This window comes from Kitasatospora sp. NPDC001132, assembly GCF_053598415.1.
Window position 1 is genome coordinate 52,792 of sequence record NZ_JBSFKF010000005.1, and the last position, 57,671, is coordinate 110,462.

Sequence of the window (57,671 nt, forward strand, 5' to 3'; positions counted from 1 at the left end):
TGGGGCGGCCGGTGGGGGGGGGCGGCGCCCCGCCGCGGCCCCCCCCCGGGGGGGGGGGGGTGTGCCCGCGTGGCGCCCCCGCCCGCCGGGCTCACCCGACCGGGGCCCCGGTCGGCGCCCTCGTCTCCCACGTCCCCCACGCGCTGTGGGTGGCCGCGCACCTCGTGGAGGCCGGCGTCCGCTGCGACCGGCGTCCGCTGCGTGTGAGGAGGCCGCCGCGCACGTCCGGGCCATGTGCGAGGCCGGGCTGGGCGCCGTGTCCTCCCGGCACGCCGTGCCGCTGGAGGCCTCGGCCGCCCTGTGCACCGACGACGACCCGGGAGGCCCTGCGGCTCTTCGCCCTCGCGCTGGACACCCCCGGCGCACCATGCTGCGCGGCGCGCTCGGCCCGGTGTCGGAGCCGCCGCGGTGCGCGGGCCGAGGCTACGCCCCCGGCGCGCCCAGGGCGGCGTCCGTGTCCCGCCCGCCCCAACCGCCGTCCGGGCGGCGCCAGATGACGTGGACGCCGAAGACGTCGCGTACGGTGTCGGCCGACCAGTCCTCGGTGGGCGCTTCGGCGAGCACCAGGTAGAGAGCGGTGGCGGCCGTGGGCAGGGTGTGGTTGATCTCCAGCAGCCGGGTCGCGCCCGAGCGCAGGTCAGGGTAGGAGGAACAGCCGGCGCCGAGCGCCTCGTAGAGGAAGAGGCCCTGCCCGGTGACGCAGCCGACATCGACGACCGGCGAGTCGGTCGGCTGGAAGTCGGCCCAGAGCAGGGCCGACTTCAGCGCGTGCCGGACCGCCTCGTGCTTCTTGCACCTGCGGTCGGCCTCGGCGGACGCCTCCAGCATGCGGAGGAATCCCTCCTTCGTGGCCGGGGCGGGTGCGGCGGGGGTGTTGACCGCGGGGACCATCGGGCTGTCGTCCTCCTGCTCGGGGTGGCGCGGGGCGGCGGGGGGCGTGTCCGCGTCGGTGGGGGCGGGTTGGGTGGGGCTGGTCTCGGCGGGGGCGGTCTCGGCGGGGGTGGTTGAGGCCGAGGTGGCGGGGGCGAAGCGGGCCCGGAGCCTCTCGCGGGCTTCGGCCAGGCGCTCCGTCCAGCCCGACGCCGTGAGCTCCGCCCGGAGCCGGGCGAGGTCCAGGGCGCCCTCCTTCAGCGCGCGGTTGGTCGTCGCGGCGAGGTCGCGCAGAGCGCCCAGCGCGTCCCGGTCGGGGGAGCCGAGCAGGTGGAACACGTCGACCCAGTCGGCCTGGTCCCGCCGCAGCACGCGGTTGGCCATGCCCTGCAGCTCGGAGAGGTGGACGCGGGCGTCCGGGACGTTCCCGTCCCTCCCGACCAGCTCGCCGAGCACGTCCAGCGCCGCGACGTAGCGCCCCGCCATTCGTTCGGAGACCGGGGACCGGCCCCGCTGGTCGGCGGTGAGGACGGTCTGGGTGGTCTCGTTCGCGAACACCCAGCAGTCCAGCTTCTCGCCCAGCCGCGGCGGCACCGAGCCGTGCCGGACGGTGAGGACGACGGGCCGGTCGATCCCGGGGGAGACGGGCTTGACCCGGTAGCGGCCCCCGGGGGCGCGGCCGACGACCTCGACCCTGACGTCCGCGCCGATCCGGGGGAGGGTGCCGGTGGCCTTCTCCGGCGGAACGGCCTGCTGTGGATCGGCCTGAGGTGCGGCCTGTGGATCGACCTGGGGTGCGGCCGGGCCGGGGGCGGTGAGAGCCTCCGGCAGCGGAGCGGTGTGGAGCACGGTGAGGCTCTGGGTACTGCGGGTCAGGGCCACGTACAGCTGCCGCAGCCCGGCCGGACCGCGATCGGCGATGGTGGCCGGCTCGATGACCAGGACGTGGTCGTACTCCATGCCCTTGGCCTGGGCGGCGGCCAGGACGGACACCGACTCGCGGCCCCCGGTGCCGCCCGTACCGTCTGCCACGGCACCGCCCGTGCCGTCGCCCGTGCCGTCGGCCGGGGCGCCGCTCCGGTTGAGCCGGCGGTCGATCTCGTCGAGCCAGTTCGAGTCGTCGGGGACGATGACGGCCACGGAACGGGGGGTGTGCCCGTCGTCGGTGCCCACCAGGCGGGCCACCTGGGCAACGGTGTCGTCGAGCAGTCGCCACGGGTCGGTCGCCACCGTCCGCACCGCGTCCGGGCCCACCGAGCGAACGGCTTGGGGAGACTCCAGCGTCGGTGCGACCGCCTGCGCGAGGGGCGCGACGAACCGCATGATCTCGACGGGAACGCGGTAGCTGGTGTCGAGCCGGGCGATGCGCCAGTCGCCGTTGTCGGAGAGGATCGCGCCGAGCTGCTCCCAGGTCGCCGGGATGTGCGGTCCGGTCGCCTGTGCGAGGTCGCCCAGGACGGTTATGGAGCCGTTGACGGCGCAGCGCCGCCGCAGGGTGCGGGCCTGCATGGGCGTCAGGTCCTGGGCCTCGTCGATCACGATGTGCCCGTAACGCCTCGGGGTCTCCCCGCTGATGAGCATCCGGAGCTCTTCGAGGCAGACCTGGTCGTCGAGGGTCCAGGGTTCGGCACCGGCGGTGGCGGCGCGGGACCTGAGCAGCACCGCCTGCTCGTCCGCGTCGAGGACGCCGTCGGCGCAGGCGGCCAGGAGCTCGGGCGAGTCGTAGAGGGTGCGCAGCGCCTCCCGGGCGCCCGGTGACGGCCAGACGCGGTCCACGAGTCGCTCGACCCGGCGGTTGCGCTCCAGGTCGCGGCGGACCGAGTCGGCCTGCCTGCGCCGCGGCGCGACGTCCGAGAGCTCCTTCAGCAGACGGTCCACGAGCAGGCCCCGGAAGCGGTCGCGGCGCTCCCGGTAGGGGCCGTCGCCGGTGTTGGCCCGGGCGAGCAGGGCGAGGACCTCGGATCGCGGCACGCGCAGCGTCGTGCTGCCGGCGGTCACGACGACCGTGGGCTCGTCGCCCTCGAAGGAGGGGGCTTCGGTGAGGTCGTCGAGGGCCTCGGGACGGTACTCGCGCTCGACGCGCCGCCGCAGGACGGCCGCCATCCGTTCGTCCGACTTCACCGTCCTGGCCCGCGGGGAGTCCGTGCCGAGCACCTCGCCGTCCCACAGGCGGTTCAGCTGGACGGCGTTGACGTCCCGGGTGCCGAGGGTGGGGAGGACCTGGCCGACGTAGTCGAGGAACCGCTGGTGGGGGCCGATGACCAGGATGTCCTGGGCCTTGAAGTGGGCGTTGTCGACGAGCCAGGTCACCCGGTGGAGGCCGACAGCGGACTTGCCGGTGCCGGGGCCGCCCTGGATGACCAGGATGTCCGAGGGGGAGCCGGTGACCAGGGCCATCTGGTCGCGCCGGATGGTCTCGACGATGTCCCGCATCCGGCCGTTGCGCGAGCGCTGGAGTTCGCGCAACAGGAAGTCGTCCGGCCGGAGTTCCGGGCGGCGTTCCGGACGGGGCGGGGCGGGGGCGTCGGCCGGGTCGTTCGCCGCGGGGTGGGCGCCGCGCCGGCCGCGGTGCTCGGTGGCCTGCCGGGGGACCGGCCGGGGAGTGGGGCGGGGCGTGGGTCCGGGGGTCGGCCGGGGTACGGGACGGGGCTCGGTGGCCGCCTCGGGGGACGCTTCGGCGACCGCCTCGGGGGCGGGTGCGGGGAGCGCGTCGGGCATCGGGGCGGAGGCCGGCGGGGCGATCTCGTCGAAGTAGTCCTTGACGATGTGCCGCACGCACCGCAGCCGGCGCCGCAGGGAGACCTCGCCCGGAGACTCGGGCAGGGCCTCCGTCCACCGCTTCGCCAGTGGACTCGTCCAGAGCACCACCACCGGATCGCGCGCGTCGTCCCGTACGCCCCGGCGCCCGATGTACCAGGGGCGGGGCTGCCCGCCGGGGTCCTCCGGGGCGTCGACCCGGGCTTCGTCGTTGAGCCCGTCGTACTCCGCGGCCCTGGCCTCCGCCTCCGCCCGGTTGGCGATCCCGTCCTTGCCACTCGCCGATGCCTCGGCCGTCGACGATCCGCTCAACTCACCGAGCCGTGCGGCGTAGCAGCGGTATGCGTGGTCCACCGCGCGCTGTTCGACAGCCAGGACCTGGTCCCGAGTGGTCGTGCCCATGTGCGTCCTCCCTGCGGTGCCTGGGGCACCGCTGCGGGCCTGCGTCACGGGCCTGCGTCCGTGCGTGGTGAAACAACTACCAGAGAGCGGGCGGTGACGAACAGACGGAACTGGCGTTCCCCGGGCGGGGGTTCGGCGCCGGGCGGACCGGGCGGACCGGGCGGACCGGGCGGACCGGGCGGACCGGGCGGACCGGAGGGCGGGCGGGTGGTCGGTCGGGCGTCGGTCGGCGTCGGGCGGGGTGCCCGTGAGCTTCGCGGGGCGGTGGTGGTGACGATGACGGTGGCGGTTGGGATCCTCCCTCGATCGGGGGAGGATCGGGGCCGGAAGGCCGGTGATACTGGCGCACATGATCAAGGGACTGCGGCTGCTGCTGCGCGGGTCGACGTACAAGGGTGTGCTGTTCGCGGTGGTCGGGGCGCTGGCCGGGCTGCCGGTCGCGATGCTCGCGCTCGCACTGACGCTGGGGGTGGACGGCCGGCCGGAGGCGGCCTGGGTGGGGCTGCCGGTGTGGGTGCTGCTGCTCGGGGTGGCCGGGCTGCCGCGGGTGGTGCGCCGGGTGCTGGCGGCGGGGGCGCGGCGGCTGCTGGGCGTCGCGGTGCCCGACCCGGTGAAGGGGGCCGCGGCGGAGCGGTGGCGGACGCCGGCGTTCGTGGTGGCGCACGTGCTGCTGGGCTGGACGGTGCTGGTCGGCGGCAGCACGCTGCTGGTGATGGGCGTGACGCTGCCCGGCCGCTGGGCGGCGGGCGAGGCGCGGGTGAGCCTCTTCGGCTGGGCCACGGAGCTGACGGGCGTCTGGGCCTGGATCGTCGCGGCGCTCTGCCTGGCCCTGGCGGCCGCCCTGTTCGCGGGGGTGTCGGGCGCGCTGCGGTGGCTGGCGCCGCGACTGCTCGGGCCCTCGCCGGCCGAGCGGCTCGCGATGGCCGCCGAGCGGGAGCGGCTGCTGGCCGAACGCAACCGGCTGGCACACGAGTTGCACGACTCGATCGGGCACACCCTGACCGCCGCCACCATCCAGGCGGCCGTCGCGGGCGAGGTGCTGGCCGCCGACCCGGCCGCGGCCAGGGCCGCCATGCGCAGCATCGAGGAGTCCACCCGGGCCGCGCTGGAGGACCTCGACTACGTGCTGGGCGCGCTGCGCGAGGAGCAGTCGGGCACCGCGCCGACCCGCACGCTCGCCGACCTGCCCGAACTGGTCGACCGGCTGCGGCACGCGGGCGCGGTCGTGGTGCCGCGGACCTCCGGGAACCTGGCGCAGGTGCAGGGCACGCTCTCCCGGGCCGCCTACCGGATCGTCCAGGAGGGGCTGACCAACGCGCTGCGGCACGGCGCGGGCGGGCCGATCGAGCTGCGGGTGGCGGCGGGACCGGAGGAACTGGAGCTGAGCGTGGTCAACGGGACGGGCGGCGGTCCTGGCGGCGGGGCCGGTGCGGCGGGGGCCGAGGCGGGCGGCTTCCCGACCTCGGGGCACGGGCTTCCCGGCCTGGCCGAGCGGGTGCGGCTGCTGCACGGCGAGTTCGAGGCCGGGCCGTACGGGGAGGGGCAGTGGCGGTTGGCGGTCCGGCTGCCGATGCGGTGGTCGGCGTGAGCGGCGCCGATCCGGGTACGCCCGACGTCACCCTCCTGATCGCCGACGACGACCCCGTCACCCGCAGCGGGCTGGGCACCCTGTTGGGTGCCCAGCCGGGCGTCACGGTGGTCGGAACGGCCGCCGACGGGGTCGAAGTGGTCGAGCGGGCACGGCTGTTGCGGCCCGACGTGGTGCTGATGGACGTGCGGATGCCGCGCCGCAACGGGATCGAGGCGACCCGCGAACTGCTGAGGGAGCACGGCCCGGTGAGCGAGCGCGGCCCGTCGGGGGAGCAGGGCGGCCCTCCCAAGGTCGTGGTGATCACCACCTTCGAGAACGACGGCTACGTCACCGCCGCGCTGAGCGCCGGAGCCTGCGGCTTCGTGCTCAAGCGGCTGCCCGTCCCGCAGATCGCCGAAGCGGTGCGGGTGGTGGCGGCCGGGGAGGCGGTGCTGTTCCCCGCCGCCCTGCGCCGGATGGTCGCGCCCCGGCCGCTGGACTCGGCCGAGGCGCTGCCCCGGGCGGGGCTGACCGGGCGGGAGGAGGAGGTGCTGCGGCTGATGGCGACCGGACTGTCCAACCCGGAGATCGCGCAGGCGCTCGCGGTGAGCCAGGAGACGGTCAAGACGCATGTGGGGAACGTGTTGAGCAAGCTCGGCGCGCAGAACCGGACCCACGCCGTGGTCATCGCGTACGAGAGCGGGCTGGTGGTGCCGGGCCTGCCGGGGGCCTGACCGGCACCCGGCGGGGTTCAGGGCCGCGGGTCGATCGGGGTGAGGGTGCCGAGGCGGTCCTCGACGGCCTGGGCGGCGGCCAGGCAGAGGTCCTCCCGGAAGGCCCGGCCGACGAGCTGGACGCCGGTCGGCAGGCCCTCCGCGTCGAGGCCGGTGGGGACGGCGACGGCCGGGACGCCGACGAGGCTGGTCACCGAGCAGAGCCGCATCGCCGAGGCGACCCGGTCACGGCCCGCCTGGTCCCGCGACTCCAGGCCGGGCTCGACCGGCGGCTCGGTGAACACCGGGCCCAGCAGCAGCGGGTACTCGTGCAGGAACTCCGCCCAGGAGCGGCGGATGCCCATCCGAGCGCTCAACAGCCGGACCAGGCCGGCGACGTCCGCGGGCGGGGCGCTGCGCATCGTCAGCTCGATGTAGCGGTCGCCGCCCTCGCCCAGCAGCTGCCGGACGGCGGGCCAGGTCGGTGCGAACTCGCTGACGGGGAGGCGGTGGTAGGTCTCGTACGCCTCGTCCAGCCTCGGGACGTCGGGGATCTCCCGGACGTCGTACCCGGCGTCGCACAGTGCGTCGGCGGCGGTCTCGACGGCGCGGCGGACGGCGGGATGGACGCCGCGGCCGCCCGGGTCGGTGACGACGGCGACCCTGATCGGGCCGTCGAGCGGCTCCCCGTACAGCGGGACGGGCACGGCGCGCGGGTCGCGGACGTCGGTGCCCGCCAGCGTCTCGTAGGCGAGCCGCAGGTCGGCGACCGTACGGGCCAACGGGCCGTCGGTGACCAGGACCTGGGAGGCCGGGCCGGGGTCGTCCGGCCCGATCAGGCGCTGGTCGGTGGGGAAGCGGCCGGGGGTCGGCTGGAGGGCGGCGACGCCGCAGAACGAGGCCGGGACGCGGACCGAGCCGCCGGAGTCGTTGCCGAGCCCGAGCGGGGCCATCCCGGCGGCGACGGCCACGCCGTCCCCGCCGCTGGAGCCGCCGGGGGTGCGGCTCGCGTCCCACGGGTTGCGGGTGTCGCCGTACAGCTCGCTGCGGGTGTGCATCCCGGCGACGATCAGGGTCGGCATGTTGCTGTGGCCGATCGGGATCGCCCCCGCCGCGCGCAGCCGGGCGACCGGGACGGCGTCGGTGGTGGCGACGTGGTCGCGGAAGTGCGGGGCGCCGAAGGTGGTGGGCACGCCGGCGATCGGGGTGCACTCCTTCACGGTGAACGGCACACCCGCGAGCGGGCCCGGTTCCTCGCCCGCGGCCCGGCGGCGGTCGGTGTCCCGGGCGGCCTCGCGGGCCCGGTCGGCGAGGAGCTGGGTGACGGCGTTCAGGTCGGGGTTGACCTCGGCGATCCGGGCCAGGTGGCTGTCCACCACGTCCAGTGCCGACGCCTCGCCCGTGCGCACGGCGGCGGCGAGTTCGGTGGCGGGCCTGCTCCACAGGGGCATGGGGGTACTCCTCCGACTTGCGACGTTCCGATGCGGTTGCATCGGTTGCCGTACTCTAGTCCGAGAACCGATACGCTTGCATCGGAATAAGTCCGAGACCGGATGACGTGCGGAGGAGACCGGAGATGCCCAAGCAGGTGGATCACGAGGACCGGCGCCGGCGGATCGCCGAGGCCGTCTGCCTGCTGGTGGACGAGCACGGGCTGGAGGGCGTCAGCCTGCGGGACGTCGCCACCCGGGCGGAGGTCTCGATGGGGGCCGTCCAGCGTTGCTTCCGCACCAAGGAGGAGATGCTCCTGTTCGCGCTCACCCATGTCGGCGAGCGGGTCGCCGAGCGGGTGCGCGGCCGGCTCACGGCCGGCCCGGCGCAGTCGGCGGCCAGCGAACTCGGGCTGGTGGCCGGTGAGGTGGCGCTGCTGCGGGAGGAACACCGGGCGGAGGCCAGGATCTGGCTCGCCTTCGTCGCCGGAGCCGCCGTCAACCCGGCGCTGGCGGCGACCCTGCGGAGCAGCTACGCGGCGCTGGAGGAGCTGATGGTGCGGCTGGTCGCCGAGGCCGCCGGCGCGGCGGTGGTCGGCGGGTCGGCGCTGGGCGGGGAGGCGGCGGGCGCGGCGGTGGTCGCGCGGACCGAGGCCCGGACGCTGCTCGCCCTGGCCGACGGGCTCACCGCGCACGTCCTGGTCGGGCACCGGACGGTGGCGGAGGCGGAGGAGGTCCTGCACGCGCACCTGGCCGGGCTCTGGGCGCGCTGCTGAAACGGGGGCGGGGGCCGTCATCCATGGCGAATCCGCGCCGAATCCGCGCCGAATTCGCGCCGATGAGATGATCCACGGACGGGGCGGTCGGCGGCGGGGCGGTCTGACCCCGAGGCCCCGAGGCCCCGAGGCCCCGAGGCCCCGAGAGCCCGAAAGCCGGAACCCCCGAATCCCGGTTGCCAGCCGGCGGGCCGGGCGGCGAGGATTCGTTCGTGTCCGAGACGGTGTTCGAGACGGTGTCCGACGGGCCAGAGCTGCGGCCCTACCCCAAGATCCCGGCCCGCGGCCGCTCCGGCGGGCCCGGCGGTCGGGAGTGGACCGCGGCGGAGAAGGTGCACGGGGCGCACTTCGCCGTGGTCTGCGAAGGCGGCTCGGTGCGGGCCGCGAAGCGGCGTGAACTGCTGGACGACGAGGGGCTGGACGGCTTCTTCGGCGTGAGCCGGATCTGGCCCGAACTCTCCGTCGCGGCGGCCCGGTTCGCCGCCGCGGTGCGCGGAACCGGCGGCCCCGACGCCGTGGTGACGATCTACGGCGAACTGGCCGGCGGCCGCTACCCGCACCCCGAGGTGCCCGTCGCCCCCGGCGTCGACCCGGTCCAGACCGGCGTCTGGTACGCCCCCGGCCTGCGCTGGCTGCCGTTCGACGCCACCGTCGAGACACCCGAAGGCCGTTGGTGGATCGCCGACCGCACCCTGCGCACGGCCGCGCGGGCCGCCGGACTCACCTGCGTGCCCCTGCTCGGACACGGAGCCCTGAACACCCTGCACGACCTCCCGGTGCGCTACCCCACCCGGGTGCCCGCCCTGTTCGGCCTGCCCGAGCTGCCCGACAACCTCGCCGAGGGGTACGTCCTCAAGCCGGCCGGCGAGTGGCACGAGTCCGGTCCGGCCCGCCCCCTGGTGAAGGTGAAGCAGCAGGCCTTCGCCGAGGACGACCGCTACGACGGCGCCCGCCCGTACCTCCCCCCGCCCGAGGGCGCGGCCGGCGTCCCCGCCTGGCTCCTCGTCCAGGCCTCCGCCCTGCTCACCCCCACCCGCGCGGCGGCCGCCGTCAGCAAACTGGGCCCGCGCGCGGCCGTGGAGGCCGTGGCGGAGGAGATCGCGGCGGACGTGGCCGACGAACTCGCCGATGCCGTGGGCGGGTTGGACGCCGAGACGCTGGCCGCGCTGCGCCAGGCCCTGGAACCCGGCACGCGCTCGCTGGCGTCCTTCGACGCGCAGGACCGGCGCAACTCCTGACAGCGGGGGAGCGGAAGCGGCCCGGGCGAGAAGGCGGCTGTCGCGAGCCGAGGCGCGAGGGTCGTGTGCGGGAGGCTTCCAAGTCCGGTGGGCGGGGCCCGACCGGTACGCGCCCGCGGCCGCCGACCGCACCGACCCGCGGCTGTCGCCGCTGCTCGCCGAGGACCTGACCGGGCTGCCGCCCGCGTACATCGGCACCGCGGGCTTCGACCCGCTGCGCGACGAGGGCGAGGCGTACGGGCGGGCGCTGGCGGAGGCCGGAGTCGCGGTGCGGCTGAGCCGGCAGTCGGACCTGATCCACGGGTACGTCAACTACCTCGGCCTCGGCGGGCGCTTCCGGGGGGCGGCCGCCGAGGCGGCGGAGGCGCTGCGGCAGGCGATCGGCGGGTAGCGGACAGGCGTACGGCCGAGGGCGGGACATGGGGGAGGGTCCGCCCCGCGCCGTGCCGTGGGGGGTGGGGGTGGACCGGGCCGGGGCGGGCCGTGCATGCAGGGGGCGTGAGCCGACGCCCGCGCGCCGGGTCGTTGCCGCATGGGGGGTTCTCGGCGCCCGGCTCTTATTGTACTGTCCGTCTAATAAGCGGGTGAGCGGGAGCCCGCGGCGGAACAGGCACCTGGAGGCAGCCATGGCGCTCAGCTGGCACGCGGGGCACGGCCACACCACGGCCGACGACGACGTCTCGAAGCGGCTGCTGGAGTCGGCCGCCACCCTCTCCTTCGACCCCTCGACCGAGATCGACTGGGACGCTCCTCTCCCGGACGAGCACTACGGCCTCAATCCGGAGTGGAGCACCCTCTACGGCACCCGACTGTGGGACGAGATGACCGAGCGGCAGCGGGTCACACTCACCCGGCACGAGGTCTGCTCGATCATGAACACCGGCATCTGGTTCGAGATGATCCTCCAGCAGATGGTGCTGCGCGACCAGTACCTCAAGAACCCCGCCAGCGCCGAGTTCCAGTTCGCGCTCACCGAGATCGCCGACGAGTGCCGCCACTCGATCATGTTCGCCCGGGCCTGCGAGAAGATGGGCGTCCCCGCCTACCGCCCGCACAAGCTGATCGCCCAGGCCGGACGCGCCTTCAAGGCGCTCGCCAAGGGCGAACTCGCCTACGGCGGCATCCTGGTGGCCGAAGAGGTGCTCGACGTCATGCAGCGCGACTGGATGCGCGGCGAGAACGTCCTGGAGATCGTCCGCGGCACCTCCCGGATCCACGTGGTCGAGGAGTCCCGGCACATGAAGTTCGCCCGGCAGGAGATCCGCGAGCGGATGCGCCACGCGAGCCCCGCCCGCCGGCGCACCTCGGCCACCGGTATCGCCGTGGGCGCGTACGTCATCGTCACCAGCATGGTCCACCCGGGCGTGTACAAGGCCGCCGGGCTCGACGTCCCGCGGGCGCTCGCCGAGGTGCGGGCCAACGAGCACCGCAAGGCGATGATGCGCACCAGCTCCCGGCACCTGATGGCCTTCCTCGCCGAGACCGGGCTGCTCACCAGCCGCGCGGCGGCCGTCTACCGCCGGGTTCACATGCTCTGACGAAACGTCAGGAACTCTTCCACCGGATCGTTTCCCGCCCATCGGACACAGCGAGGACCCCACCCCGGCCATGGCCTACGCGATCACCCAGACCTGCTGCAACGACGCCTCGTGCGTGTCCGTCTGCCCGGTCAACTGCATCCACCCGACCCCGGACGAGCCGGAGTTCGGCACCACCGACATGCTCTACATCGACCCGCGGGCGTGCATCGACTGCGGCGCCTGCGCGGACGCCTGCCCGGTGGACGCGGTGTTCCCGGTCGACCGGCTGCGCGGCCCCGACACCGTGTTCGGCGACCTCAACCGCGACTGGTTCCGCGACCACCCCAGCGACCACGCCTGGGGCGCGCCCAGCTTCCCGCGCAGCCTGCCGGGCGGGCTCGGCACGCTGCGGATCGCCGTCGTCGGCACCGGCCCGTCCGCCGGGTACACCGCGCAGGAACTGCTGCGCAGCACCAGCGCCGAGATCACCATGATCGACCGGCTGCCCGTCACCGGCGGCCTGCTGCGGCACGGCGTCGCCCCCGACCACCAGTCCACCAAGCGGATCGTGGAGAGCTTCGCGAGCGTCTTCCACGACCCGCGGCTGCGGATGCACCTCAACGTGGAGATCGGCACGGACGTCAGCCACCAGGAGCTCGCCGCGCACCACCACGCGGTGGTGTACGCGGTCGGCGCGGCCGCCGACCGCCGGCTCGGCATCCCCGGCGAGGACCTGCCGGGCAGCCTGCCCGCAACCACCTTCGTCGGCTGGTACAACGCCGAACCGACCGTGCCCGCCGAGGCGGTGGAGCTGTCGGCCGCCGAGCGGGTGGTGGTGGTCGGCAACGGCAACGTCGCGGTGGACATCGCCCGCATCCTGCTCACCGACCCCGACCGGCTCGCGGCCACCGACATCGCCGACCACGCGCTGGCCGCGCTGCGCCGCGGCAGGGTCAGGGAGGTCGTGCTGCTCGCCCGGCGCGGTCCGGAGCAGGCGGCGTGGACCAGGGCGGAGTTCGTGGCGCTGCGGCAGCTGCCGGGCGTCGAGGTGGTGGTGGCGGACGACCCGCAGGTGCGGGCGGCGATCGAGACGGCGGGGGTGGAGTCGGGAACGGGCGCGGGTGCGGGCGCGGGTGTGCCGGGATCGGGCTCGGGCGCTGCGCTGCTCGCCGGGCTGCCGCTGGTGCCGTACGACGGGGCCGCGGCGCCAGCGCCGGGGCGGCGGATCGTGCTGCGGTTCCTGTCGGCGCCGGTCGAGCTGTCCGGGAACGGGCGGGTCGAGGGCCTGACCGTCGAGCGGACCACCCTGGCGGCGGACGGCCGGGTCGAGGGCACCGGGGAGCGGGACGTGCTGCGGGCCGGGCTGGTGGTGCGCTCCATCGGGCACCGGGCAGTCCCGCTGCCCGGGCTGCCGTTCGACGAGCGGGCCGGGACGGTCGCCCACCGGGCCGGGCGGGTGGTCGACCCGGCCACCGGGCGCCCGCTGCCGGGGACGTACGTGGTGGGCTGGGCCAAGCGCGGACCGTCCGGCGGGATCGGCGCCAACCGGGCCTGTGCGCGGGAGACGGTGGACGCGCTGCTGGACGACGCGACCGCCCGCGTGCTGCCCGTCCCGGAGGCCGACCGCAGGGACTTCGAACGGCTGGTGCGCCGCCGGCGGCCGGACGCGGTCGGGCTGCGGGAGCTGCGGGCGGTGGACCGCGCGGAACGCGAGCGGGGCGAGAGCGAGGGGCGGCCCCGGGTGAAGCTCGCCACCGTCCCCGAGCTGCTGGCGGCGGGGCGGCGGCGGTAGCGGGGGCTGCCGGGGCCCGGGGGACTGTCGGGGGCCTGCTGCGGGCGCCGGGGGACTGCCGACTCTGGCCGGGGTGCCGGGGCCGGGCGGTGCCGGGGTGGGGCGGTGCCGGGGCGGCGTGACGTGCGCAGGGAGTCGGGTGGGCCGACTTCCTGCGCACCCGGCCGCTCCCCGCAGGGGGTTGACCTGCGTCGCGCCGGGTTGACGGGACCGTGTCCCGGTGCGGCCGGGGGCGTTGGGTGGGCGTGAGTGGTTTTGGGCGGCTGCCGGGGCCGGAGTGGCAAACGGGTGAAGAAACGATCCTGCGCGGCGCCCCGGACCGGCCGCCGGAAGCGTCGCAGGTGTCGCAGGCGCCGGAGGTACCCGGCCCCCCCGACGCGCCGGAGGCACCGGACGCACCGGAGGCACCCATCTACGCCGAGCTGGCCCGGCGCTGGCAGGCCGAGGGGCGAGCCGTACCCGGACTGCCCGATCCGGTCTGGGAGTCGCTGGCCGCCCCGGCCGGGGCTCAGTCGGCGGTGTCCGGCTCGGGCCGCAGACCGCTCGAAGGTCCGGCCTGGGGCTCGCCCTGGAGTTCGGAGCGGAACCCGGCGGCGGGTTCGGGGTGGAACCCCGGATAGAACTGCCGCGCCCAGCGGTGGAACAGCCCGGTCGAACGCTCCCCGGGTACGAGCCGGGGCTGCGCCAGGTGCCGCTGGTGGGCCAGCACCGGCCGGTCCTGTTTGGTGATCCGCACCGAGGCCCGCAGCGCCGCCCAGGAAGCCGCCCGGTCGACGGTCCGCGCCGCGCCGACCCCCGGCACCGGCACCGTGGCGGTCACCGCGAACCGCACCCTGGTCCGCCACGGCGCGAGAGGCGTCGGCAGCACCCACCCACAAGGTGCCGCTCACCTGCGGCAGTTCCACCTCCAGTCGGCTCATCCCGAGCCCGGCGAGCGTCACCGGCTGCTCCAGGAGCACCGCGCCCAGCCCCGGGAGCCGGGTGGTGGTGCGCTGGTGGACGGTGAACAGCGGGCCGGCCGCCTCCGGCGGGGCGGTCTCGCGAAAGATCGGCCGGATCGCCTCGACCGTCCAAGCGCGAAGCGCCAAGCCCCGGCCTATGGCTCGAACTTGTGGATGGCGTCCGTGTCCGGACGTGACCGCCAGGAGCGCTTCAGCTCCGCCCAGCGGGCCTCCTGTTCCTCGGTGAGGACGCCCCGGAGCTCGGCCAGCTTGAGGAGTTGGGCCTCGGCGTCGGCGCCCAGGGGCTGGGCCTCGGCGCGGTAGTGGTCGGTGAGGAGCGCGTCGAGTTCGGGGCGGGTGAGGGCGGGGTCGAGGCGTTGGGCGAGCTTGGCCATGTTGCGGTAGGAACCCTGGAGGAGGAAGGGCGGCTCGGTGCGGGTGCGGTCGTCCTGGGCGGCGGAGGCGAGGTAGGCGCGGTTGACGGCCAGGACGGTGGAGCGCAGGTGGAGCAGGCCGGCCAGGACGGCGGTCATCCGCTCGGCCTCGGCGGCGGGCCAGGCGCCGGCCAGGGTGCCGCCGGGCAGGCCGCAGGCGCGGGCGAGCAGGGTGTCCAGGTCGGCGCGCTCGGCGGTGGCGAGCGGGGCGAGGTGGGGGTTGGCGGGCAGGGCGTTCTCGACGAAGCTGAGCGCGAAGAGGTCCTCGCGTCCGGCGACGGCGTCGCCCAGGTTCCACACGTCGGCGCGGTTGGCGAGCATGTCGGGCAGCCGGAAGAGGCGGCCGGACTCGGTGTACGGGTTGGCGGCCATGACCACGGCGAAGCGCTTGCCGCGCAGGTCCCACTCGCGGGCCTCGCCGTCCCAGACGCCGTCGATCCGGCGCTGGGCGTCGCACAGCGGGATGAAGCGCTGGAGGAACTCGGGCGAGGTGTGCTGGACGTCGTCCAGGTAGAGCAGCACGTTGTCGCCCGCGTGCAGGGCGAAGTTGAGCTTCTCGAGCTCGCGCCGGGAGGTGGCGTCGGGGGCCTCGGCCGGGTCCAGCGAGGTGACCCGGTGGCCGAGCGCGGGGCCGCTGACGGAGACCAGCAGCAGGCCGAGCCGCTCGGCGAGGTACTCGACCAGGGTGGTCTTGCCGTAGCCGGGCGGGGAGACCAGCAGCAGCAGGCCGCTGCGGTCGACCGGCCCGCCGGACTCGGCGGTGCCGAGCTGCTTGGCGAGGTTGTCGCCGATCAGCGGCAGGTACACCTGGTCGATGAGCCGGTTGCGGACGAAGCCGTTGAGCGGGGCGGGCCGGTACTGGTCGAGCCGCAGCCGGGCGTGCTCGGCGGCCAGCAGGTCGCCGCGCAGTCGCTGGTAGGCCCGGTAGCCGGGCATCTCGACCTGCTCGAACTCCTCCACCCGGGCGAGGAGTTCGTCCAGCCGCAGGTCGAGTGCCCCGCCGGTGACTCGCGGGTGGTCGCCGAGCAGCCCGGTGACCCGGGCGCCCACGGCCCCCTCGGCGGGCCGGCGCGGCAGGGACGGGCAGAGCAGCGCGGCGGCGGCCTCGGCGAGGTCGGCCGGATCTGCGTCGGCGGATCCGGACTCCAGCCAGGCAGTGGCGAGTTGGCGCCGTACGGGCAGCAGCGCGGGCTCCTCGGGCAGTGCGGCCAGTGCCTCGGTGAGGCCGGCCGACTCGGGGGCGGCGCGGAACTTGTCGAGCAGTGCGGCGGCGCCCGCCGAGTGGGCGAAGCTGGGGGCGGCGGCGGCCAGTTCGGCCACCAGATAGGGCCCGGCGGGCTCCGCCCCCGGGACGAAGTCGGCGACGGCGGCGGTGAGTTCGTCGGCGAGTGAAGCCAGCGCGTCCAGCGCGGCCGCTGCCGGGGCGCCGCCGAAGGCGTCCCGGGCGAGGCCCAGCGAGCGGGCCCGGGTGTGCCAGAGCAGCCGCTGCCGTTCGTCGGTGCCGTGTGCCCAGTACAGCTGCGCGGCCGCCCGGGCGGCCGCCGGGTGGCGCAGCAGTCCGGCCTCGGCGTCGAGCCGGAGCAGGGCGCGGAGCAGCAGTGCGGCGTCGTGGTCGTGCACGCCGCGCTGGTAGCCCTCGTCCGGGCGTTGCTCGGCGGCCCGCCGGACGTACTCCAGCAGGTCGCCGTCCGCGGGCGGCGACCCGGCCCCGGCGGCCGACAGCAGGCTCGCCGCGAGGTACTCGGCGCGGTACAGCCGCGGGGTCTCCGAGGGCAGCGGGCGGTCCCAGTACCGCTCGGTGGCGGCGAAGGCCGGGTCGGTGACGGGGGAGCGGTAGTCGGTGCCGGTGAGGGTGAAGGCGGGGCGTCCGCGCCAGGGCACCAGGGCGAGTTCGGGCCGCTGGGTGGTGACGGCGAACAGGTGCCGGCCCAGTCGCAGGGTGCCGGGGCCGTCTCCGGCGAGTTCGGCGCGGTCGCGCAGGGCCCGGTGGGCGCGGCCGCGGGCGGCGCGCAGCCGGCCGGTCAGCTCCTCGGCCCGGACCCGGTCGCCGAGTGCGGTCAACTGCCCTGCGAGGTAGCGGAGTTTGACGGCCGTCGGGTCGGCGGCGAAGGCCGCCTCGATCTCCTCGGCGGAGTCCAGTGCGGCCAGTCGGCGGTGCAGGGTGTCGAGGATGCGTTCGGCGGAGGCGGCCAGCCGGTCGGCGCGCCGGGCCCGCTCCTCCAGCAGGTGCTGGCGGCGGGCGGTGAGCGCGTCGTGGATCTCGGTGCGCCGGGCGGTGAGCTGCTCGCCGAGGGCCGGGTCGGCGTCGGCGAAGCGGGTCTCCAACTGCTCGATCCGCAGCAGCAGTCGACCGAGCTGATCGTCGCAGGCCTCGGGGGTGTCGGCGGCGGCGAGCGCGGCGGTGGTGGCCTGGCCGAGCAGGGCGGTCTCGGCGGCGAACTCGGCGGCGGCTTCGCGGGTTCGCAGCTCGCGGCGGCGCACGGTCAGCACGGACCGGGCCCGGTTGAGCAGGCCGAGGACGTCGGCGAGCCGGTCGAGGATCGCGGTGCGGGTGGTGGCGTCGGCCAGGTCGAGGGTGCCGACCAGCTCCGAGACGGTCTGCAACGCCTCGCTCTGGGAGCCGAGTTCGAGCCCCAGTGGCTCGGCCTCGGCGGCGGTGGCGATGGCGGAGCAGCGCTCGGCGAGTTCGCCGGCCCGACGCCGGTGCGGCTCGAAGGCGGTCGGTTCGGCGAGTTGGACGACGGCGCGGTCGGCGGCCTCGGCCAGACCCTCGGCGAGGTGCGCGGCGAGCGCGTCGATCCGCTGGACGTCGGCGCGCGGCAGCTCGCGCAGCGCCTCGACGCGCCCCTGGGCGCGGCGCAGAGCGGCCAGCCGGTCGACCCACTCGGCGGCGTCGGCCAGTGTCTCGCCGCGGGCGGTGCGCAGCAGGCCCTCGACGTGCTCGGCGGCCTCGTCCGTCCGCCGGGCGGCGTGCGCGGTGAGCTGGGCGACGGCCTCGTACTCGGCGACGACCTGCCGGGCGGTGTCGCGGATCTCGGCGAGCGGCGCGGCGAGGTCGCCGAGGCCGCTCTGGCCGAGCCAGTGGTGCCGGTCGGCGGTGCGGGTGCAGGCAGCGAGGACGGCCTGGTGGCCGGCCGGGGTGTCGGCGCCGGCCGCGGCCAGCCGGGCCAGGGCCAGGCAGTCGGCCAGGCCGCGGACCAGGTCGGCGTTGCCGATCCGGGCCAACGGACCGCTGCCGGAAGGCTGTTCGGCGGCGAAGCGCTCGCTGGTGAACGGGGTCTGCCAGAGCTGGACGGTGTGCAGCCGGCTCGGCCCGTCCTCGGCCGGGCGCAGGGCGATCAGGGTGCCGTCGGCGAGCAGCGCGTAGCCCTGGCAGGGCAGCGGGGCGGCGGCCTCCTGGCGGACGCTGTTGTACGGCTGGAGCAGGGCGCGGCCGTCGACCGGGGAACGGAACTCGTACAGCACGTCCTCGCCGTTGGGCGACACGACGGTGCGCTCGTACACCAGGCCGTCGACCGGCTGGTCGAAGGTGCGCACGGTGCCGTCCACCAGGTGGCAGCCGCCGGGGAAGGCGACGCCCTGGTCGGCGGGCAGTCGAAGGCAGGCCTGGCCGAGCGCGTCGATCCGGGTGACGGTGCCGGTGGGCAGGTGGACCACCAGGTGCCGCTCGGTCTCCTCCTGGTACGGGCGCACGCGCACCAGCAGCAGGGTGCCGATCCGGGCGTGGGCGATCCGGGCGTCGGCGAGGGTCTGGAGGGCCTCGGCGAGCGGCTCGCGGTGCAGCTCCCGGCCGTCCGGGGTGGTGATGCTCAGTCGGCCGCCGTCGACGCCGACCAGCAGCTCGCCGGCCAGGTCGGCGCGGGGCGGGCGGCCCGGGCCGGCGGGCAGCTGGTCGTCCCGGGTGAGCGCGGTCCAGGGCAGCTGCCGGCCGTCGGCGGGGGTGTGGTCGCGTTCGCCGCGCCCGTCCAGGTAGGACGGCCGGGCGCCGTCGGCGAGGCCGCCGTCCAGGCGCCAGCGCAGCACCCGGACGTCGGTGGCGGCCGGGCCGGTGCGGAAGACGGCGAGCAGCCGGCCGTCCACCGGGCGCAGCCGCTCCAGCCGGGCGTCGCGGAAGTAGCGGCGCAGGTCGGCGAGGTCCTGGCGCAGCCGGGGGTCGTCCAGCAGGGAGCCCTCGGCGGGCGCGGGGGAGAGGTCGGGGTGGTGCAGGCCGAGTACGTCGGTGAAGTCCTCGTCGCCGTCGGCGGGTTGGGCGGGGCGGGTGCCGAGCAGCAGCTGCCCGCCGGCGGCGGTGAGGTCCTGCGGCAGGCAGGCCCGGGCGGTGGTGAGCCGCCCGGTGCCGACCAGCCGCAGCTCCCCGCCGCCGAACTCGGCGACCCGGCGGGCGTTCAACGCCTGGGCCCGGTCGGCGAGTTCGGCGGCGGCTCGGGCGAGCCGGTCGCGCAGGACCTCGTAGGTGCCGGCGTCGAGCCGGGCGTCGAGGGCGTCCACGGTCACGGTCACGTTCCTCGGTCGAAGCGGGTTGAGTCGGGTGAGTCGGTCGGCTCGGCTGAGTCGGTCGGCCGGTCACTTGGAGCCGTTGGCCGCGGCGAGGCCGCCGGCCAGTGCCCCGATCGGGGTCTCCGCGACGCCCAGCTTCCGTGCCGAGTCGAGCAGTTGGCGCAGCTGACCGGCCTGGTCGCCGGCCCCGGAGCCGATCAGCTTCATCAGCAGGGCGGACACCGTCAGGTTCTGCACGTCCGCCGTGGAGACCGAGGAGAGCACCCGGGTGAGGTCCTCGGTGAAGCTCGCCCGCCCGTCCAGCCAGGGGCCGGCCAGGGTCTGCGCGGTCTGCGAGTGGCCGACGAAGGCGTCCACGCTCTTGCCGGCCGTCACCGACTGCACCAGCCGGTCGAAGAACACCGAGTCCCCGCCGACGATGTCGATCTTCGCCTTCTCCAGCCCGGCCGCGACCAGCGCCGCCTGGGCCTCGGCGATCTGCCGCTGGGCGTCCAGCCCGGCCAGCCGGACGTCCTTCTCGGCGGCCAGCCGCAGGCGGTACTCCTCGTGCCCGCGCGAGGCCTCGTCCAGCTTGGCCATCGCCGCGGCCTTCTCGGTCAGGCCCTCGGCCTCGGCCTTCAGCTTCCCGCCGATCTCCAGCGCGGCGGCCTTCGCCTTCTCGGCCTGGACGGCGGCCTCGGCGCGGCCGACCTTCTCCACCGCCGCGGCCTCCTGCTCGCGGACCTGGACCCGGGCCAGCCCCTCGGCGGCGGCCTCCGCCCGGACGCCCTCGGCCATCCGGATCTTGGCGGCCGCGTCCAGCTCGGCGGCCTGCTGCCGGGCCTCGGCCATCACCAGCGCCTCGCGGGCCTTGTGCGCGGCGGCCTGCTCGGCGGCCTCGGCGGCCTTGATGTCCTTGACGAGCTTCTCCTGCGCCTCGGCCTCGGCCTGGATCACCACGGCCTTGCGGACGCGCTCGGCCTCCTCGGTGGCGCGCAGGGTCTTGACGGCCTCCTCCTGCTCAGCGACGGTGCGGTCCACCGCGACCCGCTCGCGGACCACGTCGGCGACCTCGCGCTTGGCGGACTCGACCTCCTTCGCCTTGGCGATCGTGGCCAGTTCGGTCTCCCGCTCGCGGCCGACGACCTCCAGCAGACGGTCCTTCTCGATCCGCTCGTTCTCCACCGCGATCACCCGCTCGCGGTTCTTCTGCGCCACCGCGACCTCGCGGGCCTGGTTCTCCCGCTGCACTCCGAGCAGCTCCTCGGTGCGCAGGAAGGCGGTCTGGGCGTTGAGCCGCTCCTCCTCCTGCACCCGGGCGATCACCGCGTCCTCCTTGGCCCGCAGGGTCTCGATCTCGCGGCGCTGGCGGATCTCGGCGTCGGCCTGCCGGCGCTCCAGCTCCAGGACGGCCTCCCGGGCGTCCACGTTCTGCCGGGTGATCTCCTTCTGCTCGTTGCGCTGGTACTCGTTGGTGCGCACGTGCTCGATCGCGGTCAGTTCGGTGATCTTGCGGATGCCCTGGGCGTCCAGGATGTTGTCGGCGTCCAGCTGGCTCATCGGGGTCTGTTCCAGGTGGTCGATGGCCGCGTCCTCGAGTGTGTAGCCGTTGAGGTCGGTGCCGATGACCGCGATGATCTGGTCCCGGAACTCGTGCCGGTGGGTGTACAGGTCGGTGAAGTCCAGCTGCTTGCCGACGGTCTTGAGCGCCTCGGCGAACTTGACCGCGAAGAACTCCTGGATCGCCTGCGGGTCGCTGGCCCGGGCGGTGCCGATCGACTGCGCGACCTTGATGACGTCCTCGACGGTCTTGTTGACCCGGACGAAGAACGAGATCCGGATGTCCGCGCGGATGTTGTCGCGGCAGATCAGGCCGTCCCGGCCGGCCCGGTGGATCTCCACCGTCTTGGCGGTGATGTCCATCAACTCGGCCTTGTGGAGCACCGGGAGGACGATCGCGCCGGTGAAGGTCACGTCCACCTTCTTCGTCCGGGAGACGATCAGTGCCTTGCCCTGCTCGACCTTCTGGAACAGGCGGCCCACGAACAGCAGCATGGCGAGCAGGATGAGCAGCACGACGGCGACGAGCACGCCGAAACCCACGGCGATGGTGTCCATCACGGAGTCCTTTGACGAGATGGCGAGTTGGTGCGAAGAGAAGAAGCGAAGAGAGAAGAGAGGTGCGATGAAGGCGGGGGTGAACGGTGAGGGCGAGCGTCGGTGAACCGGTGAACCGGTGAACCGGTGAACCGGTGAGGCGTCAGGTGACGGACGGCGGATCGAAGGGCGCCACCAGGAAGTGCTCGCCCTCGGCGTCGTAGTCGAAGATCAGCGCGGTCCGCCCGGCCGTCAGAGCCGGTTCGGGCTCCGCCGTACGGACCTGGACGGTCGCGGTGGAGCCGTCCTCCGCGGTCACCTCGGCCTGTCCGAAGTCGGCCGTCACCCGGCCGGTCCGGATCACGCAGACCCGGCCGACGAAGTCCCCCCGGGTGAGCGGCCGGTCCTGCGGGAACAGCCGCGACAGCGGCCGGACGAGCGCCCGGGTGCCCGCCCAGGAGGCGACCAGCGCGACGGCGAACACGCCGCCGCGCGCCGGTGCCCCCGAGGTGAGGACGGTGCCGGCCAGGCTGACGAACCAGGCGAGCGCGACCAGCAGCGACACCGCCACCGTCACGGGCACCCCGCCCAGCCCCAGCGCGGCCAGCACGCCCGCGTGGTGGCCGGAGCCGCTCCGGTCGGATCCCCCGTCGGCACCGTGCCCCCCGGCACCGTGCCCACCGTGACCGGCGTCCGCGACGTGTACGGCGTGTCCCCCGTGCCCGGCACCCAGGTGGTGCCCCGCGTGCCCGACGTCCACGTGGTGCCCGCCGCCGTGCCCCCCGTGCACGGCGCCGGGCACCAGGCCGCCGAACAGCATCAGCAGCCAGTACCCGACCACCACCACCAGCGCGAAGCTGAACAGCGCCGTCGGAAAGGCCAGCGCGGCCGCGAAGAATCCCCCCATCCCGGCCACCCTCCCCCGCCCTTCCGACGGCACCGCGCTTCGGCGCCGGGGAGATCATGGCAGTGCCGGGCGCGGCCGCACATTGCCAGGATCCGGCAATCTTTACGCCCTCTTGACACCCTGGTACGCACGGCCCGCGTGACACTGCAACAACCGGGCAACAGGACGACCGTCGGACGGCCGCAACGGGGCCCCGCGGGTTTGGCGCGGCGGGGCGCGGTGGCGGCCCCGCAGGGCGGCGGGACTGCAAGCGTAGTGAGTGACACCGCATCCGTAGTGAGCGGTACTACAGCCGCAGTGGCCGGAACCACACCGGAACTACAGCGATCGTTCCGGCCAGTTCAGCAGTCGCGCCCCCATGGCCGCCGTCTCCAGGGTGAAGCGCTGGAGCGCGTCCGCCGGGTCGTACCCGGTGAGCGCCTTGATCCGCTCCAGCCGGTAGCCCAGGGTGCGCACGCTCAGGCCCAGCCGGCGGGCCGCCTCCGCGTTCACGTACGCCGCCTCCGCATGCACCACGATGGTGTCCAGCAGCGGCCGGGCCCCGCCACGCGCCTCGGTCAGCGGGCCGAGCACGCTGCGCACCAGGTCGGCCATGGCGGCCCGGTCGCGCATCAGCACCGGGAAGACCAGCAGTTCCTCGGCCCGCAGCTGCCGGGCCGGCAGGTCCAGCCGGTGCGCGTAGTCCAGTGCGTCCAGCGCCTCCTCGTAGCTGCGCGGCACCCCGCTGGGCCCCGAGTGCCGGCGGCCCGTCGCCACCCGGCGCACCGGCTGGTAGCCCGGCCCGGGGCGCAGCGCCAGCTCGGCGAAGGCCTCCAGCAAGGCCCGCTCGGCGTCGGGGGCGATGCAGATCAGCCGGCCGTCCTTGCTGGCCAGCAGCACGTCCCGCTCGCCGAACCGCCCGCTCAGCTCCCGCTCGACCCGGTGCACCAGCGGATGCACGTCCGCGAACGGCTCGTCGCCCACCGCGACGGCCACCGTGTACGCGCCCGCCAGCCGCAGCCCGAAGCGCTCCGCGCGCTCCGCGAGCAGCCCGAGATCGCTGCGGCCGAACAGCAGGTCGTCGATGAACTCCCGCCGCGCCGCCTCCTCCTGGCGGACGGCCAGGCGCTGCGCCCGCTCGTGGCCCTCCCCCAGCGCGGCCAGCGCGGCGTCGGTGGCGCCGAGCACCGCGTCGCCCATCCGGCGCAGCTCGGTGACGCTGCTCGCGCCGGTCGTCCCGGGCAGGGTCTGCCAGGCCCGCCGGGCCGCGGCCAGGCAGTGCGCGACCACCTCACGCAGTCCGTACCCGGCCTCCGCGCAGTGCTCGCCCAGCTTGCGCAGGCGCTCCAGCTCCTCGCGGCGCACCAGCCGGCCGGTTCTGGAGACGTCGGCGAGCAGGCCGAGGTAGACCTCGGCCAGCTCGGTGGGTATGTCGTGGTCGTTACCCTCGATCACCGTGTCCTGCCATCCCCCGTACGGCCTGGTGTTTCGGCGCTGAATTTATCAGGGACGCCCAGGTCGGGACGGCGTCGGCGGCCCGCGCGAGCGGTCGTGGGCGGCCCGGGCGAACAGCCCCGGACGGCCCGGTCGAGCGGTCGCGGGCCCACCCGAGCAAGCGGTCGCGGACGGCCGGAGCGCGCGCCACCCCCGCCGATCCGCGCAGCCCGTACGGCGCCGGGTCGCCGTGGCCCGCCGACGGGGGTGGGGTGGAGGGATGCACCGGTCCGGGCTTGCCGGGCGGCCCCCGGAGGGGTTAGACATCCAGACGTCGCCGCCGTGCCCCGCCTCCGGGGCCCCCGTCTCCGGAGCCCCGTCCAGTCCCGGGTGCGGCCCCACCGAAAGGCCCCGCATGTCCCTGGTCAACTTCCGCGACGCCGCCACCCTCGGCGACCCCGAGGGCCGGCGGGTCCGTCCCGGTGTGCTGTACCGCTCCGCCCAGCCGTTCCCGGCCGCCGACGAGGCCACCGTCACCCAGCTGCGCGGCTGCGACATCCGCACCATCGTGGACCTGCGGGACCCGCGGGAGACCGACCCCGCCGACTGGGCCGCCGCCGAGGCCGCCGGCATAGCCGTCGTCGCCGCCCCGGTGAACCCCGCCACCGACGCCCTCACCGCGCGGATGAGCACCATGGCCACGGCCGCCGACCTGGGCGACTTCTACGTCCTGCTGGCCGAGTCCGCGCCCGAAGCGGTGGCCGCCGCCGTCGACGCCACCGTCCGCCCCGGCGCCGTCCTGCTGCACTGTGCCGCCGGCAAGGACCGCACCGGACTGCTGACCGCCCTGCTGCTGGACCTCCTCGACGTCCCCGCCGAGCACATCGTCGCGGACTACACCCGCACCGCCGACGCCCTCCCGCAGATCTTCGCCGGCCTCGCCGAGCGCCACCGCACCGCCCTCAACAACCACACCACCTCCCGCGTCACCGACTCCCAGGGCCGCAACCTCACCATCCCCGCGCCCCTCCTGGAGGCCCCGGCCGAGGCCATGTCGGTGTTCATCGACCGCGTCCGCACCCACCACGGCGGCGCCGCGTCCTTCCTCCCCGGCTGCGGCGTCCCGGCCGCCACCCTCGGCGCCTTCCGCGCCAAGGCGGCCGCCGCCTGAGCCGAAGGCCCGCCGCCGCGGTGCCGAGCCGTAGGCCGGCGGGCGCGCGATGTGGCTTCCGGTCCCCGCGTCCACCAGCGCCGTCGAGCGGCACGGCCGCGGCCGCGGTCACCGCTCGGCAGCCCTCGCACCGCCGGGCGGCCCCCGCACAGCCCGGCAGCCCCCCGGGCGCCCCGTAATCCCGTTGCGCCGCCCCGCCCCGCGCTGGCAGCGTGCCCGGGGAGGGGCCGGCGAGGGGAAGGGGGTGCCGGGGGATGACCGCGCTGCGGGAGATCCGCGCCGACCACGACGAGCGGACGATCGTGCTCTACCAGGCCTACCCGCCGGCCGTCGCCGACGCGGCACTGGCGGCGGGCCGGTTCGTGGCGCCGTTCGGCTTCCACCGGATGACGTGGATCAAGCCCTCGTTCCGCTGGCTGATGCACCGCAGCAACTGGGCGCAGAAGCCCGGCCAGACCAGGGTGCTGGCGGTCCGGATCACCCGGGAGGGCTGGGAGGAGGCCCTCGCCCGCGCCGTCCTGACCACCGCGCACCCGGACGAGGTGGCCCGCGCCGGGGTCCACGTGCAGTGGGACCCGGAGCGGTCGCTGCGCGGGGCGGCGCTGAACCACTACAGCATCCAGGTGGGCATCGGCCGCGGGCTGATCCGCGCCTACGCCGAGGAGTGGGTCGTCGGGCTCACCGACCTCACCCCGCAGGTGCGGCGGATCGCCGCGCTGGTCCACGGCGGGCAGGCGGCGAAGGCGCAGCGGCTGCTGCCGCCCGAGCGCCCGTACCGGCTGCCCGCCGCGACGGCGCGGCGGCTCGGCCTGGGGTAGCGCGGGGCCTCACACGTCCCGGCGCCGCACCACGACGACCGTCACCGCCACCGCGGCCACGCCCCACAGCCCCATGGTGATCCACGAGTCCAGCACGCTCGGCGCGTACTTTCCCATCGTGGTCGTGGAGTTGGGGTTGATGCTGAGCCGCTGCACGGTGGCCATCGGCAGGTGGGTGCCGATCTCCTTCAGCCAGCGGTAGCGGTCCCCGCCGAACATCATCGGCAGGATGAACATCAGCATCACCAGCGACACGATCGAGGCGGTGGCGTGCCGCAGCAGCGCGCCCAGCGCCATCCCGATCAGCGCGCAGACCGGCACGATCGCCGCGTAGCCGAGCACGGCCCGCAGGCAGCCCGCGTCGGTGATGGAGAGGCCGACGTGCCGGGAGGCCAGCATCGCGTTGATGGTGAAGAAGGAGACCGTCGACACCACGGTCCCGGCGAGCGCGGTGATCCCGCCGATCAGCAGCACCTTGGCCGCGATCACGCCGCGCCGGTCCGGCACGGCGGCGAAGGTGGTGCGGATCAGTCCGGTGGTGTACTCGCCGAACACCGTGATCGCCCCGAGGCTGCCGGCCGCGATCGCCATCAGGTCGCTCGCGGCGCTGCCGAGGCCGTGGAACAGCGGGTCATAGGTGTACGGAGGTTTGCCGGGCATCGGCGCGGGCGGACGGTCGATGTAGGTCAGGTCGGCGTGGACGGCGTTCACGTTGATCACGATCGCCACCAGTGAGGCCAGCACCAGCACCCAGTAGGTGGAGCGCAGCGAGCGCAGTTTGATCCACTCGGCGGCGAGCAGGTCGAGGAAGCGCGGTGCCGGTTCGGTTGTGAAGCCGGCGGTCACGGTGAAGCCGGGAGTCACGGTGGTCATCGGGCGTCTCCAGCCAGGTACTCGACACTGTCGGCGGTCAGGGACATGAACGCCGACTCCAGCGACGACGTCCGCTCGGCCAGCTCGTGCAGCACCACACCGTGCCGCAGTGCGAGTTCGCCGATCCTCGCGGCCGGCATCCCGGTGACGATCCCGAACTGCCCGTCCGTCAGGGCGACCTCCGCCCCCTCGGCACGCAAGGCCTCGGCCAGCGCGAAGAGTTCGGGCGCTCGTACGGTCACCGAGGAGACCGCGTTGCGGGCCGAGAACTCGGCGAGGCTCTCGTCCGCGATCAGCCGGCCCCGTCCGATCACCACCAGCCGGTCCGCGGTGTGTTCCATCTCCGCCATCATGTGGCTGGAGACGAACACCGTGCGCCCCTCGTCCGCGAGCCGCCGGAACAGCCCGCGCACCCAGAGCACGCCCTCCGGGTCCAGCCCGTTCAGCGGCTCGTCGAACAGCAGTACCGGCGGGTCGCCGAGTAGCGCGCCGGCGATGCCCAGGCGCTGCTTCATGCCCAGCGAGTAGCCGCCGATCCGCCGCCCGGCGGCGTTGCCGAGGCCGACCTCGGCCAGCACCTCGTCCACCCGCCCGAGCGGGATGCGGTTGCTCCTGGCCAGCGCCGACAGGTGCGCCCGGGCGCTGCGTCCGCCGTGCACGTCGCCCGCGTCCAGCAGGGCGCCGACGTGCCGCAGGCCGCGCGGCCGGCCGGCGAAGGGCACCCCGGCCACGGTGACGGTGCCCGCGGTGGGGGTGTTGAGACCCAGGATCATCCGCAGGGTGGTGGACTTGCCGGCGCCGTTGGGGCCGAGGAAGCCGGTCACCGTGCCCGGTCGCACGGTGAAGGTCAGCCGGTCGACGGCCGTGGTGGCGCCGTACCGCTTGGTCAGTCGCTCGATCTCGATCACGGAGACAACGCTGCCGCCCGCGCCCCGCCCCGGACATCGGGCCGTGGGACACAACCGCGGGCCACCGCACCGGCCCCGGGGATTACGCCCCCGGGCCGATGTGCCGTCTCCCGGCCCGCCGCTACCATCGCGTCATGATCACCGAACACCGTCCGCCGCTGCTCAGACGCCTGCCCGCGGGCGTGTGGGTGGGCGCGCTGTGGACGTCCCTGGTGGTGTTCCGGTTCTTCACGCGTGAGGACGAGCTGCGCCACCTGTTCGACTACCACGGCAACCCCGAGGACATGCCGCTGGTGGTCACCGCGGTGGTCACCACCCTGGTCGCGGCGCTGCTGGTCCGGCTGCCGCTGCTGGCCATCGCGGTGGCGCTCGCGGGTGCCGTCTTCGCGCTCGGGATGTGGGGCGTCCCGGAGACCGGGCCGCTCCAGTTCCTGATCGCCGACTCGGTGGTCGGCTACTGCGCGGCCACCCGCTCCCGGCGGGTCTCGCTGAGCGCCCTGGCCCTGCCGCTCGCCACCCTCGCCGGACTGCTGGCCTGGGGCGCCGTCGAGGACTACCCCGTCAACCCGCTCGCCTACGCGGGCTTCGCCGCGACCGTGCTGATCGCCTGGCTGGTCGGCAACACCGTGCACCAGGGCCGCGCCCACACCGAGGCGCTGCGCGGCCGGGCCGCCGAGCAGGCCATCACCGCCGAACGGCTGCGGATCGCCCGCGAGTTGCACGACATGGTGGCCCACAACATCGGCATCATCGCGATCCAGGCCGGCATGGGAAGCCGGGTCATGGACACCCAGCCCGCCGAGACCCGCAACGCGCTCACCGCGATCGAGGCCACCAGCCGGGAGACCCTGGCCGGGCTGCGCCGGATGCTCGGCGCGCTGCGGGAGGGCGAGGGGGAGTCCGCCCCACTCGAAGTCGCGCCCGGGCTGGGTGAGTTGGACCGGCTGGTGGCGAGGGCGGCGGGCGCCGGGGTGCGGGTGGCGCTCACCCGGCGCGGCGCGGCCCGTATCCTGCCGCCCGAGGTGGACCTGGCCGCCTACCGGATCGTCCAGGAGGCGGTCACCAACGTGGTCAAGCACGCCGGCACCCGCGACTGCCACGTCACCGTCGAGTACGGATCCCGGGAACTCGCCGTCACCGTCGTCGACCAGGGCGCCGGGGTGCCCGCCACGGCGCCCGGCAGCGGCTACGGCCTGGCCGGCATGCGCGAGCGGGTCGCCCTGCTGCACGGCGAGTTCAGCGCCGGCCCGCGCTCCGGGGGCGGCTTCCTGGTCGCCGCCCGACTGCCGCTCCCCGAGCACGTCCCCGCCGACACCCCCGGCCGGACGCCCGACACCCCTGACGGGACGCCCGAGACCCGCGGCGGGACCCCCGCCGACACCCCTGGCGGGACGCCCGCCGAGACCGCCCTGGAGGTGGCGCCGTGATCCGCGTCGTCCTGGCCGACGACCAGCCGCTCATCCGCACCGGCCTGCGGGTGCTGATCGCCGACGCCCCCGACCTGGAGGTGGTCGGCGAGGCCGGCGACGGCGCCGAGGCCGTCGACCTGGTGGCCCGGCTGCGCCCCGACGTCGCCGTCATGGACATCCGGATGCCGGGTACGGACGGCATCGAGGCCACCCGCCGGATCACCGCCGACCCGGACCTGCCCACCCACGTCCTCGTCCTCACCACCTTCGACGACGACGACTACGTGTACGGCGCGCTGCGCGCCGGGGCGAGCGGCTTCCTGGTCAAGGACCTCTCCCTGGAGACCATCCTGGACGGCATCCGGGTGGTCGCCGCCGGGGACGCCCTGCTGGCCCCCGGCATCACCCGCCGGCTGATCGGCGAGTTCGCCGCCCGCCCGCAGGGCCCGGCCCGGCCCCGCAGGCCCGTCGCCGAGGCCGTCACCGAGCGCGAGCGCGAGGTGCTCACCCTGGTCGGCCGGGGCCTGTCCAACGCCGAGATCGCCGCGGAGCTCACCATCAGCGTGGCCACCGCCAAGGCCCACGTCGCCCGGCTGTTCACCAAGCTCGGCGCCCGCGACCGGGTCCGTCTGGTCATCCAGGCCTACGAGTTCGGCCTGGTCGCCCCGTGACGGGAAGCCCCGTGAGGGGAAGCCCCCGTGAGGGGAAGCCCCCGTGAGGGGAAGCGCCGGGGCGGGCCCGTACGGCCCACCCCGGCGCTCCGGCGCTCCGGCGCTCCGGCTCTCAGGATCTCAGGATCTCAGGATCTCAGCGCCGTCAGTGCACGATCGCGTGCGAGACCTGGCACCCGCTGACGCCGTTCGACCAGGTCCCCTGCATGGCGAAGGAGCCGGTCGCGAACGTCACGTTCTGCGCGCCGCCCGTCCCGCCGACGCCGTTCCAGGAGCACTTGTCGGCGTTCTCGTAGCCGGTCGAGTCGGTCCAGCCGCCCGCCGGGTTCTGGTCGGTGATGGTCTCCGAGTACTCGTGGCCGTACACGATGGTCACGCCGTCCAGGGCGCCCGCGCTGCCGCTGTTGACGTAGTTCTGGCCGCAGGAGGTGCCCATGTCGGTCACGTACGGGTCGTTGGTGAACGCCACGTCACCGTACGGGGAGGGGGCGGCGCCGCCGGACAGGGTGGTGTCGCCGTTGTAGTCGTGCCAGGCGCAGAAGCCGCCGTTCGGGGTGTTGAAGCCGTCCGGGTGGGTGCCGGTCGGCGACAGCACCACGTACTGCGCGTTGCGGTTGGAGGCGGGGGTGGTGTTGCCGAAGTGCCCGGCGGCCTTCACGGCCTCGGAGGCCAGCTGGAAGCCGCTGGCCTGGCTCGGCGCGGCGGCGGACTCGTCGACCCAGACGCCGGCCAGCGCGCCGCCGGTCGGGTAGCCGACGTGGGTGGAGCCGGTCGGGCAGCTGGTCGCGCCCGCGGCGACGCCCTCGCAGTACTGGGTCATGACGCCGGACCAGGTCTCGCTGTTGGTGCCGAGGCCCTTGAACAGCTGCTGCGCCCGGACGGCCTCGCCCTTCGGGTCGCCCGACAGCGTGGTGTAGCCGGCGGAGTTGGTGCCCTGGGTGCCCCACTGGGAGCCCCAGAAGATCAGGTAGACCTTCGGCGCGCCGGTGGTGACGCCGATGCCGTCCACGCCGCCGCCGTAGCGGAGGTTGGCGGCCGCCGGCTTGGCCGCGTTGCCGGCCTCCTTGGTCGGGTGCGCGCCGTGCCGGTAGGGGTACGGCTGCCCGGCGAACTCGCCGGCCGGGCGGTCGTCCTGGGCGGCCTGGGCGGCCGGGGCGGCGGCGAAGCCGGCGGCGGCCAGCGCGAGGGCGCTGAGCCCGGTCAGGGCCCGCAGCCGCATCCGGCGGGAGGTGGGGGAGATGCCCATCGTGAGGGTTCCTCTCTGGTGCCGGCCGCGCCCGGGTGCGGCGCGGCGGCACTGTGGGGGGACGACGTGGGAGGAGGAGCGACGGCGGCAGGGCCGGCGAGCCGACGGTCCGCCAAGGACCGTCAGTGGTGTGGGGATCGGAGGCCGGTCACTGCCGACGGCCGGAAGCAAAGCACCGCCGCCGAAACCGGGTCAACGACGGAGAAGGTAAGACCAGCCCCAAGGAAGGCCCTCGGGAACGTATCGAACGTCAAAAGCCCCCAGCTGCCGCCCGGTCGATGCGCGTAGCACAGCGGAATACCAACAGTTGAGAGGCGGCTCTACACCGTATGGGCCGGCGGAGCGCCGTCAGGGCGCGTCCGAGGGGCCCCCGACCTCGCCGATCCGCATGATCCGGCCGTGGGAGTCCAGCACCACGTCGTAGGCGTTGCCGTGGCAGCCGTACGGTTCGGCCGGCTCGCGCTCGGCGAGGCAGTCGTCGAGGTGGGCGATCAGCTCGTCGAGGGGGACGGCCGCGGCCGGGGCGTCGTGCCGGCCGTCGTGCGGGTCGTCGTGCGGGTCGTCGTGCGGGCCGTCGACGAGGGTCGCGGTCACGCCCGCCGCCGCGAAGCCGTAGTGGACGGGGCTGCCGGCGGGCTCGTAGCGGGCGGAGGCGCAGCTGAAGCGGGCCGGGCCGGCGGTGAGTTCGGCCGGGCCGGCGGCGACGACGAGCAGGACCTGGTGGCCGGGGCGTTCGGTGGGCACTGCGCACTCGGCCACGGCGGAGGAGGCTGAGGCCCCACCGGAGGCCCCGTCGGGAGAAGCGGAGGAGGCGGCGGAGGCGGAGGAGGCGCCCCCGACCGGGCCGGCTGCGGGCGAGTAGGCCTCCTCGTCGTCCTCCTCGAAGAGGAACCCGTCGTCCTCGTCCAGCAGGTCGTCCGCGCCCTCGTCGGCCTGCGCGGCGGCGGAGGCGGCGGCCACCGTGGAACCGGAGTCGGCGGGCGTGCAGCCGGTGAGGGCGGCGGCGGTGCCGCAGACCAGCAGGGCGGCGGCGAGGAGCATGCGGGGCGTGGCCATGGCACCAGTCTCCCCGGGCGGTGGCGGTGGTCGGTAATCACCTGACACGCCCGGGGCAGGGACCGCGGTTCCCTCCTCCGTCGGATGTGCGGATCCGGCGGAGGAGGGAGGCCGTTGAGCGGGTGTCAGGCCGCGACCGGCCGACCCGCCTCGTACGCCTCCCGCACCCGGGCCTGCGCCTCGGCGCCCGCCGCCAGGTGGTCGAGGCCGAGCAGCGCCGCGCCCAGCACCGGCGGGGCGACGACGACCCGCGGCTCGGCCAGCGGCGCGGCCTCGGCGAGCCGGGCGGTCAGGTTGTCCAGCAGCAGCGGCTGCCTGGAGGCGAGCACGCCGCCGCCCAGCACCACCGGGGCCGGGGTGTCCAGCAGCTGCAGGCGCCGGAGCGCCACCACCGCGAGCCGGACGATCTCGTCAGCCTGGCGGTCGATCAGCTTCAGCGCCACCTCGTCGCCCTCGCCCGCGACGGCGAACAGCACCCGGGCGATCTCGTGCAGCCGGGCGTTCGGCAGGTGCCCGAGGTGGACGGCCTCGGCGACGGCGCCGGCGCTGGGCAGGCCGAAGTGCTCGGCGATGGCCCGGGCGAGCCCGGTCGGGCCGCCGCGGCCGTCCTCCGCGCGGACGGCGTGCCACATGCTGGCGACGGCGAGCCCGGAGCCGCCGCCCCAGTCGCCGGTGAGCTCGCCGAGGGCGGGGAAGCGGGCGGTGCGGCCGTCCGGCAGCAGGCCGACGCAGTTGATCCCGGCGCCGCAGACCACCGCGACTCCGAGCGGGCCGTCGGTGCCGGCCCGCAGCAGTCCGAAGGTGTCGTTGGCGACGGTGTTGCTGGCCCCCCAGGGGTGGGACTCCAGCGCCGCGCGCAGGGCCTCCTCCTCGACCGGCAGGTCGGCGTTGGCCAGGCAGGCGCTGACGTGGCTGGTGAGCACGCCGCTCCAGGCCGGGTGGCCGGCCGCGGCGGCGGCCTGCTCGACCAGCGGGGCGAGGCCGGCGACCGCCGCGGCGCCGCCGATCTTCTGCGGCGCGAAGCCGCCGCCGCGGGCGGTGCCGAGGACGCTGCCGTCCGCGCCGATCAGGGCGACGTCGGTCTTGGAGTTCCCCGCGTCGATGGCGAGGACGCCGGGCAGGAGTGGTTCGGGCAGGTGGGTCATCAGGTCCCCGCGGCTCGTACGTGGCCCGGGCCGTGGTCGTCGGCCGGGTGCCCGACCGTGGTCGCGGCCGGGGAGCCCGGCCGAAGGGTCCCCGGCCGGGGGTGGACGGTCTCCTCGCGGCGCCCGCCCGCGGCCTTCTCGGGCCGGCGGGCGGGCAGCCGGCGGGCGCAGGTCAGGCCCAGGCGAGGTGCTCGCGGTTGTGGGCGAGCAGCCGGTCCGTGAGCTGGTCGGCGAGTTCGATCTGGCCGACCAGCGGGTGGGCGAGCAGGGCGTCGAAGACCCGGTCGCGGCCGCCGCGCAGGGCGGCGTCCAGGGCGAGGTGCTCGTACGAGGTGACGGCGGCGATCAGGCCGGCGTACAGCGGCTCGACGGGCCGCTGCGGCAGCGGGCGCACGCCCCGCGCGTCCACCTCCGCCGGGACCTCGATCACGGCGTCGTCCGGAAGGAAGGGCAGCACGCCGTCGTTGCGGGTGTTCACCACCTGCACGGAGGTCCCGCCGCCGGTGCCGAGCAGCGCGGCGATCAGCTGGACGGCGGCCTCCGAGTAGAAGGCGCCGCCGCGCTTGCCGAGCAGCTCGGGCTTGGTGTCGAGGGCCGGGTCGGCGTACAGCTCCAGCAGCTGCCGCTCGATCTCGGCCACCTGCGCGGCCCGCGAGCCCTGCTCCTTCAGCTCCGCCACCACCGCGTCGTGCTGGTAGAAGTACCGCAGGTAGTAGGACGGCACCACGCCGAGGCGCTCGATCACGGCCTGCGGCAGGTGGAGGTCCTCGGCGATCTCCTTGCCGTGCGAGGCCAGCAGCTCGGGGAGCACCTCGCGCCCGCCCGCGGCGCCGGGGGCGTCCAGCAGGGTCACCCCGCGCTCCCAGGTCAGGTGGTTGAGCCCGACGTGGTCGAGCCGGACCAGCTCAGGGTCCACACCAAGGTGCCCGGCGAACTTGCGCTGGAAGCCGATCGCGACGTTGCACAGACCGACGGCCTTGTGGCCGGCGGTCTGCAGGGCGCGGGTGACGATGCCGACCGGGTTGGTGAAGTCCACGATCCAGGCGTCAGGGTTGGTCCGGCGCACCTGCTCGGCGATGTCCAGCACCACCGGGACGGTGCGCAGCGCCTTGGCGAGCCCGCCGGCGCCGGTGGTCTCCTGCCCGACGCAGCCGCACTCCAGCGGCCAGGTCTCGTCCTGGTTGCGCGCCGCCTGCCCGCCGACGCGCAGCTGGAGCAGTACGGCGTCGGCGCCGGCGACGCCCGCGGCCAGGTCCGTGGTGACGGTGACGGCGGCGGAGTGCCCCTGCTTCGCGAAGATCCGCCGGGCGAGGCCGCCGATCAGCTCCAGGCGCTCGGCGGCCGGGTCGATCAGCACCAGCTCCCCGATCGGCAGGGAGTCGCGCAGCCGGGCGAAGCCGTCGATCAGCTCCGGGGTGTACGTCGAACCCCCGCCGACGATTGCCAACTTCAGTGCGGACATCAGCCCTTGACCCCTGTCAGTGTCACGCCTTCGATGAAGGCCTTCTGAGCGAAGAAGAAGAGGACGATCACCGGCGCCATCACCAGCAGGGTGGCGGCCATGGTGAGGTTCCAGTTGGTGTGGTGCGCGGCCTTGAAGGACTCCAGTCCGTAACTGAGGGTCCAGGCCTGGTGGTTGTTGCTGGCGTAGATCTGCGGGCCGAAGTAGTCGTTCCAGCAGTAGAAGAACTGGAACAGCGCGACCGCCGCGATGGCCGGCTTGGCCATCGGCAGGACCACCCGCAGCAGGGTGCGCAGGTCACCGCAGCCGTCCACCCGGGCGGCCTCGAGGTACTCCTTGGGGATGGTCATCAGGAACTGGCGCAGCAGGAAGATGGAGAACGCGTCGCCGAAGGCCATCGGGATGATCAGCGGCCACAGCGAGCCGTCCATGCCCATCTGCTTGGACCAGAACAGGAACATCGGGATGACGGTGACCTGCGGGGGCAGCATCATCATCGCGATGACCGCCATCAGCGCCAGGTTGCGGCCGCGGAAGCGGAACTTGGCGAGGGCGTAGGCCACCGGGAGGCTGGAGACCACGGTCAGCAGGGTGCCGAGACCGGCGTACAGCAGGGTGTTGCGCCACCAGGTGAGGAAGCCGGGCGTGTCCCAGACCTTGCCGTAGTTGCCCCAGTTCCAGTCGGTCGGCCAGTAGTCGGTGGTGAGCGCCTGCCCGTCCGACATCACCGAGGTGAGGAAGACGAACACGAAGGGCAGCAGGAAGAACAGCGCGGCGGCGATCGCCACCGTGTGCACGGCCACCCAGTTGAGGAACGCGCGGCGACGGGCGGCCCGGGCGGCGGGGCCGCCGGACCGGTGGGGGACGGCCGTGGCCGGCCCCTTGGTGAGTGTGGTGCCAAGGGTCATGATCGGGTCCTCCCGGGCCGCTAGTCGTCGCTCGCCATGAAGCCGGAGCGGCGGCGGAGCAGGATCGAGGTGACGGCCATCGAGATGGCGAACAGCACCACGGCGACGACGCAGGCCGCGCCGTAGTTGTAGGTCTGGAAGCCGAGCTTGTAGACCATCTGCGGCAGGGTCCAGGTGGAGCCGCCGGGGTAGCCGGGCTCGAACTGCTGGCCGGAGCCCCCCGCGATGCCGCTGGCGACCTTCCCGGCGACGATCGCCTGGGTGTAGTACTGCATGGTCTGGATCACCCCGGTGACCACAGCGAACATGATGATCGGCGAGATGTTCGGCAGGGTGACGTACCGGAACCGCTGGAAGGGGCCGGCGCCGTCCAGCTCGGCCGCCTCGTACTGCTCCCGGGGCACGTCCAGCAACGAGGCCATGAAGATGACCATCAGGTCGCCGACGCCCCACATGGCGAGCAGGGTGAGCGCGGGCTTGGACCAGTCCTCGGAGGCGAACCAGCCGGGCTGCGGCAGGCCGAGCTCGCCCAGCAGGTGGTTGACCGGGCCGGTGCCGGGGTTGAACAGGAAGGCGAAGGCGACGGTCGCGGCCACCGGCGGGGCCAGGTACGGCAGGTAGAACGCGGTGCGGAAGAAGCCGGCGCCGGTCTTCACCTTGGTGATGAGCATCCCGATGCCCAGGCCGAAGGCGACCCGCAGGCTCACCATCACGACGACCAGCCACAGGGTGTTGCGCAGGCCCTGCCAGAAGGTCGGCAGGTGGTTGAAGACGTAGTCCCAGTTCTTCAGGCCGCTGAAGGTCGGGGTGCCGAAGCCGTTGTACGAGGTGAAGGAGAAGTAGACGGTGGAGACCAGCGGGTAGACGAAGAAGACGCTGAACCCGATCAGCCAGGGGGAGAGGAAGGCGAGGGTGCGGGCCGCCGCCCGGCGGCGCTTGCGACGCAGCAGGTGCTGCGTGGAGGGCGCCGCCGGGCCGGTCGGTCCCGCGTCGGCCTGGTCGCCGTTGCCCTTGCGGGTGCCGAACGCGAGTGACATGGGAGCTCCGTGGACCGTTCCCGGCCCTTACTTGGCCTGGGCGATGTCGGTGTCGATCTGCTTGGCCGTGGCGGCCAGGCCCGCGGCGAGGTCGCCCTGCTTGCCGGACTCGTAGTCGTAACCGAGGTTCTGCAGGGTGGTGATGTAGGAGCCGCCGTTGACGGCCGGCGGGGTGGTGCTGGAGTGGGTGTTCTTGGCGACGTCCAGGAAGGTCTTGAAGTTCGCGTCGCTGACCAGCTTCGGCGAGTCGAGCGCGGCGAAGGTGCTCGGCACGTTGTGGATCGCGTTGGCGAAGTTCACCACCGCGTCGGTGTCCGTGGTCAGGTACTTGACGAACTCCCAGGCGGCGGTCTGCTTCTTGCTGGTGCTGGCGATGCCGACGATGGTGCCGGTCTGGTAGCCGCGGCCGTAGGTGTCGGCCTGGTCGTCCGGGACGGGGAAGGGAGCGGTGGCCCACTCGAAGTCGGGCTTGTCCTTGGCGAGCGAGGCGGTGCGCCACTCGCCGTCCAGGATCATCGCGACCTGGCCGGTGTTGAAGGGGTTCTTGGCGCTGAACTCCTCGCCGAAGGTGGCGCGGTACTTCTCCAGCTTGGCGTAGCCGCCGAGCTGGTCGACCATGCCCTTCTGCCACGTGAGCATCGCGGCGACCTTCGGGTCGGTGGCGATGTTCGACTTGCCGTCGGGGCCGAAGTAGCTCGCGCCGTACTGGCCGAGGTAGTGCTCGGTGGTGGACTCGTAGCCGTGGTACAGCGGCATGAAGCCCAACTGCTTGTACGAGTCGCCGTCGGGGGTGGTCAGCAGGGCGGCGTCGGCGGCGAACTCGCTGAAGGTCTTCGGCGGGTGGGCGATGCCGGCGGCGGCGAAGGCCTTCTTGTTGTAGTACAGGCCGTAGGCGTCGCCGAGCAGCGGCAGCGAGCACTGGTTGCCCTGGAACTGGGTGTAGTCGAGCATCGTCGCCGGGAAGGTCTTGGCCGGGTCTATGCCGCTCTTCTGGAGCAGCGGCTTGAGGTCCGTGAAGGCCTTGGTCGAGCAGAACATGCCGACGTTGTTGGTGGTGAAGGAGGACACCACGTCCGGCGCGTCCGCGCCGCCCGCCCGCAGGGCCTGGTTGACCTTGTCGTCCGCGAGGCTGTCCACCGCCTTGACGTGGATGTTCGGGTGGGTCTTCTCGAACGCGGCGATGTTGTCGTTGATCGCCTTGACCTCGTTCTCCTGGCTCCAGCCGTGCCAGAAGGTGATGGTGACGTCCTTGCCGCTGGCCGAGTCGTCGTTGCCGCCCGCGTCGCTGGAACCGGTGCAGGCGGAGGCGAGCAGGGCCAGGACGGCGCTGCCGGCGACGGCGGCGATGGTGCGACGGCCTCTGCGGGACGTGGTGGCGTGCACTTCGGGATCCTCCTGGTGGTGCGCGGGCAGGCCTCGTTGCCTCGGGTCCCGCGTTCGGGGGTTGGGGAGAGGTGGGTGCAGGTGGCGAGGTGACAGGGGGAGCGTCAGTGGGGTGCGTCGGTGGGTGCGTCAGTGGGTGGAGAAGACCGCCTCGCGGGCGTCGGCCAGGGCACGTTGCAGGGCGCCGAGCAGCACCGGGGACCCGGGCAGGCTGCTGCTGCGGACCTCCGGCCGGGCGATGGAGATCCGGGCCAGCTCGTCCTCGACCAGCGCGCGCAGCCGCTCGCCGCCCGCGCTCGGCACCACGCCGGAGAGGACCACCAGCTGGGGGTCGACGACGGCGACGATCACCGCCAGCCCGACGGCGAGCCGCCCGGCCAGCTCGGCGAGGAAGGCGTCGCCGGCGCCGGGGGTGGCCAGCGCCCTGGCGACGGACTCCTGCGCGGTGGCCGCGCCGAGCCCGTGCTCACGGGCCAGGGCCCGCACGGCCGGTGCGCCGACCAGGGCCTGGAACCCGCCGAACTTGCGGCGGCGGGCGTCCCACTCGACCGGCGAGTCGGGCAGCGGCATGTAGCCGACCTCCCCGGCGCCGCCGGTGAAGCCGCGGTGCAGCCGCCCGGCGATCACGATCGCCGCGCCGACCCCCGCCCCGGCCCAGAGCAGGACGAAGTCCTCGAAGCCGGCCGCGGCGCCCGAGGACTGCTCGGCGACGGCGGCCAGGTTCACGTCGTTCTCGATCGACACCGGCGCGCCGATCGCCCCGGTCAGCTCCTCGACCAGCCGCGGCGAGTGCCAGCCCGGCAGGTGGGAGGCGTAGCGCAGCTTGCCGGTGACCGGATCGGGGGCGCCGCCGACCCCGATCGCCGCGGTGCGCAGCGAGCCCTCGGGAATCCCCGCGGCCCGCACGGCCTCGGCGACGGCGGCGGCGACCGCCGGGACGGTCCCGGCCGCCGGGATCCCCTTGGTCGGCACCGCGTGCTCGGCCAGCGTGGTGCCGGTGATGTCGGCGACCGCCACCCGGATCTCACTGTTGGTGACGTCCAGTCCGGCGACGTACCCGGCGGCCGGATTCACCTGGTACAGCCGGGCGTTGGGCCCGGGGCCGCCCGCCGTGGTGCCCACCGGAAGGACCAGCCCGGCCGCCTCCAGCCGGGCCAGCAGCTGCGAGGCGGTGGGCTTGGACAGCCCGGTGAGGGCGCCGATCTGGGTGCGCGACAGCGGCCCGTTCTCCAGCAGCAGTTCGAGGGCGGCGCGGTCGTTGATGGCGCGCAGCAGGCTGGGGGTGCCGGCGAGGGGGGCCTTGGCGGTGCTCTTGGTCATGCCTGAATCCTCCTCGTTCGGCTGGTCGGGAGAACGGTCGGGGAAGGGCGGGGAGGGGCGGGGAGGGGCCTGGAAGAGACGTGAAGAACTGTTAGGAAACTTTCCAGTCGCTTGGGAAGGACCGTAAGGGCCGTGTCAGCGGGGTGTCAATGGTCGGCGGAGCGGAGGATGCCGAAGCGTTACCGGACCGCACGAGGCCCCGCCCCCACCGTGCTCGGGTGGGAGCGGGGCCTCGCGTCCGGGTCCGTTGGCGTGCGACCGCTACGGCTTCGAGGGGTCGTCAGCCCCCTTCGCCGCCGGGATCGGCTCGGTCGCCCGGTAGCGCGGCGAGCCCGGGTCGGCCAGCGCGGACGGCGCGGTCTGCTCGGCGGCCGGCACCGGCGAGGGGGCGATCACCACGCCGGTCGCCCCGGCCGCCGCTGCCGGGACCTCCTCCTTGACCTTGATCCCGGCCTGGTCGAACGCCACCTTCAGCCGCTGGCGCAGCGCCCGGGAGACGGCCGCCGCCTTGCCCGGGGCGGTCCGGGCCTCGATCCGCACCACCACCGAGTCGGAGGCGACCGACTCCACGCCCAGGATCGACACCGGCGCCCAGATCAGCTCGTCGTACGGGGCCTCCTTGGCCATCCCCTCGGCCGTCGCCAGGATCAGGTCCTCGACCCGGACCAGGTCCTCCTTGTACCCGACCTGCACGTCCACCGAGGCGGTCGCCCAGCCCTGGCTCATGTTGGCGATCCGCTTCACCTCGCCGTTGCGGATGTACCAGATCTCGCCGTTGGCGCCGCGCAGCTTGGTCACCCGCAGGCCGACCTCCAGCACGGTGCCGGTGGCCACCCCGGTGTCGATCTCGTCGCCGACGCCGTACTGGTCCTCCATGATCATGAAGACCCCGGAGAGGAAGTCGGTGACCAGGTTGCGGGCGCCGAAACCGATCGCCACACCGGCCACACCGGCGCTCGCCAGCAGCGGCGCCAGGTTCACCCCCAGCGCGGAGAGCACCATCAGCGCCGCCGTGCCCAGGATGGTGAAGGAGGCCACGCTGCGCAGCACCGAGCCGATCGCCTCCGAGCGCTGCTGGCGCCGCTCCGTGTTCACCACCCCGGTGTTGGCCAGCAGCCCGCCCAGCCGGCTCTCCTCCTGGTTCTCCGAGGAGCGCGCCATCCGCCCGATCAGCTGGGTGATGAGCTTGCGCACCACGGCCCGCAGCACCAGGGCCAGCATGATGATGAAGACGATCCGCAGCCCCGCGGCGAGCCAGCCCTGCCAGTGGGTGTCGAACCAGCTGGCGGCCTGCCGGGTGGTGTCCGAGACCTCCTGCGCGCTGGTCGGTATCCGCAGGTCGAGCTCGGGCAGCTGCGCGGTGGGGCTTGGGGCCGGCGTCGGGGTGGAGAGCGTCGAGGACGCGTCGGACGGACCGGTTGCACCGGAGCTGAACACGTGCGGGCCTTCCTGACGGGGGTGCGTGTCCGGCCCGCACCGCCGACGAGCGGCCCGCGGACCGAGAGCGTTAGCCTATCCGCCACCGTCTGCCCGCCCTGACGCGCCGGGAACCTCCCACGAGCGTGCCCGAGGGCGTACGGAGCGTTCCGAACGCCCCGTCAACGCCCCCGTACGCTCCCCGCGCACCAGCACCACTGGGCCGCCCGGGGCAGTCGGGGCACTGCTCCGGACGGCCGAACCGTGCCCCCGGAGGGCCACCCGGCAGGGTCACCGGGGCGCACCGCACCGCCACCCGGGTGCAACCCGACCTTCCCCCGGGCATACCGGCTATGACAGAGACCACACCCGGAGTTCAAGTCAGGTCCGTTACACAGGAGTGGTGGCGCCGTACAAAGGCGTAAGGCGACACTGGGGGAGATCGCGCACGCGTGGCGCGGTCCAACCGCTCGTCCCGGCGCGAGCCACGCGCCGCAGGCGTCCAAGGAGGCATCCGTGCCGCATGTCCTGGTCCTCAACGCGTCCTACGAGCCACTCGGCGTCGTATCGATGCGCCGCGCACTCATCCTGGTCCTCAACCACAAGGCGGTCAGCCTGGAGGACTCGGGAGTCACTCTGCACAGCGCCACCAGCGCCCTTCCGGCGCCGTCCGTCGTCCGACTGACCCGCTTCGTCCGGGTCCCGTTCTGCGGGCCCGTCCCGCTCACCCGCCGGGCGCTGTTCGCCCGCGACCACGGCCGCTGCGTCTACTGCGGGGCCGCCGCCACCAGCGTCGACCACGTCATCCCGCGCAGCCGCGGTGGCCAGCACCGGTGGGACAACGTGGTGGCGGCCTGCCGCCGCTGCAACCACACCAAGGCCGACCGCCACCTCACCGAGCTCGGCTGGCGGATGAAGCGACCACCCGCGCCGCCCAGCGGCCTGGCCTGGCGCATCATCGGCACCGGGATCAAGGACCCGCGGTGGCGGCCCTACCTGGAGCCGTACGGCGGCGGCGACCAGCTGCGCGCCCCGCAGTGGGGCGAGTACGAGCACCACGACCATACCGAGCAGCCGGTCCACCCCGTCCCGCTCGGCCGGGCGCACCCCGCCCACCCAGCCCCCGTCCGCCGCGGCGAGCAGCCCGAACCGCTCTCCGCCTGACCGCAGCTCCACAAGGGCCCGCCCGTCACACCGTCGGTACGCGCCTCATGGGCCGCCGAGCCCCCTGCACAGGGGAGCCGGCGGCCCGCCGCGTTCTCCGGGCCCCGGCCCGGCTCCCTGCCCGGCCACGGCCATGGCCACGAGCTGCGGGCTGCGGGCTTGCAGGCCACGGGGCCACGGCTGCGGGCCGCGGCTACGGCTTCTGCGCCGTCGCGGGAGGCGCCGCGGGGGCGCCCGGCACGCCGCCGGGCTGGGCGGGCTGGCCGCCGGCCGGGGGCTGCGGCGCGGCCGGCGGGGTCACGGCGTACAGCTCGATGCCGAACAGCGAGTAGCCGTACTTGGTCGCCCGCGCCACGCCCTGCACCCGGACGTACCGGACCCCGGGCGCGTCGAAGCGGACCGTCTCGTCGCCGCCCCTGCCGTTGTCCACCGTCGCCGCGTTCGTCCAGGTGTTCCCGTCCGTCGAGACCTGGATCCGGTACGAGGCGGCGTACGCGGCCTGCCAGTGCAGCACCGCCGCGCCCAGCCTGGTCGGCTGCGGCAGCTCCAGCCGCACCCAGGCGTCGTCCTTGGCCGGCGAGGACCAGCGGGTCTTCGGATCGCCGTCGTTGACCGCCGAGGCCGGGAAGGCCGCCGTCTCGTCGCCCGAGGAGGTGGCCTTGGCGCCGGGCGCCAGGTCAGGACCGCCGGTGGGCGGCACCACGTGGACCTGGAGGACCTGCCGGACGGTGGTGCCGCCGGCCACGAACTGCACCGGCACCTGGTACGTCCCGGACGGCGTGTCCGCGGCGGCGCTCACCAGCAGCGGCACGCCGACCCGGCCGCCGCGCGGCACGCTCACCGGGCCGGCCGGGGTCACGGTCAGGCCCTTGGCGGCGGCCGGCACCTCGGTGCGCAGCTCGCCGGTGGTGCCCTCGGGGCGGCCGGCCTCGACGGTGGCCCGGGTCGTCATCGGGGCCGTGGCACCGGTGACCACGTCCAGGGCCGGGTCGGCGAGGCTGAGCCGGGCCGCCGGGGCGTCCGCGTACCACGGGATCACCTGGTTGACCACCGGCGGGTCGCCGCCGGGCCGCCAGGTCAGCCGGAACGCGTCGGCGGCCAGCCCGCCGGCCGACAGCTCGTTGTAGCCGGGCTGCACGGTGCCGAGGTCGGCCCAGGTGCCGTCGGCCCGGCGCACCGCGAGGGTGGCGGTGGCGTGCACGGCCGGGTCGGTCAGCACGGTGAGCCGGTCCAGCGGACGGGCCGCGCCGAGCTCGACGACGAGCGGCTCGTCCAGCGCCGTCGGCGCCTTGGCGGCCCGGTACGCGGTGTCCGGGTTGCCGTCCAGCACGGCGGCGGCGGAGGAGCCGGGCGCCGCGTCGGGACCGCCGCTGACGCTGGCCGGGGACTCGTCCGGGGAGGTGACGGTGAACTCGCGCACCGCGACGGCGGTCTTCTGCGCGGCGGTGGCCCGCAGCCGCACCGCCCGTACCACGGTGCCCGGCGGGAGCTGGGCGCTGACCGTCTTCTGGTTCCTGACCGCGGCGAGCTGCTTCCAGCCGCCCTCGCCGGTCGTGTACTCCAGCACGCCGTCGCGGATGTAGTCGTCCTCGGCGGTGCGGGCGTCCGGGCCGTTGCCCCAGCCGCCCATCAGTACGGTCACGCCGCTGACCGGGCGGCCCGCGCCGAGGTCCAGGCCGACCGCGTCGCCGGGCTGCGGGGGAGCGGAGCTCCAGTAGAAGGTGTCGGCCACGCCGTCGGTCATCAGCGCGGGCAGGTGGTCCTGCGCGGTGCCCATGGTGGTGGTCGGGGTGAGCGCGCCGCCGCCCACGCCCGCCCAGTTGTCGGCGGCGCGCACGGCGCGGTCCAGGAACGGGCCGAGCACCCCGGTGCCGACGGTGGCCGGGGCCCGGTCCAGCTGCTCGCGCAGCCGGTTGAGCTCGACCCGGGCCTTCCAGGCCGCGGTCCCGTCGCCGCCGCGCTGCGCCAGCAGCATGTCCAGGGCGGCCTGCCCGGCCAGCCCGTAGTCGCGCAGCGGGCCCAGCCAGGGCGCGGCCTCGCCGGCCAGCTGGGCGGTGGCCGGGGTGCCGGCCAGGGTCTGCTGGGCGGTGGCCATGGTGGCGAAGGCCTCCCGCAGCGGGGCGGCGGCCTCGACCAGGCGGGCGACGTCGGGGGTGGCGCCCGAGGTGGGCTCGGCGGCCGCCCAGAAGCGGTCCAGCAGCGGCGTCAGATAGCCGGACTCCTGCTTGGACAGCGGGGACGAAGTGCTGTTCCCGGCCAGCGCGGTGACCGCCGACAGCGCCGTCCCGGCGGGCGTCGGGGCGGCGCCGGTCGGCCCGGCCAGCGAGCGCACGGCGGCCTGCCAGGACTCCTCCGGCTTGTACCCGGCCGGGTTCCAGGCGAAGTCGCCGGCCGTCGAGAGGGCGATCCGGGACGCCACCGGCTGCTGCATCGCGCCGGTCAGCAGCGCCGCCGAGCGGGTGGCCACCTCCGGGTCGCGCCCGGCGTAGGCGCCGAGGAAGAGCCGGTCCGGGGTGGCGTCGTTGACCGGGTAGTTGTCCATGGTGAGCAGCGGGTGCCCGTACAGCCCGGCGGTGTCCGAGGCCTGGGCGCCGGTGATCTTCTCCGGGATCACCCCGGCCCCGCTCCACGCCACCTGGACGCCCTCCGGCAGTGCCGCCGCCAGTGCCTTGCGGTACGGGGTGGAGCCCTGCTGGTGGTACTCGGTGGGGACGACGGACAGCGGCGCCAGGCCCGGGTTCCGCGCCACCAGCCGGTCCTGCACCTTCTTCACCAGCTCGGCCTGGGCCCTGGCGGCCGCGGCGGGCCCGGTGCCGTACTCGTCGCGGTCGTCGCCGCAGTGCCACTCGTCGTAGCTGACGTCCAGGAACTGCAGCTGGAAGGCGGTGAAGCCGAGCCCCCGCAGCCCGTCGAGCTTGTTCACCAGCGCGTCCACGTCCTTGCCGGAGCTGAAGCAGAGGGACTGCCCCGGGTCGATCGCGTAGCCGAGCGTGACGTGGTTCTGCCGCGCCCGGAAGCCCAGCTCGCGCAGTTCCTCGGCCTGGGCCGCGGGGTAGGCGTTGCGCCAGCGGGAGAGCCGGTACGGGTCGTCACCGGGCGCGTAGAGGTAGAAGTTCTGCTTGGAGCGGCCCAGGAAGTCGACCTGCTCCAGCCGCTGCCGGGCGGTCCAGGGGGTGCCGTAGAAGGCCTCGGCGGTGCCCCGCACCGGCGCGCCGGTCGGCCAGTCCCGCAGCGTGATCCCGGGCAGCCCGAGCCCGGCCGCACCCGGCGCCTGCCCCTGCCCGGCCGGTACCGCGGCGAGCAGTTGACGCAGGCTCTGCGCGGCGTAGAAGGTGCCGGTGGCGTCCACGCCGGACAGCACCACGGCGCCGTACGTCCCGCCGCCCTGGGCGGGCAGCTGACCGGCCGACAGCACGTACCCGCCGGCCGGCATCCCCGCGGTCGAGGGCGCGGCGTCCTCCTTGCCGCCCGCCGCGACCGCCAACTGCCGCAGCACCCGGCCGGTCTCGCCGCCGGCGCCCTCGGCGGGCCCGCCGACGTACACCACCAGCGCGCCGGCGGCCGGCGTGCCGCCGTCCGGCTGCGGCGTCACCTCGGTCGCCCCGGCGACCTCCAGCACCTCGTGGACGGCCCGCACCGCGCCCTGGTCCACCTTGGGAGCGGTCACCAGCGTCACGGCCGCCGGCACCGCGACGGGTCGGCCCGCCACCGTCTGCTGCTGCGGCTTCGGGAACACCTTCGGGTCGGTCACGCTGCCCAGCGGCGTCTGCGGCGCGGCGCTCACCACGTCCGGCGCCGAAGCCGCGGCGGGCGCCGCGTACGCCGTCGACGGCACCGAGCCGGCCAGCAGCCCGCCGACCACCGCCGCGGCCGCGACCCCGGCCGAGATCTGCATCGTCCGCCGCCCCGGCCGCCCGGCGGCGCGCTCGGCCCGCTCCTCCCGCACGGACGCCAGCAGCGGCTCCGTCCCCTTGAGGTCGGCGATCAGCCGGTCCGCCGTACGCGGCGCCAGCTGACGGCACGTCCGCGCCGTGGCCCGCCGCGCCGCCACCGCCGCGGGGTGCTGCACGACGTCCCGCAACGCGGGACTCTGCTCCAACTGCGACCGCAGCCGCCGCCCGGCCGCAACGGACACTCGGGCTTGCACAGGAGCCTCCTCGCCAGGCCACGACCACATCTCCGGCAACCCCACCAGCTGGCCAACCCGGGTGTCAACGCCGTCGACTGATATGCCTGAGTTGCCCTATTCCTCCCTCTCCGAAGGGCGCCCGGCAACGCGCAGGGCCCGCGCCGCCGACCGGCGACGCGGGCCCTGACGCCAGCTCAGGCCCCGGAGGTCAGGAGCGCGGCGGAGCGGGAAGCACGGCCGACTTCAGCATCGGCAGGCTCCACTGCTGGTTCGGCCAGTAGCCGCAGCCCGCGATCTGGAGCCGTGTGCCGTTGGCCGCCGGCCCACCAGGGATCTCGAAGCACTTACCGGACGCGGGGTGGAACAGCGCGCCGTTCGCGAGCGGGATCCACTTCTGCGCCGCCGTGCCGTCGCAGGCGCGGTACTCGAGCTGAGTGCCGTCGGTCATGCCGGCGTTCACCGTGGCGATGCACTCGCCCTTCACCCGGACGGTGCCGTCGTTCCCGAGGGCGAGCTGCTGCGCCTCGCTCCCGTTGCAGGTCACCAGCATGATCGGGTTGCCGTTGGCGGTGCCCGCGTTGACGTCGTCCACGCACATGTTCGAGTCGACGCCCGAGCGGACGACGCTGGTGAGGCCCGGCGCGCTCGGAGCCACCGCGAACGGGTAGACGGCGGTGCTGCTGATGGCTCCGTCGAAACTCGTGGACGGCTTGGACTGGTACCTGTACCGGCCCAGCGTGAACGGCCCCGAGGACGCCGGGCTGGTGCCGGCCCGGTGGACCTTGGTGCCGGCCAGGACGCCGTCGACGTAGAGCGCCATCGCTCCGGAGTCGGCGTTGTAGGAAGCGGTCAGCCGCGTCCAGACACCGAGCCGGGTCTGAGCGCTGGCGTTCTCCGTGTCGGTGTAGTCGTACGACCAGGTGTCGTCGTCCGCGTACGCCAGGGCGAAGTGCCAGTTCCTGCCCGCGCCGTCGCTGTAGAGCAGGAAGTTGCTGCCGTGTCCGGTCTCCTGGCTGGCGACCACGCCGCCGGCCGATCCGGACAAGGCCCAGGTGGACACGGTGAAGCTCTTGCGGGTGTCGACCACCGGCCCCGTCATGGTGACGTTCGAGCCGACGCCGGGGTTGAAGTAGCCCACGGTGGCCGGCCGGCCGTCCACGGACTCCGGGCCCCAGCCGACGTTCGTGGCCGACCCGTCGGTGCGCTTCTGCCCGTCGCGGACGGTGTTGGTGCCGTCGTGCGCGGCCAGCCAGTTGCCGGCGGGGCGGTTGAGGTTGCCGAGCGCGACCGGGGCCTTCTCCAGGCCGGTCACGGTCGCGCCGCTGGTGGCGTCGGCCGCCTTGGTGCCGATGCCGGCCCAGGCGACCAGCTGGTTGTTGGTGTCCACGGCCCAGAGGTCAGGGACGCCGTCACCGGTGACGTCGCCGTTGGAACCCACCTTCGGGTACAGCTTGGGGTCGACGCCGTTGGCCAGCCAGCCCTTGGTGGGGCTGGAGAAGGCAGAAGCGTCGAAGGTGTTCCCGGGCGCCGGGGCCAACTGGTAGGCGTGGATGGTGCCGTCGGTCTTCGAACGGGCCCACAGGGTGGGGATGTTCGTCCCCTTGGCCGGACCGGGGGTGATCAGGTCGTAGTAGTCCCAGTCCTGCTTGTCCTTGAGCGGGTCCGGCTCCGACAGCAGGATGGTGGGGCCGTCGAGGTTCTTGTTGGTGTCCTGTTGCCCGAGCCACAGCCGACCGTGTTCGACGAAGAGCAGCGAGGAGTTCGGCAAACCGGCCATGTTGGTCCCGGGGTTCCTGGGAGTGTCGCCGGTGGGTGATCCGAACGCTGCGATCTGGGTTACCGCGGACCAGTCGCCGCCGTTGCCGTGCGTCGCACAGTCGATCGGCGTGTAGTCGGGCAGGATGCACGCGCGGCTCTTCGAGAGCTCGAAGGCCGCCTGCCCGTCGAGATGCCCGGCCGTATCGTCGTTGGCGTACAGGTAGAGCCTGCCGGCCCCAGGAGCGTGGGCGATCAGATCGTCGACGTTCCGCTCGCTGTACGAACCCCGGTGGGTGATCTGGACCGTGCTCCAGTCCTGGTTGTCGGCCGCTCCCGGTGCCGAGGCCGGCTTGGTGTTCGGCGCCGCGTACGGGTCGGCGTTCGCGCCGACCAGGCGCAAGGACCCGGTGCCGTCGGGCAGCAGGACGTCGGCCTTCCGGTCGCCGTCGATGTCGCCCATGACCGGGTCGCCCGCGGCCGGGTTGCTCGGTACGAAGAAGGTGTACGCGACCGGCTGTGACATGTTGCCGGCGTTGTCCTGGGTCTGCAGATAGAGGAAGTTGGTCCCCCAGTGGTTGGCGGTGTACTTCAGCTGGAAGCTGCCGTCGCCGTTCATCTTGACGACATTGCCGCCGTCGTTGCAGTTCCAGCCGGTGGCCGCGGCCTGGATCGGGTCAGTGGTCCAGCGGGCGCAGGCCAGACCGGAGGAACGGCCGCCGGTGGCCGGGGCCGGGTCGGTGCCGGTCAGGATGAACGAACCGGGCTCGCCGACGCGCTTGGGGTGCCCGCCCAGGGTGCCCGACTCGGGGAAGTCCGTCGAGGTGATGCGGGCGGTCGGCGGGGTCCGGTCGACGCGCAGGAAGCACATCCGGCTGTTGTCGCTGGTGAGCGTGCCGTCGGTGGTGGCGGCGAACCAGCCGTACTGGTGGCCGTCGATCAGCGATCCGACGCTCGCGTACTTGCGGCCCGAACTCGCGGCCCAGCCGGTCTCGTAGAGCTTCGAGGAGCCGTTGTCGTCGTCGTCCCAGATCTTGAACGCGGTCCAGAGCTGCTCACCGGTCGGCGACCAGGTGTCCACGCTCAGACCGATGTCGGTGTTGATCCCGACCCAGCCCGGGTTGTCCCACGGATTGGCGGTGCCGGGGGTCTGGCACTTGTCGGACACCGCGTCACGGGCGAAACCCGGCCGCGGGTTGGTCCCGGGGTCGCCGATGTGGGGCTGGAAGTCGTACGTCACGACGACGTGCGGGTTGTTGGCGAACCGCTGACGGTAGTACTTGTTGCCCTCGTCGTCCGGCGCGAACATGAAGGTCCAGCCGTCCCAGTGCTCGCGGGCGGCCTGGATCATCTGGCTCTGGACGTCGAACTCCTTGCCGCCTTCACCCATGATCCAGTTCATGCCGACCTTGGAGCAGTTCGACGGCTGGGGGCAGGGCTGGGCGTTCCAGCGCGTCCACTGGTTGATCGGGTTGCTGGTGGCCGACCCGGTCGAGTAGAGGCCCATCGGAGTGGGAGTCGAGGGGCTGGACGACTGGGCGACGGTGGCGTAGAGCTTGGCGCTCCGTACGTCAGAGTCCCAGAACGCCGAGTTCAAACCAACCTGGAAGTAGGCGCGTTCCTTGCCCTCCTTCTCGCAGCGGTTCCTCGTGTCGATGTAGCCGCAGTAGCCGGCCGCAGGCGTGTCCTGGCCGAGCTGCGTGCCGTTGTACTCCATCGTCTCCGGGTAGGCGGACTGCACCTGGGCCCAGGCCTGGGTGCCGTTGTCGACGCTGGGGTTCCAGCCCGGGTCGATGAACCAGGGGCCGGTGCCCTGGCCGAGGAGCGAGGCGTCCGGCACCAGGTCGATGCCGCCGCCGCTGATGGTGGTGGCGATCGGTGCGGTCCGGGCACCGGGCCCGGGGGCCTTGCTGTCGGATCCGGCGGCCTCCGCCGTGCCGTCTGTAGCGGGTGCCGCGGCGGACTGGGCCGCGGCCTTGGGCTCCGGGCCCGGAGCGGTGGACGAGTCCCACATGACGGGTGCCGGAGCGGTGAAGCGGGCCTTGCCGGAGGCGTCCTCGGCCGCCAGGTTGCCGGTGACGTCCGCCTTGACGGTCAGTCCGTCGACGGCCGTGTCGAGGTGCAGCTTCTGGATCTTCGGGTCGGCCGCCGCCTGGGCGGTGCGCACGATCAGCACCTGACGCAAGCCACCGGCGGGGGTGGCACTCAGTTCCAGGTCGACGTCCGGCAGGACGGAGCGGTAGAGGGCGCTGCTGCCGGAGAGTTCGGGCTTCGGCAGGGTGAACGGCGCCTTGATCGACAGCTTCTTGCCGTCCGCCGTGGCCATGGTGGCCAGCGCGCCGGTGCCGCCTCCGGAGAAGGTGAGGCCGGAGGGCACGGCGGTGGGCGTGACCGTCCCGTCGGGGTGGTCCGCAGCGTGGCGTCCACGGCACGCCAGGTGCTGTCGGCGTTCTTGATCCGCTCCACGATGGGCGATGAGTCGGTGGTCAGCGTGCCGTCCCGACTGGCCGTGGTCTGGCTGCCGCCCGTGGTCATGGAGTCGACCACGACGGGCTTCCCGGTGCTCTTCGCCTTCGCCTGGGCGGCGCGTATCGCCTCGGTCCGCGCCGAGCGGGAGTCGGGCTGCCCCTCGGCGGGTGGCGTCGGCCACGACGCGTCGGCGGGACCGTGGCTGCGGTCGGCCGGAGCCGCTGCCGCGACTCCGGGTGCCGCCAGCAGCCCAGCACCCAGGGAGAAGACCGCCGTGCAAGCGAGCGGCAGGAGAGCCACTCGGAATGTCCGGATTCCCGCAGGTCGTCGCGAAAAGGACGGAGATGGAGGAAGTGACCTCGATATGAAGACCCCCTCGTCATTGGTGATGTGAGCAGAGATCGGACGCACGCTGCCTTCACATTTGCTTCGCTGTCAAAGCGTTTTGTCGACGAGGTGTCCGAGTTGTCGGGGTGGTAACGCCTTGCTCTCTAGGTGACATTGATCACAGGGGAAGCTTTTATTTCTTTCCTACTTTTGATCGGTCGTGTGCGCCTAAGGTGCCGGGGGCCTGGGCCGGTCCAATCGGCCCGATTCGAGCTTCGACAAACTGTGGGGGGATCAGTTGTGTCGTTCTGTCCGCCTGTTCACCCGTCCGCGAAGTTTGCGGGTGGCCGTGGTGGCGGCTCTGGCCGTCACCATGTCCGTGGTGACACTCCCTTCGGTGGAGGCGGTCGCCCAAGCGGCCGCCCCTCCCGACGTGTGGGTGCCACCGAATACGCCGGTTCCGGCCACCCAGCCGGTGAAGGGCGCCGACGGCAAGCCCACCGGCCACACGCCGGATCCGGGCAAGAAGTGGTCGCCGCCGGCTGACTCCACCCCGCCGGCCGGCCTGGCCACCGCCGTGCTCGGCGGTGCCGGTTCCGGTGCCGCCATGGCGCCGTCGGCGGCTGACGCGACGCCGACCTCGGTGCCCGTGCAGGCCGGTTCGTTGCCGGTCTGGGTCGCCACGGCGCCCGGCGTGAAGCCGGCTGGCCTCGCGGCACCGGCGGCCCAGGAGGCCGCGTCGGCGCTCCAATCCCCGGCGCTCCGGATCGAACTGGCCGACGAGGCCCGGACCAACGCCGCAGGTGTCAAGGGCGCCCTGCTGGGCGTCACCGACACCGGTGAGGGCGCTCAGGCCGGTCGGGTCCAGGTAGGCATCGACATCCAGGCCTGGGCGAAGAACGCCGGCGCCAACTGGGCCTCGCGGGCCCGTATCGTCCAGCTGCCCGGCTGCGCACTGACGACTCCGGGGGCCGCCGGCTGCGGCACCCGCATCCCGGTACCGTCGCATCGCGACGCCGCGACCGGCCGTCTGGTGGCCGAGGTCGACGTTCCGCAGCCGACCACCTCCGTCGCCGCCAAGTCCTTCGCCTCCGGGGCCTCCGGGAGCCCGGCCGGCACCGCTTCGACCGTGGCACTCGCCGTCGAGGCGGAGGCCAAGGGCAGCGGCGGTGACTTCAGCGCCTCGCCGATCACCCCGTCAGCCTCATGGCAAGCCGGCGGTAACGCGGGCAACTTCACCTACGGCTACACCGCCGAGCTGCCCTCCGCACTGGCCGGCCCGGCCCCCGACGTCTCGTTCGGCTACGACTCCTCCGCGGTGGACGGCAAGACCGCCTCCACCAACGCCCAGCCGTCCTGGATCGGCGAGGGCTGGGACTGGCAGCCGGGCTCCATCGTCCGCGCCTACAAGGGCTGCAAGGACGCCGGGATCGACAAGTCGGGCGACCAGTGCTGGGGCGGCGACCTGCTCCAGCTCTCGCTCGCCGGCCACGCGGGCCAGCTGGTCAAGGACGACAAGTCCTGCGAGTGGCACCTCCAGGGCGAGGACGGCACCAAGGTCGAGCGGCTGACCGGCCAGAACAACGGCGCCTGGAACGGCGAGGCCTGGCGGATCACCACCACCGAGGGCACGCAGTACTACTTCGGCGCCAACCACCTGCCCGGCGGCGACGGCACCGACCAGGCCAGCAACTCGGTCTCCACCGTGCCGGTCTACTGGCCCGGCGGCCAGGACCCGTGCCTGAAGACCGGTTCGCCGGCCACCAACTCCTGGAACCAGATGGGCTGGCAGTGGTCGCTGGACTACGTCGTCGACCCGCACCAGAACCTGATCACCTACCGGTACGACCAGGAGCAGAACTACTACGCCCGGGGCGGCGGCCAGAACAACGGCAACGGCACCCGGACGCAGTACCAGCGGGCGAGCTACCCGACCTGGGTCGGCTACGGCCAGCGCCTGCCCGACCAGATCGCGGCCAAGGGCAAGGCCAACCCGGCCGCCCAGGTGTGGTTCCGCACTGCTGAACGCTGCCTGCCGGACGCGGACTTCAGCTGCGATCCGTCCCTGCGGACCAAGGCCAACGCCAAGCGCTGGCCGGACACCCCGATCGACCAGAACTGCGACGCCACCGGTGACTGCACCGTCTACTCGCCGACCTTCTGGACCACCAAGCGCCTGACGAAGGTCGACACCGAGGTCTGGGACGGCGCCAAGTACCGGTCGGTCGACTCCTACGTCCTCAACCAGTCCTTCCAGGACCCGGGTGACGGTACCTCGCCGTCGCTCTGGCTGGACTCGATCCAGCGCACCGGCAGCAACAACCGCACGCCGATCACCCTGCCCGCGGTGTACTTCCAGCCGCTGCAGATCGCCAACCGCGTCGCGGGCCGGATCGTCCAGCCGGACGGCACCTCTGCCTCGATCGAGCCGTACAAGCGTCCGCGCATCCAGAAGATCACCACCGAGACCGGCGGCCTGATCAACGTCGTGTACCGGCCCGCCGAGTGCTCGCGCGAGGTCGGCGGGAAGATGCCGGCGTCCGAGGACAGCAACACGATGGCCTGCATGCCGGTCAAGTGGTACCTGCCCGGGCAGAGCGCTCCGGACCCGGTCAACGACTGGTTCAACAAGATCATCGTGCAGTCGGTCACCCAGGAGGACTCGGTCGCCGGCGGTCAGCCCGCGGTCGTCACCGACTACGGGTACGGCGGCGGCGCGGCCTGGCATCGCAACGACTCCGAGATGGCCAACGCCAAGACCCGCACCTGGGACCAGTTCCGCGGGTACGCGACGGTCACCACCCGCAGCGGCAGCGGCAGCGACGTCGAGGCGCCCCGCACCAAGTCGGTGACGACCTTCCTGCGCGGCATGGACGGCGACGTCCTCGCCAACGGCACGACCCGCCAGGTGTCGGTGAAGGACGCCCACGGTGGCACCATCAAGGACGAGAACGTCCTGGCCGGGTTCGTTCGTGACTCCGCCAACTACACAGGTGACAACGGCGAGTTGCTGTCCACCGTGGTCACCGACCCCTGGCTCGGTCCGATCACGGCCACCCGCAACCAGTCCGGCGGCATGCCCGCGATCACGGCCCGGGCCGTCAACGCCCTGAAGGCGACCAACCGCGAGAAGCTCGCCAACGGCGACTGGCGCACCCGTGAGAGCTCCACCACGTACGACTCGACATCCTTCGCCCGTCCGCTGACGGTCTACGACAACGGGGACGTCGCGCACCCCGAGCAGCTGCTCTGCACCTCCTTCGAGTACGCCACCGGCCCCGGTGGGGCGCCGACACTGCTGGCCTCCCGCACCCTGGTCCTCAAGGGCGCCTGCGGCCAGACCGCGACCAAGGACAACACGGTCGCTGACACCCGGTCCTACTTCGACAACATGTCGCTCGGCCAGGCCGGCGCCAAGGCCGAGCAGACCTCGTCCGAGGTCCTGGAGCGATACGACGAGGCGGGCAAGCCGGTCTACCGGGCCACCGCCCGCGCGAGCTTCGACGACTACGGCCGGGTCATCAGCACCGTCGACCCGACCCGCACCGACGCCACCCACCCGGGCGGTGCCGAGACCAAGACCGCCTACTCGCCGGCGGCCGGCCAGCTGCCGACCCAGGTGACCCACACCAACCCGATGGGCTGGCAGACCGTCAGCACCCTCGATGTGGGCCGTAGCTCGGCGCTCAAGATCAAGGACGAGAACGGCCGGATCAGCGAGCAGGAGTTCGACTCCCTCGGCCGCGCCGTCGCGGGCTGGAGCCCCGGCAACGACCGCGCGACACATCCCACCCGTCCCAACCGCAAGTTCTCGTACTCGGTCAACGGTTCCAACGCGCCCTCGCAGGTACTCTCCCAGGCCCTGATGGGCAACATGGCGGGCACGGAGGAGACCTACACCTCCAGCTTCACCATCTACGACGGCCTCGGCCGAATCCGCCAGACCCAGGCCAGCACCCCCTCGGGGGCAACCGGCCGGATGATCACCGACGCGCTGTTCGACTCGCACGGCTGGCAGGTCAAGACCAGCGCCGCCTACCACAACGACCAGGCGCCGCCCAGCGGTCAGCTCTTCCTGCCCAACGGCGGGGTCCAGCCGGACAGCAAGATCCCGTCCCAGACCGTCAAGAAGTACGACGGCATCGGCCGGGTCGTCGACTCGATCTTCCAGTCGTACGGCATCGAGCAGTGGCGCACCCACGCGGACTACCTGGGGGCCGACGAGGTCCGCACCACCCCACCGGCCGGCGGCTATGCCACCGCGACCGTGTCGGACGCCCGCGGCAACACGGTCGCCCTGCGCCAGTACAAGGCCAACACCCCGACCGGCGCATACGACGAGACCACCTACGGCTACACGCCGGAGGGCAAGGAGGCCTGGCGCAAGGACGCGGCCGGCAACCGGTGGACGTACGAGTACGACCTTCTGGGCCGGCCGGTGAAGTCCACCGACCCGGACTCGGGCACCGGGACGACGGCGTACGACGACAGCAAGAACCTCGTCACCGTCACGGACTCCCGCGGCAAGAGCGCCACCAGCGTCACCGACCTGCTCGGCCGCAACATCGCAGCCTACGAGGGCACGACGGCCGACCCGGCCAAGAAGGTCGCCACCTGGACCTACGACAGCCTGGCCAAGGGCAAGCCGACCTCCTCGACCCGATACGTGGGCAACGACGCCTACACGTCGGAGATCACCGGCTACGACATCGGATACCGCGAACTCGGAGCCAAGGTCACCATCCCGACGGCGGAGAAGGAACTCGCGGGGGTCTACCAGACCGACAACACCTACGACGCCGCAGGCCGCCTGACAACCACCACCATGCCGGCAGTGGCCGGCATGGGCAGGGAGAAGCTGACTTTCGCCACCGACACCGTCGGGCAGTTCGGCGGACTCACCAGCAGCTTCGGCGCCGCGAAGTCGGCCCTCGTGGCCGACGTCCGCTACGACCCCTACGGCCGGCCGTACCGCACGACAGTGGGTGGCGCGGGCGCGCAGGTGGTCGCCACCATGGTGATCGACGATGCCACCGGCCGTGTGACGCGCTCGATCGTGGACAAGCAGACCGCCGAGACCGCGCACGTGGACTCGGTCGACTACACCTACAACCCGATGGGCCAGGTCACCTCGGCCCGTGACGCGCAGGACGGCCAGGTCGCCGACCTGCAGTGCTTCACCCACGACTACCTCGGGAGGCTCACCCAGGCCTGGACCGACACCGGCACCCAGACCACCAAGCCGCAGCCGAGCGTTCCCGGCGTCGGCGCCTGCACCAACACCGACGGCCCGGCCGTCACCGCCGGCAAGCCGAGCATCGGCGGGCCCGCCCCGTACTGGCAGCAGTACGAGTACGACCTCATCGGCAACCGGACGAAGCTGGTCCAGAAGGACGTCACCGGCGACGCCGCCAAGGACGTCACCACCACCCAGACCTTCGGTACCGGCCCCAACACCCCGTCCACCGACCCGAAGACGGGCGGCGGAACGGGCGGTCCGCACGCGCTGATGAAGTCCACCCGGACCGGCCCGGCCGGTACGGCGGTGACCTCGTACACCTACGACGCCGCAGGTAACACCACCTCGATCACCGACACTCCGGGCACCAGGACGCTGACCTGGAACGCCCAGGGCAAGCTCGACCAGATCACCGGCACCGGCCAGAGCGGTGCGACCAGCTACCTGTACGACGTGTCGGGTAACCAGCTGATCCGTCGTGACCCCGGAAAGATCACGCTCAACCTGGGCGCGGACCAGATCACCCTGGACACCGCCACCAAGGTCGTCACCAACGTCCGCAGCTACGGGGCGCCCAACGGCCTGTCCATCACGCGCACCACGACCAACGGAACGTCGACGCTGGCGTACCAGGGCGCGGACCCGCACGGCACCAACGGTGTCCAGTTCGACTCGGCAACCCTCGCCCACGTCCGCCGTCCCACAGACCCGTTCGGCAACGAGCGCGGCACCCAGCCCGCAGCGGGCGTCTGGGCCGGGGACAAGGGCTTCGTCGGCGGCACCAAGGAGAAGTCGACCGGCTTCACCCTTCTCGGCGCCCGTGAGTACGACCCCGGGACGGGGCGCTTCATCAGCCCCGACCCGATCGTGGACGCCGGTGATCCCCAGCAGTGGAACGCGTACGCGTACGCCAACAACAGCCCGATCAACAAGTCGGACGCCAACGGTCTGAAGCCCACGTGTGACACTCAGGCAGAGTGTGACGGTCTCACAGCCGCAATGGACAATGGTCACGGCTACACCTGGATCACCCCCGCGAGCTGGTCGCCGCCCACGGTGCCCCCGCCACCGGCGCCCACGCGGGGAGAGTGGGCCGCGGGCCAGGCACTCGATACCGCGCACAAGAACCTCAACGAGAGCAAGCGCAAGCGCGACGAGCTCGTGCACAAGGTGGTCGACATCGTCGGCGACCTGATCGGCTTCAACGACGCCCGTGACTGCTTCACCAAGGGCGACGTGATGGGCTGCATCAACACCGCGCTCAACGTGGTGCCCTGGGGCAAGGTCGTCAAGGTCATCAAGGCCGGGCTCCAGGCCCTCAAGATCTACCGGGAGATCGAGAAGGTCTACACCGCCATCCGCTCCGGCGAACGCGCGGCCCAGGAAGCCGAAGCCGCGTACGTCGGCGCCAAGACAGCCGCGGCGGAAGCCAGAGCGGCGGAAAGAGCAGCAGCCAAGGCAGCAGAAGAAAAAGCAGCAAAGGAAACAGCAGCCGACGCGGCGGGAACAGAGTCAAAGGTGGCCAAGGCCGAGGCGGACTCGCCCAGCCTTGAAAAGTGCAATAGCTTCCCGGCCACGACCCTGGTCCTGATGGCGGACGGCAGCGTCAAGCCCATCGGTGATGTCCGTGACGGCGACGTGGTCATGGCGACCGACCCACAGACCGGCGAAACCCGTCCCGAGACCGTCACCACCACCATCACCACCCCCGACGACAAGGACTTCACCGACCTCACTCTCACCGACGACGCCAGCCCCCGCGGCCCGCCGGCCGACGGCCAGGCGAAGATCACCTCCACCTACCACCACCCCTACTGGAGCGAGACCCGCCAGCAGTGGGTCGACGCCGGAGAACTGATCCCCGGCGAACACCTCCGGCAGCCCGACGGCACCACCCTCACCATCCAGTCCGTCCGCAACTACCCCTACGCCGTCACCACCCACAACCTCACCGTCAACCTGCTCCACACGTACTATGTGCTGGCGGGGACCACTCCGGTCCTGGTCCACAACTGTGGTGAAGACAAAGTCTGGGAGCCGTTCCGTGAGGGCGTCGACCACACCGACCAGGGAACCCTGCCGGCGGATGCAGGTATTCCGGCCGGGGCCTCCCTCGACGCGGGCGAGTATCACTTCATCGTTCGCCAGGACGGTTCCTTGCGTGCCATGCAGAACGAATCTATGTGGGATCTCAATCCGGATGCTGGGCACACTTCTCTGGGCGATCGCCAAGGGGTGCTCATGGCAGGCACGTTCGATGTCGACGCAAATGGTGCGATCTCCAGGATCGATAATTTCTCTGGCCACTACCGTCCGACGGGTTCCACGCCACTCCTGAACGTAACTCGCAGAGCCTTCCAGGGGCACGGTTGGAACTTCGCCGACGACGCCTGGGATTACTACGCTGGGCCTCCGGGTCACTGAACTGG

The 57,671-nt window shown here is 73.6% G+C and carries 33 protein-coding genes and 2 pseudogenes; 15 read left to right on the forward strand and 20 right to left on the reverse strand.

All coding sequences use genetic code 11. The annotated features are described in order from the left end of the window. Positions 1-423: 423 nt before the first annotated feature. Positions 424-4,029: an AAA family ATPase gene (locus ACWDBE_RS08850; RefSeq protein WP_449807578.1), complete on the reverse strand. Its 3,606-nt coding sequence runs from the start codon at positions 4,027-4,029 to the stop codon at positions 424-426. 349 nt (positions 4,030-4,378) lie between these two features. On the opposite strand from ACWDBE_RS08850, the gene ACWDBE_RS08855 reads away from it, so the two are divergent. Beyond that, on the forward strand, positions 4,379-5,617 hold the full coding sequence (locus ACWDBE_RS08855; protein WP_449807579.1) for a histidine kinase: 1,239 nt from the start codon (positions 4,379-4,381) through the stop codon (positions 5,615-5,617). Next, positions 5,614-6,333 (forward strand): response regulator transcription factor, encoded by a 720-nt coding sequence (locus ACWDBE_RS08860; protein WP_449789415.1) that lies wholly within the window; start codon positions 5,614-5,616, stop codon positions 6,331-6,333. Before ACWDBE_RS08855 ends, ACWDBE_RS08860 begins: the two co-directional genes overlap by 4 nt. A gap of 17 nt (positions 6,334-6,350) precedes the next feature. On the opposite strand, the gene ACWDBE_RS08865 is transcribed toward ACWDBE_RS08860, so the two are convergent. Next, positions 6,351-7,763 (reverse strand): amidase, encoded by a 1,413-nt coding sequence (locus ACWDBE_RS08865; protein ID WP_449807580.1) that lies wholly within the window; start codon positions 7,761-7,763, stop codon positions 6,351-6,353. A 125-nt stretch (positions 7,764-7,888) separates the two neighbouring features. Here ACWDBE_RS08865 and ACWDBE_RS08870 point away from each other — a divergent pair, with 125 nt between their 5' ends. The 6 genes and pseudogenes from ACWDBE_RS08870 (at position 7,889) to ACWDBE_RS08895 (ending at position 13,068) form a co-directional block, all read left to right on the forward strand. Next, positions 7,889-8,518 carry a TetR/AcrR family transcriptional regulator gene (locus ACWDBE_RS08870; protein WP_449789272.1) on the forward strand — a complete coding sequence of 210 codons (630 nt, stop codon included), beginning with the start codon at positions 7,889-7,891 and terminating at the stop codon, positions 8,516-8,518. Between the two features lie 212 nt (positions 8,519-8,730). Then, entirely contained in the window at positions 8,731-9,756 is a 1,026-nt protein-coding gene (locus ACWDBE_RS08875) for an RNA ligase family protein (RefSeq protein ID WP_449807581.1), read from the forward strand. Beyond that, positions 9,647-10,006: pseudogene (locus ACWDBE_RS08880) on the forward strand (alpha/beta hydrolase fold domain-containing protein); the annotation flags it as partial. The gene ACWDBE_RS08875 and the pseudogene ACWDBE_RS08880, both read left to right, overlap by 110 nt. 18 nt (positions 10,007-10,024) lie before the next feature. After that, positions 10,025-10,147, forward strand: a complete 123-nt coding sequence (locus ACWDBE_RS08885; protein WP_449807684.1) for a hypothetical protein — start codon at positions 10,025-10,027, stop codon at positions 10,145-10,147. Positions 10,148-10,382: 235 nt separating this feature from the next. Further along, positions 10,383-11,294, forward strand: a complete 912-nt coding sequence (locus ACWDBE_RS08890) for an AurF N-oxygenase family protein (protein ID WP_449789275.1) — start codon at positions 10,383-10,385, stop codon at positions 11,292-11,294. Between the two features lie 70 nt (positions 11,295-11,364). Beyond that, positions 11,365-13,068, forward strand: coding sequence for an FAD-dependent oxidoreductase (locus ACWDBE_RS08895; RefSeq protein ID WP_449807582.1), 1,704 nt, complete (start codon positions 11,365-11,367; stop codon positions 13,066-13,068). A 508-nt stretch (positions 13,069-13,576) separates the two neighbouring features. On the opposite strand, the gene ACWDBE_RS08900 is transcribed toward ACWDBE_RS08895, so the two are convergent. From ACWDBE_RS08900 to ACWDBE_RS08920, 5 genes are all read right to left on the reverse strand, one after another. After that, positions 13,577-13,936 (reverse strand): hypothetical protein, encoded by a 360-nt coding sequence (locus tag ACWDBE_RS08900; RefSeq protein ID WP_449789277.1) that lies wholly within the window; start codon positions 13,934-13,936, stop codon positions 13,577-13,579. 228 nt (positions 13,937-14,164) lie between these two features. Further along, a complete protein-coding gene (locus ACWDBE_RS08905) occupies positions 14,165-18,937 on the reverse strand; it encodes a DNA repair ATPase (RefSeq protein WP_449807583.1) in 4,773 nt (1,590 codons plus the stop codon). Positions 18,938-19,006: 69 nt separating this feature from the next. Next, entirely contained in the window at positions 19,007-21,037 is a 2,031-nt protein-coding gene (locus ACWDBE_RS08910) for a flotillin family protein (RefSeq protein ID WP_449789279.1), read from the reverse strand. Between the two features lie 142 nt (positions 21,038-21,179). Then, positions 21,180-21,923 carry a hypothetical protein gene (locus ACWDBE_RS08915; RefSeq protein WP_449807584.1) on the reverse strand — a complete coding sequence of 248 codons (744 nt, stop codon included), beginning with the start codon at positions 21,921-21,923 and terminating at the stop codon, positions 21,180-21,182. 318 nt (positions 21,924-22,241) lie between these two features. Next, the gene (locus ACWDBE_RS08920) at positions 22,242-23,357 is read right to left on the reverse strand and encodes a PucR family transcriptional regulator (RefSeq protein WP_449807585.1); all 1,116 of its coding nucleotides are present in this window, start codon (positions 23,355-23,357) and stop codon (positions 22,242-22,244) included. A gap of 394 nt (positions 23,358-23,751) precedes the next feature. Here ACWDBE_RS08920 and ACWDBE_RS08925 point away from each other — a divergent pair, with 394 nt between their 5' ends. Then, positions 23,752-24,507: a tyrosine-protein phosphatase gene (locus tag ACWDBE_RS08925; protein ID WP_449789282.1), complete on the forward strand. Its 756-nt coding sequence runs from the start codon at positions 23,752-23,754 to the stop codon at positions 24,505-24,507. Positions 24,508-24,761: 254 nt separating this feature from the next. Next, a complete protein-coding gene (locus ACWDBE_RS08930) occupies positions 24,762-25,325 on the forward strand; it encodes a DUF4291 domain-containing protein (RefSeq protein ID WP_449789283.1) in 564 nt (187 codons plus the stop codon). Between the two features lie 9 nt (positions 25,326-25,334). Here ACWDBE_RS08930 and ACWDBE_RS08935 read toward each other — a convergent pair whose 3' ends face one another. Both ACWDBE_RS08935 and ACWDBE_RS08940 read right to left on the reverse strand, forming a co-directional pair. Further along, entirely contained in the window at positions 25,335-26,198 is an 864-nt protein-coding gene (locus ACWDBE_RS08935; RefSeq protein ID WP_449789284.1) for an ABC transporter permease, read from the reverse strand. Then, entirely contained in the window at positions 26,195-27,106 is a 912-nt protein-coding gene (locus ACWDBE_RS08940) for an ABC transporter ATP-binding protein (RefSeq protein ID WP_449807586.1), read from the reverse strand. The genes ACWDBE_RS08935 and ACWDBE_RS08940 overlap by 4 nt, the downstream gene beginning before the upstream one ends. A gap of 134 nt (positions 27,107-27,240) precedes the next feature. On the opposite strand from ACWDBE_RS08940, the gene ACWDBE_RS08945 reads away from it, so the two are divergent. Together ACWDBE_RS08945 and ACWDBE_RS08950 are read left to right on the forward strand one after the other, a co-directional pair. Next, a complete protein-coding gene (locus ACWDBE_RS08945; RefSeq protein WP_449807587.1) occupies positions 27,241-28,533 on the forward strand; it encodes a sensor histidine kinase in 1,293 nt (430 codons plus the stop codon). Then, positions 28,530-29,186 (forward strand): response regulator, encoded by a 657-nt coding sequence (locus tag ACWDBE_RS08950; RefSeq protein WP_449807588.1) that lies wholly within the window; start codon positions 28,530-28,532, stop codon positions 29,184-29,186. Before ACWDBE_RS08945 ends, ACWDBE_RS08950 begins: the two co-directional genes overlap by 4 nt. Before the next feature lie 145 nt (positions 29,187-29,331). On the opposite strand, the gene ACWDBE_RS08955 is transcribed toward ACWDBE_RS08950, so the two are convergent. From ACWDBE_RS08955 to ACWDBE_RS08995, 9 genes are all read right to left on the reverse strand, one after another. Continuing rightward, entirely contained in the window at positions 29,332-30,432 is a 1,101-nt protein-coding gene (locus tag ACWDBE_RS08955) for a hypothetical protein (RefSeq protein WP_449807589.1), read from the reverse strand. Between the two features lie 348 nt (positions 30,433-30,780). Further along, a complete protein-coding gene (locus ACWDBE_RS08960) occupies positions 30,781-31,488 on the reverse strand; it encodes a hypothetical protein (RefSeq protein WP_449789289.1) in 708 nt (235 codons plus the stop codon). Between the two features lie 125 nt (positions 31,489-31,613). After that, on the reverse strand, positions 31,614-32,633 hold the full coding sequence (locus ACWDBE_RS08965; protein WP_449789290.1) for an N-acetylglucosamine kinase: 1,020 nt from the start codon (positions 32,631-32,633) through the stop codon (positions 31,614-31,616). 172 nt (positions 32,634-32,805) lie between these two features. Next, the gene (locus ACWDBE_RS08970) at positions 32,806-34,086 is read right to left on the reverse strand and encodes a 6-phospho-beta-glucosidase (protein ID WP_449807673.1); all 1,281 of its coding nucleotides are present in this window, start codon (positions 34,084-34,086) and stop codon (positions 32,806-32,808) included. A gap of 8 nt (positions 34,087-34,094) precedes the next feature. Continuing rightward, positions 34,095-35,003 (reverse strand): carbohydrate ABC transporter permease, encoded by a 909-nt coding sequence (locus ACWDBE_RS08975; RefSeq protein WP_449789291.1) that lies wholly within the window; start codon positions 35,001-35,003, stop codon positions 34,095-34,097. A 20-nt stretch (positions 35,004-35,023) separates the two neighbouring features. Continuing rightward, on the reverse strand, positions 35,024-36,040 hold the full coding sequence (locus ACWDBE_RS08980) for a carbohydrate ABC transporter permease (RefSeq protein WP_449789292.1): 1,017 nt from the start codon (positions 36,038-36,040) through the stop codon (positions 35,024-35,026). 27 nt (positions 36,041-36,067) lie between these two features. Next, a complete protein-coding gene (locus ACWDBE_RS08985; RefSeq protein ID WP_449807590.1) occupies positions 36,068-37,423 on the reverse strand; it encodes an ABC transporter substrate-binding protein in 1,356 nt (451 codons plus the stop codon). A gap of 129 nt (positions 37,424-37,552) precedes the next feature. Continuing rightward, positions 37,553-38,743 (reverse strand): ROK family transcriptional regulator, encoded by a 1,191-nt coding sequence (locus ACWDBE_RS08990; RefSeq protein ID WP_449807591.1) that lies wholly within the window; start codon positions 38,741-38,743, stop codon positions 37,553-37,555. 261 nt (positions 38,744-39,004) lie between these two features. Further along, a complete protein-coding gene (locus tag ACWDBE_RS08995) occupies positions 39,005-40,180 on the reverse strand; it encodes a mechanosensitive ion channel family protein (RefSeq protein WP_449789295.1) in 1,176 nt (391 codons plus the stop codon). Positions 40,181-40,675: 495 nt separating this feature from the next. Here ACWDBE_RS08995 and ACWDBE_RS09000 point away from each other — a divergent pair. Continuing rightward, a pseudogene (locus ACWDBE_RS09000) lies at positions 40,676-41,179 on the forward strand (HNH endonuclease); the annotation flags it as partial. 337 nt (positions 41,180-41,516) lie between these two features. On the opposite strand, the gene ACWDBE_RS09005 reads toward ACWDBE_RS09000, so the two are convergent. Both ACWDBE_RS09005 and ACWDBE_RS09010 read right to left on the reverse strand, forming a co-directional pair. Continuing rightward, positions 41,517-45,470 (reverse strand): beta-N-acetylglucosaminidase domain-containing protein, encoded by a 3,954-nt coding sequence (locus ACWDBE_RS09005; protein WP_449807592.1) that lies wholly within the window; start codon positions 45,468-45,470, stop codon positions 41,517-41,519. Between the two features lie 190 nt (positions 45,471-45,660). Next, a complete protein-coding gene (locus ACWDBE_RS09010) occupies positions 45,661-49,584 on the reverse strand; it encodes a ricin-type beta-trefoil lectin domain protein (protein WP_449807593.1) in 3,924 nt (1,307 codons plus the stop codon). A 39-nt stretch (positions 49,585-49,623) separates the two neighbouring features. Here ACWDBE_RS09010 and ACWDBE_RS09015 point away from each other — a divergent pair, with 39 nt between their 5' ends. Both ACWDBE_RS09015 and ACWDBE_RS09020 read left to right on the forward strand, forming a co-directional pair. Next, positions 49,624-50,070, forward strand: coding sequence for a hypothetical protein (locus ACWDBE_RS09015; protein WP_449807594.1), 447 nt, complete (start codon positions 49,624-49,626; stop codon positions 50,068-50,070). Between the two features lie 315 nt (positions 50,071-50,385). Next, positions 50,386-57,666: an RHS repeat-associated core domain-containing protein gene (locus tag ACWDBE_RS09020; RefSeq protein WP_449807595.1), complete on the forward strand. Its 7,281-nt coding sequence runs from the start codon at positions 50,386-50,388 to the stop codon at positions 57,664-57,666. The last annotated feature ends 5 nt before the right edge of the window (positions 57,667-57,671 follow it).

Excerpts from the sequence above, each read along its gene's own strand:
- ACWDBE_RS08850 (WP_449807578.1), bottom strand. The coding sequence starts at position 4,029 with ATGGGCACGACCACTCGGGACCAGGTCCTGGCTGTCGAACAGCGCGCG.
- ACWDBE_RS08855 (WP_449807579.1), top strand. The coding sequence starts at position 4,379 with ATGATCAAGGGACTGCGGCTGCTGCTGCGCGGGTCGACGTACAAGGGT.
- ACWDBE_RS08865 (WP_449807580.1), bottom strand. The coding sequence starts at position 7,763 with ATGCCCCTGTGGAGCAGGCCCGCCACCGAACTCGCCGCCGCCGTGCGC.
- ACWDBE_RS08870 (WP_449789272.1), top strand. The coding sequence starts at position 7,889 with ATGCCCAAGCAGGTGGATCACGAGGACCGGCGCCGGCGGATCGCCGAG.
- ACWDBE_RS08890 (WP_449789275.1), top strand. The coding sequence starts at position 10,383 with ATGGCGCTCAGCTGGCACGCGGGGCACGGCCACACCACGGCCGACGAC.
- ACWDBE_RS08895 (WP_449807582.1), top strand. The coding sequence starts at position 11,365 with ATGGCCTACGCGATCACCCAGACCTGCTGCAACGACGCCTCGTGCGTG.
- ACWDBE_RS08910 (WP_449789279.1), bottom strand. The coding sequence starts at position 21,037 with ATGGACACCATCGCCGTGGGTTTCGGCGTGCTCGTCGCCGTCGTGCTG.
- ACWDBE_RS08915 (WP_449807584.1), bottom strand. The coding sequence starts at position 21,923 with ATGGGGGGATTCTTCGCGGCCGCGCTGGCCTTTCCGACGGCGCTGTTC.
- ACWDBE_RS08925 (WP_449789282.1), top strand. The coding sequence starts at position 23,752 with ATGTCCCTGGTCAACTTCCGCGACGCCGCCACCCTCGGCGACCCCGAG.
- ACWDBE_RS08930 (WP_449789283.1), top strand. The coding sequence starts at position 24,762 with ATGACCGCGCTGCGGGAGATCCGCGCCGACCACGACGAGCGGACGATC.
- ACWDBE_RS08935 (WP_449789284.1), bottom strand. The coding sequence starts at position 26,198 with ATGACCACCGTGACTCCCGGCTTCACCGTGACCGCCGGCTTCACAACC.
- ACWDBE_RS08945 (WP_449807587.1), top strand. The coding sequence starts at position 27,241 with ATGATCACCGAACACCGTCCGCCGCTGCTCAGACGCCTGCCCGCGGGC.
- ACWDBE_RS08955 (WP_449807589.1), bottom strand. The coding sequence starts at position 30,432 with ATGGGCATCTCCCCCACCTCCCGCCGGATGCGGCTGCGGGCCCTGACC.
- ACWDBE_RS08960 (WP_449789289.1), bottom strand. The coding sequence starts at position 31,488 with ATGGCCACGCCCCGCATGCTCCTCGCCGCCGCCCTGCTGGTCTGCGGC.
- ACWDBE_RS08965 (WP_449789290.1), bottom strand. The coding sequence starts at position 32,633 with ATGACCCACCTGCCCGAACCACTCCTGCCCGGCGTCCTCGCCATCGAC.
- ACWDBE_RS08975 (WP_449789291.1), bottom strand. The coding sequence starts at position 35,003 with ATGACCCTTGGCACCACACTCACCAAGGGGCCGGCCACGGCCGTCCCC.
- ACWDBE_RS08980 (WP_449789292.1), bottom strand. The coding sequence starts at position 36,040 with ATGTCACTCGCGTTCGGCACCCGCAAGGGCAACGGCGACCAGGCCGAC.
- ACWDBE_RS08990 (WP_449807591.1), bottom strand. The coding sequence starts at position 38,743 with ATGACCAAGAGCACCGCCAAGGCCCCCCTCGCCGGCACCCCCAGCCTG.